Source organism: Streptomyces sp. NPDC001219 (assembly GCF_053597915.1).
On record NZ_JBSFJF010000002.1, the window covers coordinates 113,610 to 171,280 of the forward strand.

Annotated in this window: 47 protein-coding genes, 3 tRNA genes and 2 pseudogenes (1 of these 52 only partly in view); 27 read left to right on the plus strand and 25 right to left on the minus strand. The window is 71.8% G+C overall.

Annotated elements, in window-relative coordinates; translation table 11 throughout:
* Nucleotides 1-93: 93 nt before the first annotated feature.
* The 4 genes from ACWC9R_RS02000 to ACWC9R_RS02015 form a co-directional block, all read right to left on the minus strand.
* Complete coding sequence (locus tag ACWC9R_RS02000) at nt 94-663, minus strand: DinB family protein (protein WP_450728083.1); 570 nt, start codon at nt 661-663, stop codon at nt 94-96.
* A 1,116-nt stretch (nt 664-1,779) separates the two neighbouring features.
* Nucleotides 1,780-1,853, minus strand: a tRNA-Ile gene (locus ACWC9R_RS02005).
* A gap of 178 nt (nt 1,854-2,031) precedes the next feature.
* Nucleotides 2,032-2,104 (minus strand) — tRNA-Asn (locus tag ACWC9R_RS02010).
* Nucleotides 2,105-2,109: 5 nt separating this feature from the next.
* A tRNA-Asn gene (locus ACWC9R_RS02015) sits at nt 2,110-2,182 on the minus strand.
* A 217-nt stretch (nt 2,183-2,399) separates the two neighbouring features.
* Here ACWC9R_RS02015 and ACWC9R_RS02020 point away from each other — a divergent pair.
* Together ACWC9R_RS02020 and ACWC9R_RS02025 are read left to right on the plus strand one after the other, a co-directional pair.
* The gene (locus ACWC9R_RS02020; RefSeq protein WP_450728085.1) at nt 2,400-2,699 is read left to right on the plus strand and encodes a YtxH domain-containing protein; all 300 of its coding nucleotides are present in this window, start codon (nt 2,400-2,402) and stop codon (nt 2,697-2,699) included.
* Nucleotides 2,700-2,762: 63 nt separating this feature from the next.
* The gene (locus ACWC9R_RS02025; protein ID WP_450728087.1) at nt 2,763-4,244 is read left to right on the plus strand and encodes an FGGY family carbohydrate kinase; all 1,482 of its coding nucleotides are present in this window, start codon (nt 2,763-2,765) and stop codon (nt 4,242-4,244) included.
* A 34-nt stretch (nt 4,245-4,278) separates the two neighbouring features.
* On the opposite strand, the gene ACWC9R_RS02030 is transcribed toward ACWC9R_RS02025, so the two are convergent.
* The 8 genes from ACWC9R_RS02030 to ACWC9R_RS02065 form a co-directional block, all read right to left on the minus strand.
* Entirely contained in the window at nt 4,279-5,556 is a 1,278-nt protein-coding gene (locus ACWC9R_RS02030; protein ID WP_450728089.1) for an RNA polymerase sigma factor, read from the minus strand.
* A gap of 116 nt (nt 5,557-5,672) precedes the next feature.
* Complete coding sequence (gene dnaG, locus ACWC9R_RS02035) at nt 5,673-7,589, minus strand: DNA primase (protein WP_450728091.1); 1,917 nt, start codon at nt 7,587-7,589, stop codon at nt 5,673-5,675.
* A 403-nt stretch (nt 7,590-7,992) separates the two neighbouring features.
* Entirely contained in the window at nt 7,993-8,997 is a 1,005-nt protein-coding gene (locus ACWC9R_RS02040) for a pyridoxal-phosphate dependent enzyme (protein WP_450728093.1), read from the minus strand.
* A 9-nt stretch (nt 8,998-9,006) separates the two neighbouring features.
* Nucleotides 9,007-10,272, minus strand: a complete 1,266-nt coding sequence (locus tag ACWC9R_RS02045) for an NAD(P)/FAD-dependent oxidoreductase (protein ID WP_450728095.1) — start codon at nt 10,270-10,272, stop codon at nt 9,007-9,009.
* 244 nt (nt 10,273-10,516) lie between these two features.
* Entirely contained in the window at nt 10,517-11,830 is a 1,314-nt protein-coding gene (locus ACWC9R_RS02050) for a deoxyguanosinetriphosphate triphosphohydrolase (protein WP_450728097.1), read from the minus strand.
* Nucleotides 11,827-12,762 carry a sirohydrochlorin chelatase gene (locus ACWC9R_RS02055; RefSeq protein WP_450728099.1) on the minus strand — a complete coding sequence of 312 codons (936 nt, stop codon included), beginning with the start codon at nt 12,760-12,762 and terminating at the stop codon, nt 11,827-11,829. Before ACWC9R_RS02055 ends, ACWC9R_RS02050 begins: the two co-directional genes overlap by 4 nt.
* 375 nt (nt 12,763-13,137) lie before the next feature.
* Nucleotides 13,138-14,163: an adenosine deaminase gene (locus tag ACWC9R_RS02060; protein ID WP_450728101.1), complete on the minus strand. Its 1,026-nt coding sequence runs from the start codon at nt 14,161-14,163 to the stop codon at nt 13,138-13,140.
* Between the two features lie 153 nt (nt 14,164-14,316).
* Nucleotides 14,317-14,757 (minus strand): gamma-glutamylcyclotransferase family protein, encoded by a 441-nt coding sequence (locus tag ACWC9R_RS02065; protein ID WP_450728103.1) that lies wholly within the window; start codon nt 14,755-14,757, stop codon nt 14,317-14,319.
* Between the two features lie 135 nt (nt 14,758-14,892).
* On the opposite strand from ACWC9R_RS02065, the gene ACWC9R_RS02070 reads away from it, so the two are divergent.
* Nucleotides 14,893-15,609, plus strand: a complete 717-nt coding sequence (locus tag ACWC9R_RS02070) for a SanA/YdcF family protein (RefSeq protein ID WP_450728105.1) — start codon at nt 14,893-14,895, stop codon at nt 15,607-15,609.
* 16 nt (nt 15,610-15,625) lie between these two features.
* Here the strand turns inward: ACWC9R_RS02070 and ACWC9R_RS02075 are convergent, their stop codons facing one another.
* Nucleotides 15,626-16,666 (minus strand): trypsin-like serine peptidase, encoded by a 1,041-nt coding sequence (locus ACWC9R_RS02075; protein ID WP_450728107.1) that lies wholly within the window; start codon nt 16,664-16,666, stop codon nt 15,626-15,628.
* Nucleotide 16,667: 1 nt separating this feature from the next.
* The gene (gene cutA, locus ACWC9R_RS02080; RefSeq protein ID WP_450728109.1) at nt 16,668-17,033 is read right to left on the minus strand and encodes a divalent-cation tolerance protein CutA; all 366 of its coding nucleotides are present in this window, start codon (nt 17,031-17,033) and stop codon (nt 16,668-16,670) included.
* A 226-nt stretch (nt 17,034-17,259) separates the two neighbouring features.
* Between cutA and ACWC9R_RS02085 the strand changes: the two genes are divergently transcribed.
* Nucleotides 17,260-17,625, plus strand: a complete 366-nt coding sequence (locus ACWC9R_RS02085; RefSeq protein ID WP_450728111.1) for a cupin — start codon at nt 17,260-17,262, stop codon at nt 17,623-17,625.
* Between the two features lie 94 nt (nt 17,626-17,719).
* Complete coding sequence (locus ACWC9R_RS02090; protein ID WP_450728113.1) at nt 17,720-18,571, plus strand: class I SAM-dependent methyltransferase; 852 nt, start codon at nt 17,720-17,722, stop codon at nt 18,569-18,571.
* Nucleotides 18,572-18,637: 66 nt separating this feature from the next.
* Here ACWC9R_RS02090 and ACWC9R_RS02095 read toward each other — a convergent pair whose 3' ends face one another.
* From ACWC9R_RS02095 to ACWC9R_RS02115, 5 genes are all read right to left on the minus strand, one after another.
* Nucleotides 18,638-19,426 (minus strand): sulfite exporter TauE/SafE family protein, encoded by a 789-nt coding sequence (locus tag ACWC9R_RS02095; protein ID WP_450728115.1) that lies wholly within the window; start codon nt 19,424-19,426, stop codon nt 18,638-18,640.
* A 178-nt stretch (nt 19,427-19,604) separates the two neighbouring features.
* Entirely contained in the window at nt 19,605-19,988 is a 384-nt protein-coding gene (locus ACWC9R_RS02100; protein WP_450728117.1) for an XRE family transcriptional regulator, read from the minus strand.
* Between the two features lie 515 nt (nt 19,989-20,503).
* On the minus strand, nt 20,504-21,196 hold the full coding sequence (locus ACWC9R_RS02105) for an RES domain-containing protein (protein WP_450728119.1): 693 nt from the start codon (nt 21,194-21,196) through the stop codon (nt 20,504-20,506).
* Nucleotides 21,197-21,476: 280 nt separating this feature from the next.
* Nucleotides 21,477-23,795, minus strand: a complete 2,319-nt coding sequence (locus tag ACWC9R_RS02110) for a WD40 repeat domain-containing protein (RefSeq protein ID WP_450728121.1) — start codon at nt 23,793-23,795, stop codon at nt 21,477-21,479.
* Nucleotides 23,792-25,852 (minus strand): AAA family ATPase, encoded by a 2,061-nt coding sequence (locus ACWC9R_RS02115; RefSeq protein ID WP_450728123.1) that lies wholly within the window; start codon nt 25,850-25,852, stop codon nt 23,792-23,794. The genes ACWC9R_RS02110 and ACWC9R_RS02115 overlap by 4 nt, the downstream gene beginning before the upstream one ends.
* Nucleotides 25,853-25,948: 96 nt before the next feature.
* Between ACWC9R_RS02115 and ACWC9R_RS02120 the strand changes: the two genes are divergently transcribed.
* On the plus strand, nt 25,949-27,445 hold the full coding sequence (locus tag ACWC9R_RS02120; RefSeq protein WP_450728125.1) for a lipase/acyltransferase domain-containing protein: 1,497 nt from the start codon (nt 25,949-25,951) through the stop codon (nt 27,443-27,445).
* 85 nt (nt 27,446-27,530) lie between these two features.
* Nucleotides 27,531-28,391, plus strand: a complete 861-nt coding sequence (locus ACWC9R_RS02125; RefSeq protein ID WP_450728127.1) for an aldo/keto reductase — start codon at nt 27,531-27,533, stop codon at nt 28,389-28,391.
* A gap of 64 nt (nt 28,392-28,455) precedes the next feature.
* Here ACWC9R_RS02125 and ACWC9R_RS02130 read toward each other — a convergent pair whose 3' ends face one another.
* The 3 genes from ACWC9R_RS02130 to ACWC9R_RS02140 form a co-directional block, all read right to left on the minus strand.
* Entirely contained in the window at nt 28,456-28,800 is a 345-nt protein-coding gene (locus tag ACWC9R_RS02130; protein ID WP_450728129.1) for a hypothetical protein, read from the minus strand.
* 85 nt (nt 28,801-28,885) lie between these two features.
* The gene (locus ACWC9R_RS02135; RefSeq protein ID WP_450728279.1) at nt 28,886-30,175 is read right to left on the minus strand and encodes a ferredoxin reductase family protein; all 1,290 of its coding nucleotides are present in this window, start codon (nt 30,173-30,175) and stop codon (nt 28,886-28,888) included.
* 337 nt (nt 30,176-30,512) lie between these two features.
* Nucleotides 30,513-30,800 (minus strand): hypothetical protein, encoded by a 288-nt coding sequence (locus ACWC9R_RS02140; protein WP_450728131.1) that lies wholly within the window; start codon nt 30,798-30,800, stop codon nt 30,513-30,515.
* Between the two features lie 152 nt (nt 30,801-30,952).
* Between ACWC9R_RS02140 and ACWC9R_RS02145 the strand changes: the two genes are divergently transcribed.
* The 3 genes and pseudogenes from ACWC9R_RS02145 to ACWC9R_RS02155 form a co-directional block, all read left to right on the plus strand.
* Complete coding sequence (locus ACWC9R_RS02145) at nt 30,953-31,789, plus strand: helix-turn-helix domain-containing protein (protein ID WP_450728133.1); 837 nt, start codon at nt 30,953-30,955, stop codon at nt 31,787-31,789.
* Entirely contained in the window at nt 31,786-32,139 is a 354-nt protein-coding gene (locus ACWC9R_RS02150; protein WP_450728135.1) for a DUF397 domain-containing protein, read from the plus strand. The genes ACWC9R_RS02145 and ACWC9R_RS02150 overlap by 4 nt, the downstream gene beginning before the upstream one ends.
* A gap of 66 nt (nt 32,140-32,205) precedes the next feature.
* Nucleotides 32,206-32,631, plus strand: a pseudogene (locus ACWC9R_RS02155) (VOC family protein); the annotation flags it as partial.
* 40 nt (nt 32,632-32,671) lie between these two features.
* Here the strand turns inward: ACWC9R_RS02155 and ACWC9R_RS02160 are convergent.
* A complete protein-coding gene (locus ACWC9R_RS02160) occupies nt 32,672-33,433 on the minus strand; it encodes a hypothetical protein (protein WP_450728137.1) in 762 nt (253 codons plus the stop codon).
* A 475-nt stretch (nt 33,434-33,908) separates the two neighbouring features.
* Between ACWC9R_RS02160 and ACWC9R_RS02165 the strand changes: the two genes are divergently transcribed.
* The 7 genes from ACWC9R_RS02165 to ACWC9R_RS02195 all read left to right on the plus strand — a co-directional run bounded on the left by ACWC9R_RS02165 (nt 33,909) and on the right by ACWC9R_RS02195 (nt 42,435).
* Nucleotides 33,909-34,589: a DUF899 family protein gene (locus ACWC9R_RS02165; protein ID WP_450728139.1), complete on the plus strand. Its 681-nt coding sequence runs from the start codon at nt 33,909-33,911 to the stop codon at nt 34,587-34,589.
* Nucleotides 34,590-34,888: 299 nt separating this feature from the next.
* Complete coding sequence (locus ACWC9R_RS02170; RefSeq protein ID WP_450728141.1) at nt 34,889-36,919, plus strand: glycoside hydrolase; 2,031 nt, start codon at nt 34,889-34,891, stop codon at nt 36,917-36,919.
* A gap of 149 nt (nt 36,920-37,068) precedes the next feature.
* The gene (gene nirB / locus ACWC9R_RS02175) at nt 37,069-39,723 is read left to right on the plus strand and encodes a nitrite reductase large subunit NirB (RefSeq protein ID WP_450728143.1); all 2,655 of its coding nucleotides are present in this window, start codon (nt 37,069-37,071) and stop codon (nt 39,721-39,723) included.
* On the plus strand, nt 39,723-40,145 hold the full coding sequence (gene nirD, locus ACWC9R_RS02180; protein ID WP_450728145.1) for a nitrite reductase small subunit NirD: 423 nt from the start codon (nt 39,723-39,725) through the stop codon (nt 40,143-40,145). Before nirB ends, nirD begins: the two co-directional genes overlap by 1 nt.
* Before the next feature lie 161 nt (nt 40,146-40,306).
* Nucleotides 40,307-40,822 (plus strand): SRPBCC family protein, encoded by a 516-nt coding sequence (locus tag ACWC9R_RS02185; protein WP_450728147.1) that lies wholly within the window; start codon nt 40,307-40,309, stop codon nt 40,820-40,822.
* A 137-nt stretch (nt 40,823-40,959) separates the two neighbouring features.
* Nucleotides 40,960-41,265: an ArsR/SmtB family transcription factor gene (locus ACWC9R_RS02190; RefSeq protein WP_018088131.1), complete on the plus strand. Its 306-nt coding sequence runs from the start codon at nt 40,960-40,962 to the stop codon at nt 41,263-41,265.
* Between the two features lie 225 nt (nt 41,266-41,490).
* The gene (locus tag ACWC9R_RS02195; protein ID WP_450728149.1) at nt 41,491-42,435 is read left to right on the plus strand and encodes an oxidoreductase; all 945 of its coding nucleotides are present in this window, start codon (nt 41,491-41,493) and stop codon (nt 42,433-42,435) included.
* A gap of 3 nt (nt 42,436-42,438) precedes the next feature.
* Here the strand turns inward: ACWC9R_RS02195 and ACWC9R_RS02200 are convergent, their stop codons facing one another.
* On the minus strand, nt 42,439-42,801 hold the full coding sequence (locus tag ACWC9R_RS02200; RefSeq protein WP_450728151.1) for a hypothetical protein: 363 nt from the start codon (nt 42,799-42,801) through the stop codon (nt 42,439-42,441).
* 54 nt (nt 42,802-42,855) lie between these two features.
* On the opposite strand from ACWC9R_RS02200, the gene ACWC9R_RS02205 reads away from it, so the two are divergent.
* The 9 genes and pseudogenes from ACWC9R_RS02205 to ACWC9R_RS02245 all read left to right on the plus strand — a co-directional run bounded on the left by ACWC9R_RS02205 (nt 42,856) and on the right by ACWC9R_RS02245 (nt 56,624).
* Entirely contained in the window at nt 42,856-43,254 is a 399-nt protein-coding gene (locus tag ACWC9R_RS02205) for an RDD family protein (protein WP_450728153.1), read from the plus strand.
* Between the two features lie 273 nt (nt 43,255-43,527).
* Nucleotides 43,528-44,961, plus strand: a pseudogene (locus tag ACWC9R_RS02210) (amino acid permease); the annotation flags it as partial.
* Nucleotides 44,962-44,997: 36 nt separating this feature from the next.
* The gene (locus tag ACWC9R_RS02215) at nt 44,998-45,795 is read left to right on the plus strand and encodes a maleylpyruvate isomerase family mycothiol-dependent enzyme (RefSeq protein ID WP_450728155.1); all 798 of its coding nucleotides are present in this window, start codon (nt 44,998-45,000) and stop codon (nt 45,793-45,795) included.
* A 91-nt stretch (nt 45,796-45,886) separates the two neighbouring features.
* A complete protein-coding gene (locus ACWC9R_RS02220; protein WP_450728157.1) occupies nt 45,887-46,255 on the plus strand; it encodes a hypothetical protein in 369 nt (122 codons plus the stop codon).
* 259 nt (nt 46,256-46,514) lie between these two features.
* A complete protein-coding gene (locus tag ACWC9R_RS02225) occupies nt 46,515-46,979 on the plus strand; it encodes a hypothetical protein (protein ID WP_362606394.1) in 465 nt (154 codons plus the stop codon).
* Nucleotides 46,980-47,079: 100 nt separating this feature from the next.
* The gene (locus ACWC9R_RS02230) at nt 47,080-53,556 is read left to right on the plus strand and encodes a toxin glutamine deamidase domain-containing protein (protein ID WP_450728159.1); all 6,477 of its coding nucleotides are present in this window, start codon (nt 47,080-47,082) and stop codon (nt 53,554-53,556) included.
* Nucleotides 53,557-53,626: 70 nt separating this feature from the next.
* Complete coding sequence (locus ACWC9R_RS02235; RefSeq protein ID WP_450728161.1) at nt 53,627-55,807, plus strand: SUKH-4 family immunity protein; 2,181 nt, start codon at nt 53,627-53,629, stop codon at nt 55,805-55,807.
* Nucleotides 55,808-55,828: 21 nt separating this feature from the next.
* Complete coding sequence (locus tag ACWC9R_RS02240) at nt 55,829-56,173, plus strand: hypothetical protein (protein WP_450728163.1); 345 nt, start codon at nt 55,829-55,831, stop codon at nt 56,171-56,173.
* Between the two features lie 124 nt (nt 56,174-56,297).
* Nucleotides 56,298-56,624 carry a hypothetical protein gene (locus tag ACWC9R_RS02245; RefSeq protein ID WP_450728165.1) on the plus strand — a complete coding sequence of 109 codons (327 nt, stop codon included), beginning with the start codon at nt 56,298-56,300 and terminating at the stop codon, nt 56,622-56,624.
* A 44-nt stretch (nt 56,625-56,668) separates the two neighbouring features.
* Here the strand turns inward: ACWC9R_RS02245 and aac(6') are convergent, their stop codons facing one another.
* On the minus strand, nt 56,669-57,214 hold the full coding sequence (aac(6'), locus tag ACWC9R_RS02250; RefSeq protein ID WP_450728167.1) for an aminoglycoside 6'-N-acetyltransferase: 546 nt from the start codon (nt 57,212-57,214) through the stop codon (nt 56,669-56,671).
* A gap of 326 nt (nt 57,215-57,540) precedes the next feature.
* Here aac(6') and ACWC9R_RS02255 point away from each other — a divergent pair, with 326 nt between their 5' ends.
* Nucleotides 57,541-57,671, plus strand: partial view of an ABC transporter substrate-binding protein gene (locus tag ACWC9R_RS02255; protein WP_450728169.1) — the 5' end (the start) only. 1,129 nt of this gene lie beyond the right edge of the window; only the first 131 of its 1,260 coding nucleotides appear in the window; its start codon is at nt 57,541-57,543; the stop codon falls past the right edge of the window.

Genomic DNA, 57,671 nt, shown 5'->3' on the forward strand with positions numbered 1-57,671 from the left:
CCCCGGCCCACCCTTTTGGCCGCCCTCTTATGGGCGCCCCTTACGGCCCGACCCCCACGGGCCGCCCCCTGCTGGCCGGCCTGTGACGCCGGCCTACTGCCCCACCCGTCCGTCGACACACTCCCGCAACAGATCGGCATGCCCGCAGTGCCGGGCGTACTCCTCGATCCGGTGCACCATCAGCTCCCGGACGGCGATCCCTTCCTTCCCCACCCGCGCACCCAGGTCCGGATGCCCGGCCAGCGCCGCGTCGGTAGCGGCCTGCTCCCGCTCCAGATCGGCGTACGCGGCCTCGACCACGGCCTGCTCGGCGACCGCCCCGTCGAAGTCCGCGTCCTTCACGCCGTACAGCTTCGGCACCGGGTCACCGTCACAGATCCAGTTCCGCCAGTCCCGTTCCGCCTCGGCGAGGTGCCGCACCAGTCCGAGCAGCGACATCGTCGACGGCGGCACCGACCGACGGGCCAGCTGCTCCGCGTCCAGCCCCTCACACTTCATCCGCAGCGTCATGCGATAGCTCGCCAAGAACTCCAGGAGCGTCGCGACCTCACCCTCCGGCCCGGGCCCCTGACTGTCACGGGGATCATCGTCCGGATCGGTCCACATATCGGGGTAGACAGTCGCCTGCGTCCATCGCGCTGGTTGGTCACTCATACCCGGCATGCTCCTCGCCACCGGACCGTGACCGCCACTGGGTTTCCCGCCCACCACCATCCGACGCCGCGCCAGGACAAGCGCCATGCCGGCAAAGCGACTTGAGCGAAGGGGCTCCGAGTCAGTCGTCGCCACGGTCCGCTCGCCAGAGCCCGGCCACCGACTGGGCGTAGGCGATGCGGTGGTCGAGGTGTTTGCCGTAGACGCGGTATCGGTGGGTGTGCGGGACGCCTCCTCAGGCTGCGCAGCAAAGCGGAAGGGCCGAGGACGGCACATATGGCTCGGCATGAGCGAAGGCGAGCGACGTACTTCGGCAGCTCTCCCACCTGTCCCGCAAAGGCACGGACAGCCTCGCCCTCCCACACTCCGGCCCCCTGCCGAGGCGGTACAGGACGGAGCGAGCGGAGCGCCCAAGCTCTGCCGAAGGAGTCACGCAGGACGTCTTCGACCGAACCTCGCTCACAGTTCGTCAGAGTGTAGTTAGTGAGCCATAAGCGCAGGCCACAGGGCTCGGGACCCCGATCCGGAGGGTGTCGCGGGAGATGCCGCAGTAGGGGCGGACGGCCAGGCCGCCACGTGATCCCCCGTGATTCCCTTGAGGTGCGGATGAGCCCGCCGCGCGCAGCGCGGTGACGGAACCCCGGCAGGCTTCGTGGCGGCTCTCCGGCGCCTTGGGCAGAGTCCCCTGAGAAACCGCGTCGACGTCGAGCGGCAGATCCGAGGGCAGGCCGTAGATGTCGCAGCGGCCGTCCACCGGGAGGCCGCAGTTCCTCTCCGGCAATCAGGGCTGGGAGTCCTGCGGGGCAAGGGTTTGACGGTCAGCACCCCCGGCGGGAGTGCTCCGCTTCGGCCTTGCCCGGCCCGTCGGGCTGCGCCGGCAGGCGATCTTCACCGCCTCGTCAGCGGGCCCGGTAGCCCCCGAGCGAGTGACGGCGCGTTCCCAAGTCCCCCGAGTCTGCGGGGATACAGCCCCGGACCTCTGTGCGGTCCGACGGCCCCTGGGTGTCCACTGTGCGTCCACTGGATCTTGGTCCGAACGGCTGAACGGGGGCCACCGCGCTCTGGCGGTGACCCCCGTTCTGACGTTTCCCCAGGTAGAAAGGGGCTTCGCCCTGGGTGCTGCGGTGGGGCGGGTGGGACTCGAACCCACGGCCGACGGATTATGAGTCCGCTGCTCTAACCGGCTGAGCTACCGCCCCCCACGGCGCGTCGCGCACATTTGTGCGCGCCGTCTGCCGCAGCATAGCCGCTCATACGATCTGCTGCCCGTGAGGGCTGCCGTCGGGCGACCACGCACGCCCAAGAGGACTTCGATCACGGGCCGTTCGGTTCCATGGCACAAGAAAAAGGACCCCGTGCGGGGTCCTCTTCTCTCTGCTCCCCCGACTGGACTCGAACCAGTAACCCTCCGGTTAACAGCCGAATGCTCTGCCAATTGAGCTACAGGGGACCGAGCTCCCCCGACTGGACTCGAACCAGTAACCTGCCGGTTAACAGCCGGCTGCTCTGCCAATTGAGCTACAGGGGATTGCTCTGTGTGCCTCGAATGCGTCGCTGTCCGGTCTTCCGGACGGCGCGCGCTCGCTGCGACACATACATTAGCGCAAGCAGGGGGGTGCTCCGCCAATCGGTATCGCCTCAGGTCACCTCGGGTGATCTGCGGCCCCGGAGGGTAGGCGCGCGGCACAGCCCGCACTCCGGTGCTTCCGGCACCGGACGGGACCGACGAGAGGAAGGGTGGAGCAATGCGCTACCGGCTCACGTTCATCGCGGGACTGGCCACCGGGTACGTGCTCGGCGCACGGGCCGGCCGGGAACGGTACGAGCAGCTCCGCAAGGCCGCCCAGCGGATCTCGCAGAATCCCGCGGTCCGGAACACCGCCGAGTCGGCCGCGCTGACCGGGCGCGAGGCCGCGTCGAAGGCCTTCGGGACGGTGTCGGCCAAGGTCGGGGACCGGCTGCCGGCGTCCGTTGCCGACCGGGTCCGCTCGCTGCGGGAGCCGCGCGGCTTCGACGAGGACGACTGGGGCACGACTAACACCTGACCGGCCCTCCCGGGCAAACCCTGACTCACTCCCTATGCGTCGTATGGGGCATCATCTGAGGCCATGGGGATAGTCGCCGGATTGGACAGTTCGTCCGAGAGCACGCGCATCGTCGTCTGCGATGCGGACACGGGTGCCGTGATCAGGCGCGGGTATGCGCCGCACCCCGTCGAGAAGGGGCACGAGGTCGATCCACAGGCGTGGCTGATCTCACTCGGTGAGGCCGCGGGCAGTGGGCTGCTCGAAGGGGTGCAGGCGATCGGGGTCGCCGCGCAGCCGCACGGGCTGCTGCCGCTGGACGTCGAGGGCAATCTCGTGCGGCCCGCGCTGGTCGGCAACGACAGGCGGGCGCAGAGCGCGGCGGCGGACCTGATCGACTCGCTCGGCGGGCGTACCGCGTGGGCGCAGGCCGTCGGGGCGGTGCCGCAGGCGACCCATGCGGTGACGAAGCTGCGCTGGCTGGCGCGTACGGAGCCGGCGAACGCGGCCCGGATCGCGGAGGTCATGCAGCCGCACGACTGGCTGGCGTGGCAGCTGCTGGGGCGGCCGGCCCGGCGGACGACGGACCGGGGCGGGGCCTCGGCGACAGGTTTCTGGTCGGCGGCGACCGGGGCGTACCGGCCGGACCTGGTGGAGCTGGCGCTGGGCCATCAGGTGCGGCTGCCGGAGCTGCTGAGCCCGTCGGGGACGGCGGGGTTCACCCCGGAGGGGCTGCTGATCTCCGCCGGTACGGGCGAGACGATGGCCGCCGCCTTCGGGCTCGGCGTCGGGGAGGGCGACGCGGTGGTGTCGCTGGGCGCCTCGGGGTCGGTGTTCGGGATTCACCACGAGGCGCTGGTGGACCCGAGCGGCACGATCACCTCGTTCGCGGACGCCACCGGCAGGCATCTGCCGGTGGTGCACACCAGCAACGCGGTCCGGGTGCTGCGCGGCGCCGCGGAGATGCTGGGGACGGATCTGGAGGGCCTGTCCGAGCTGGCGATGAACTCGTCGCCCGGTGCGTACGGGATGGTGCTGCTGCCGTATCTGGAGGGCGAGAAGACGCCCCATCTGCCGCACACCGCCGGGTCGTTGCACGGGATGCGGCGGGACAGCATGAAGCCGGAGCATCTGGCGCGGGCGGCCGTGGAGGGCATGCTCTGCGGGCTGGCGGACGCGCTGGACGTGCTGCGGGGGCGGGGCATGGCGGTGCGCCGGGTGTTCCTGCTGGGCGCGGCGGCGGAGCTGTTCGCGGTGCAGGCGGTGGCGCCGGCGCTGTTCGGGGTGCCGGTCGTGGTGCCGCAGCCGGCGGAGTACGCGGCGCTGGGCGCGGCCCGGCAGGCGGCCTGGGCGTGGGGGGTGGCGCACGGCACCCTGACGCCGGCCGGCGGCGCGGAGTCCGGGCCGGGCGGCGGGCCCGCCTGGATCGATCCCCCGCAGTGGCCGGCCGCCACGAGCCAGGTCTTCGAACCGGGTGACGAGCTGGCGGTGGGCCAGGCCGTGCGCCAGCAGTACACGGCGGTGCGCGACGAGGCCTATCCGGGGGCGTTCCAGCGGGAGGCGTGACGTACCGGCGGCGCCGGTTCCGGGCCCGGCGGTCTCAGTCGAGATAGCCGCGGAGCTGGTCGGCGAAGGCGTGGTCGCGGAGCTTGTTGAGGGTCTTGGACTCGATCTGCCGTATCCGTTCGCGGGTGACGCCGAAGATCCGGCCGATCTCCTCCAGCGTGCGGGGGCGGCCGTCGGCGAGGCCGTAGCGGAGCTGGACGACCTTGCGTTCGCGTTCGCCGAGCGTGGACAGCACCGCGTCGAGGTGCTCGCGGAGCAGCAGGAACGCGGCGGACTCGACGGGTGAGGCGGCGTCGCCGTCCTCGATGAGGTCGCCGAGGGAGACGTCCTCCTCCTCGCCGACGGGGGCGTGCAGCGAGACCGGTTCCTGGGCCAGCCGCAGCACCTCGCTGACGCGTTCCCCGGTCAGGTCGAGATGGGCGGCGACCTCCTCGGGCGTCGGCTCGTAGCCGCGCTCCTGGAGCATGCGGCGCTGGACCCGCACCACGCGGTTGATCAGCTCCACGACGTGGACCGGGACGCGGATGGTCCTGGCCTGGTCGGCGAGGGCGCGGGACATCGCCTGGCGAATCCACCAGGTGGCGTAGGTGGAGAACTTGTAGCCGCGGGCGTAGTCGAACTTCTCGACGGCGCGGATCAGTCCGAGGTTCCCCTCCTGGACGAGGTCGAGCATGGTCAGCCCGCGGCCGACGTACCGCTTGGCGACGGAGACCACCAAACGCAGGTTGGCCTCGATCAGGCGGCGCTTGGCGATCCGGCCCAGGACCACCAACCTGTCGAGGTCGAAGGCGAGTTGGGAGGAGATGTCGGGGGCGTGGGTGAGCTTCTCCTCGGCGAAGAGACCGGCTTCGACGCGGCGCGCGAGCTCGACTTCCTCGGCGGCGGTGAGCAGCGGAATCCGGCCGATCTCGCGGAGGTACTGGCGGAAGAGGTCGGCGGACGGGCTGCCGGCCTCGGGGCGCGGCGCCGGTTCCGGGTCCGGGTCGGCCTCCGCTTCCGCTTCCGGCTCCACTTCCGGTTCCGCTTCCGGGGTGATCTCCTCGACGATCATCTCGGCGGCGGGGGGCTCGGCCTGCTGCGGGACGGCGAGCGGCTCCGCGGGCGGCTCGGTATCCGGTTCCGTGGCGGTCGGCGCGTCGGCGAGGGTCTGGGTCTGCACGGGGGCGACCTCCAGGGTGATCGCTGCTGAAGCGGCAGATACGCCGGGCACGGGCGCGGCCGAACCGCCGTCCGTCCCGTACGTCAGGAGTGGTTCCGCGGGGGATTCCGGTGCGGTTCGACCGGACCCGCCGCGCACCGGGGACTCAGGCACCGCTCCTCAGTGTGGAGTACGACACAGTCCCGCCACGAGGGGCGTGCGAGCACTTTTTGAGTCCGGTCCGTGACCGGACGGCTACCGCGGGGAGTGCCCGGGGGTGTTAGGGCGCCCTACAGGGCCGCGTATCCGCGTTCGCGGAGGGACTGGCCGTACTGCTGGAGGACCCAGAGTTCGTTCTGTACGGCGGCGAGGTGTTCGGGGTCGGCGCGGGGGCCGAGGCGCTGGAGGGTGCCGCGGATCTCGGTGACGCGGTGGTTGACGGCGGCGAGGCGGACGGCGACCAACTGGACGCCGGCGTAGGCCTCGTCGGGGTCGCGGCGGGTGTGCAGTGGCTCGACGGCGAGTTCGGTGACCATGGCGCGGACGGTGTCGTCGGGGGCGGCCTCCCGTACCCGGGGGACGTACGCGCTGTCGTTGGCGCCGGCCGAGGCACCGCCGGCGTCCTCGATGCACTGGCGGACGACGGCGTACGGCGGGGCGGTGAACTCGTCGGCGCCGTACGCGTCGAAGGCCGGGGAGACCAGGTCGGGGCGCTGCAGCGCCAGCTTGAGCAGTTCCCGCTCGACGCGGTGGGCGGGGCTGCGGAGGTTGAGCGCCGGGCCGCGCGGGCCGGGTGCGGGGCGGGTCTGCTCGGCGGCGGGCGGCTGGCCGCGGCGCTGCTGGCGGCCCTGGTCGGGGCCGCCGTCACGGCCGCGCTCCCGGGCCCAGCGGGCGAGCTGGGAGACGCGCTTGACCACGAACTGGGTGTCCAGGATGCCGAGCATGCCGGCGAGCTGGACGGCGGACTCGTGCTGGATGGAGCTGTTCTTGATGTTGGCGACGATGGGGGCGGCCTCGTCGAGGGCTGCGGCGCGGCCGACGGTGGTGTCGAGGTTGTGCCGGGAGACGACATGGCGCAGCGCGAACTCGAAGAGCGGGGTGCGGGCCTCGACGAGGTCGGCGACGGCCGCGTCGCCCTTGGCGAGCCGCAGGTCGCAGGGGTCCATCCCGCCGGGGGTGATGGCGATGGAGGTCTCGGCGGCGAACTTCTGGTCGTCCTCGAAGGCGCGCAGGGCGGCCTTCTGGCCCGCGGCGTCGCCGTCGAAGGTGAAGACGACCTCGGAGCCGGCGTTGTCCATCAGGAGGCGGCGGAGGATCTTGATGTGGCCCTCGCCGAAGGCCGTACCGCTGGTGGCGATGGCGGTGGTGACCCCGGCCAGGTGGCAGGCCATCACGTCCGTGTAGCCCTCGACCACGACCGCGCGGTTGGTCTTGGCGATCTCCTTCTTGGCGAGGTCGATGCCGTAGAGGACATGGGACTTGCGGTAGATGGGGGTCTCGGGGGTGTTGAGGTACTTGGGGCCGTTGTCGTCGTCGCGGAGCTTGCGGGCACCGAAGCCGACGACCTCGCCGGCGATATCGCGGATCGGCCACATCAGACGGCCGCGGAAGCGGTCGATGGGGCCGCGGCGGCCCTCCTGGGAGAGCCCGGCGAGGATCAGCTCCTGGTCGCTGAAGCGGCGGCCGCGCAGGAAGCGGGTGAGGTGGTCCCAGCCCGCCGGGCTGTAGCCGACGCCGAAATGCTGGGCGGCGGCCTGGTCGAAGCCGCGCTCGGCGAGGAACTTGCGGGCGATCTCGGCCTCGGGGCTGTCGAGCTGCTCGACGTAGTACTGGGCGGCGGCCTTGTGGGCCTCCACCAGGCGGGTGCGCTCGCCCTGCTGGCGGCCGGGGGTGTAGCCGCCCTCCTCGTAGCGCAGGGTGATCCCGGCCTGGGAGGCGAGGCGCTCGATGGTCTCGGCGAAGGAGAGGTGGTCGAGCTTCATGACGAAGTCGACGGTGTCGCCGCCCTCCTGGCAGCCGAAGCAGTGGTAGAGCCCCTTGGCCGGGCTGACGTGGAAGGACGGGGACTTCTCGTCGTGGAAGGGGCACAAGCCCTTGAGGTTGCCGCCGCCGGCGTTGCGGAGCTGGAGATACTCGGACACGACGGCGTCGATCGGGACCGCGTCCCGCACCGCCTTCACATCGTCATCGTTGATCCGTCCTGCCACGCGTGAATTCTACGGCCGGGGTCGGACAGTTCCGGCCGCAGGCGGCGGGTGGGGGGTGACGGGCGCTCGGGGGCCGGGGACCGGGAGCGCGAGGCGCCGGGGTGCGGTGATCCGGGGGGTGCGGTGATCGGGCGGGGCTGCGGTGATCGGGCGGGGCTGCGGGGTGTGGCGGTGGAGGAACGGGGGGGCCGGGGACCGGGAGGCCCGGGGCGCGGGGCGGTGGCGAAGCCGGCGGGCTCCCCCCCACCCCCGAACCCACCCCCGCCCCCTCCCCCCGAAGGGGGAGGAGGGGGAGGGGGCGGGGAGCGCACGGAGCGCCCGGAGGGGGCGGGGGTGGGGGGGAGCCCGCCGGAGTGCCCGGAGACCCCAGCCCCCCGTCCCGCCCGAACCCCCCGCCGCTCCCCTACCCCAGCAGCTCCACGAACCGCTCCAGTCCCACGTTGCCGCCCGAGATGATGACGCCGATGCGGGGTGGCAGGGGGGCGAGGCGGCCGGTGAGGAGGGCGGCCAGGGCGCTGGCGCCGCTGGGTTCGGTGACGATCTTGAGGCGTTCGAAGGCGAACCGCATGGCCGCGCGGATCTCGTCGTCGCTGACCAGGGCGACCGAGTCGAGGAGGCGCCGGTTGATCGCGAAGGTCAGCTCGCCGGGGGTGGCGATGGCCTGGCCGTCGGCGATGGTGTGCGGGACGGGGATGGTGACGGGGTGGCCGGCGGCCAGGGAGCGCAGGGTGTCGTCGCCGGCCTCCGGCTCCACGCCGATCATGCGGATACCGGGGACCAGGGCGGTGGCGGCGGTGGCCGAGCCGGCCATCAGCCCGCCGCCGCCGACCGGTGTCAGCAGCGCGTCGAGCGGGCCGGTCTCCTCGATCAGCTCCAGGGCGGCGGTGCCCTGCCCGGCGATGATGTGCGGATGCTCGTACGGCGGGATCAGCGCGAGGCCGCGCTCCTCGGCGAGCTGCCTGCCGAGGGCGACGCGGTCCTCGGTGTAGCGGTCGTAGCGGACGATCTCGGCGCCGTAGCCGGCGGTCGCGTCCGTCTTGGACTTCGGGGAGTCCTCGGGCATCACGATGACGGCGCGGCTGCCCAGCTCACGGGCGGCCAGGGCGACGGCCTGGGCGTGGTTGCCGGAGGAGTAGGCGGCGACTCCACGGGCGAGCTGTTCCGGGGACAGTCGGGAGACGGCGTTGTATGCGCCGCGGAACTTGAAGGCGCCGACCCGCTGGAAGTTCTCGCACTTGAGGTGGACCTCGGCGCCGACGAGGGCGTCCAGGGTGCGGGAGCGCAGCACCGGCGTGCGGTGCGCCACCCCGGCCAGCCGCCGGGCGGCGTCCCGGACGTCGTCGAGGGTGACGGCGTCCGGGGCGTCGGTGCTGCCGGGGCCGGTGGGACCGTCGGTGCTCTGCGTCATACCCGCACGCTACGGGAGCAGCGAGGTCAGCGGAACCTCCGGATCGGCCAGCACCTCGGGGGCCAACGGCGCCCCGGAGCGGATGAGTTGCTGGATGGGTTCGGCGACGTCCCACACGTTGACGTTCATGCCCGCGAGCAGCCGGCCGTCCGCGCCGAGCCAGAAGGCGACGAATTCGCGTTTGGCGACGTCACCGCGGCAGACGACCTGCGCGTACGAGCCGGGCGGGGCGTAGCCGGAGTACTCCATGCCGACGTCGTACTGGTCGGAGAAGAAGTACGGGATGCGGTCGTAGCTGACGTCCTGGCCGAGCATGGCGCGCGCCGCCGCCGGGCCGCCGTTGAGGGCGTTGGCCCAGTGCTCGACGCGCACCCGGCCGTCCAGGAGGGGGTGGTCGGCGGCGGCGACGTCGCCGGCGGCGTAGATGTACGGGTCGGAGGTGCGCAGCGCCGCGTCGACCGCGATGCCGCCGCCGGCCTCCCGGTCGACGAGGTCGAGTCCGGCCTGTTCGGCGAGTGCGGTGCGCGGGGCGGCGCCGATCGCGGCGAGCACGTCATGGGCGGGGTGTTCCTCGCCGTCGTCGGTGCGCACCGCGAGCACCATGCCGTCCTGGCCGACGATCTCGGTGAAGCGGGCGCCGAAGTGGAAGCGGACGCCGTGTTCGCGGTGCAGATCGGCGAAGAGGCCGCCGAGTTCGGGGCCGAGGATGCCGTGCAGCGGGGTGGGGGCGGCCTCGACGACGGTGACCTCGGCGCCGTAGGAGCGGGCGGCGGCGGCGACCTCCAGGCCGATCCAGCCGGCGCCGGCGATGACGAGGTGGCCGTTGTCCCGGCCGAGGGAGGCCAGGACGCCGCGGAGGCGTTCGGCGTGGGCGAGGCGGCGCAGGTGGTGCACGCCGGCCAGGCCGGTGCCGGGGATGTCCAGGCGGCGCGGTTCGGCGCCGGTGGCCAGCAGCAGCTTGTCGTAGGCGATGAGGGTGCCGTCGCCGAGGCGGACGGTCCTGGCCACGGGGTCGAGGCGGACGGCGGGCTGGCCCAGGTGCAGCTCGATGTGTGCCTGGGCGTACCAGGCGGGTTCGTGGACGAAGACGCTGTCGCGCTCTTCCTTGCCGAGCAGGTACCCCTTGGAGAGCGGGGGGCGCTCGTAGGGGTGGTCGCGCTCGTCACAGATGAGGATCACCCGGCCGGTGAATCCTTCCGCGCGGAGCGTCTCCGCGGCCTTCGCCCCGGCCAGGCCACCCCCGACGATGACGAACGTCTGGTGTGCGTCGACCACTTGCTTCCTCCTCGTTGCGGTGCCGTACGTCCGCGTCCGCGTCCGTGAACGCCCCGATGTACCCCCCGGTGTCTCCCCCGTTGATGCTCTCGGTGGCGTCGGGGTTCCCGATCGCCGCCGATCGGGGCCCGTGCGCTGTCGTCAGGCTCGCTGTTCGCTGTTGTCAGGGTGCTCCGTTCGAAACGGCCGGGTTCGAGCGTCCCGCACGGAGCGTGAAGGGGGAAGAGGGGGCTCTCCCCCAGGGTCACCCCTGCCCGGCCCCCCGGTGGCCGGGGCGCCGGGTGAGGCGGGCGTGCAGGGAGCGTGCCGAGGTGTCGGTCAGGGCGGCGATCTGGTCGATGACGGCACGCATCCGGGCGGTGTCGTCCGGTGCCGTGTCGAACAGTGAACGGAACTGTGGATCAAGGCCGTCGGGGGCGCGGGCGAGCAGCGCCTCGGCGAGTTCGGCGATGACGACGCGCTGTTCGGCGCGGAGCGCCTCCTGGTCGGGGCGCTGCATGACGTACCGGTCGGCGACGGCTTTCAAAACGGCGCATTCCAGCCGGGTTTCGGCCGGAACCACCAGCTCCGCCGCGTAACGGGTGAGCCGTCCGTTCCCCCACCGGGCCCGGGTCGCGCCCTCGGCGGCGAGACAGAAGCGGCCGATGAGCTGGCTGGTGGCGTCCTTGAGGCGGGCCTGGGCGAGCGCGGAGCCGTCGTAGCCGTGCGGCCACCACTCCTGCTCCAGGAGGCGGTCCAGTGCCGCGGCCAGCTCCTCGGGTCCGGCGCCGGGCGCATAGCGTTCCCCGGCGACCTCGAAGATCTCGGCGCGTTCGGCGTCGGCGAGCAGGAGGTTGGGGTCGAGGTGCCCGGCGTGCAGGCCGTCCTCGACGTCGTGCACCGAGTACGCCACGTCGTCGGACCAGTCCATGACCTGGGCCTCGAAGCTGCGGGCCGCGTCGGGGGCGCCCTGCCGGAACCACGCGTAGACCGGCGCGTCGTCCGCGTAGACGCCGAACTTGGGGGACGCGGGGTCGGTGGGGTGCCCGCCGCGCAGCCACGGGTACTTGGTGGCCGCGTCGAGGGCGGCGCGGCTGAGGTTGAGCCCGACGCTGACCGCCGAGCCGTCCTGGGCGGGCACGAACCGCTTGGGCTCCAGACGGGCCAACAGCCGCAGTGACTGGGCGTTGCCCTCGAAGCCGCCGCAGGGCGCGGCGACTTCGTTGAGCGTCTGCTCGCCGTTGTGGCCGAAGGGCGGGTGGCCGAGATCGTGTGCCAGGCAGGCGGTCTCGACCAGGTCCGGGTCGCAGCCGAGGGCGGCGCCGAGTTCCCGTCCGACCTGGGCGCACTCCAGGGAGTGGGTCAGCCGGGTGCGCGGGCTGGCGTCCCAGGCGGGGGTGTGCGCGCCGGGGGTGACGACCTGGGTCTTGCCGGCCAGCCGGCGCAGCGCGGCGGAGTGCAGCACCCGGGCGCGGTCGCGCTGGAAGGCGGTGCGGCCCGGCCGTTTGTCGGGCTCGGGGACCCAGCGTTCGAGGTCGGCCGCGGTGTAGCCGGGGAGGGTCGGTGGTGTGGCCGTCATACCGCGACGGTAGCCGCCCGGACGCCCTCGGGACCGTATCCGGTAGGCGCGAGGAGCGCCTGGTCGTAGCGGTGGAGCACGAGTCGGGCCAGTGCGGGGTGGTCGCCCAGGGGCGCGGCGGCGGTCCCGGGAGCGGCAGCCGCGCACTGGGCGGCGAAGCGGCCGGGGGCGGTGAAGCAGCCGGCCACGGCGATCCGGTCGTGGCCCCGGGCGGTCAGCGCGCGGACCGCGTCGGCGATGGTGGCGATCTCAGGGGGGCGACGCGCAGCGTCTCGTGCCGGGGCGGTGGCGGGCGACGGGCGGGCCGCGGAGGCGTAGGCGGGCAGCACGGGGATGCCGCCGAGCCGGTCGGAGAGCTGCTGTGCGGTGCGCTCGGTGTCCCGGGCGGACCGCGGGGCGCGGGAGCCGGCGGCGGCCAGGACCACGGCGGTGCGCGGGGACGGGGTACCGGGGAAGCCGGCCTCCAGCAGTCGGCCGTGCAGCGCCTCGGCGAGGAGCGGGTGCGGTCCGAGGGGCGCGGCGACCCGGCCGGTGAGCAGCGGTGCGGCCGCGAGCGCGGCGGGCAGGTCGTGGGTGACGTGATGGCCGCGGCCGAACAGCAGCGGCACAAGGACGGCGGTGCCGCGCAGCCCGGCGAGGGTGTCGGTGAGCAGCGGCTGGTTCAGCTCGATGTGCCCGAGCCGTACGGGCAGGCCGGGGCGCAGCGCGCGGACCCGGTCGAGCAGGGCGCGGACGGTGGGCAGGGCGCGGGGGTCGCGGCTGCCGTGGGCGACGGCGACGAGGGTGGGGGCCGGTGTCTCCGGGTGCCGGAAGCCGTGCAGCCGGACGCGGCTGAGCTGGGTGCTGAGCTGCGCGGTGATCTCGGCGGCGAGGTTTCCCGTGCCGAGGGGGGCGGGGGACGCGGAGGGCGGGTGCGGTATCGGCGCCGTCATGGACCGAGCCTGGCAGCCGGGCGTTGCCGCCTCGTTTCCCCGCGGCGAACTCCGTGTTCCGTCCGGCTGCCATCGGCCCGTGCCCCGGTGGCAGGACGGGCGGCCGGACCGGCGGCGGGGGTGTCTCAGCGGTCGTGGACGACGAGGAATCCCCGGCGGGGGCTCACCTTGAGCGGGAACTCACCCCGTTCTGATCGAACCAAGCCCCCTGGGCTCAAGGGAGTTGGGAAGGCAGGGGGTGGCACCGGGGGTTCTGCCGGGGCCGTGAGAGCGGTCGGTGAACGGCGAACCGGGCGCTCCCGTTGGGAGCGCCCGGCGTGGTCCCGGCCGGCTGTGGGTCAGCAGGTGTGCACGCTGTCCCGTGCCTCAGGCGGCCTACCCCTGGTGTGCCTCGACCTCCCGCAGGTAGCGCTCGCGGGTCGGCTCGTCGAGGAAGGAGGCGTGGAAGGAGTTCCGGGCGAGGGTGCGCAGGGTTTCCCGGTCGAGGGCGAGGGCGTCGCGGACGGCGGTGAAGTTGTCGTCGGCGTAGCCGCCGAAGTAGGCGGGGTCGTCGGAGTTGACGGTCACCAGCAGACCGGCGTCCAGCATCGCGGGCAGCGGGTGGTCGGCGAGGTCGTCGATGACCCGCAGCCGGACGTTGGACAGCGGGCAGACGGTGAGCGGCACCTGGTCGGCCACCAGGCGGGCCACCAGCCGCTCGTCCTCCAGGGACCGCACCCCGTGGTCGACGCGGTCCACGCCGAGGACGTCCAGGGCCTCCCACACGTACGCCGGGGGCCCCTCCTCCCCCGCGTGCGCCACGCACTTGAGGCCGGCCTCCCGCGCCAGCGCGAAGACCTCCTTGAACTTCGACGGCGGGTGCCCGACCTCGGCCGAGTCCAGGCCGACGGCGGTGATCCGGTCGAAGAAGGGGCGGGCCGCCTCGAAGGTCGCCAGGGCGGACTCGGCGCTCTCGTCGCGCAGGAAGCACATGATCAGGCGGGTGCTGATGCCGTAGGTCTCCGGGGCGCTGTCCAGGGCGCGGGCCAGGCCGTTGATGACGGTGCCGATCGGGACGCCGCGCGCGGTGTGCGCCTGCGGGTCGAAGAAGATCTCGGCGTGCCGTACGCCCTGCTCCTTGGCGCGGGCGAGATAGGCGTGGGCGAGGTCGGCGAAGTCGTCCTCGGTGCGCAGCACGGCCATCAGGGCGTAGTAGAGGTTCAGGAAGGACTGGAGGTCGGCGAAGGAGTAGGCGCGGCGCAGCTCGTCCTCGGTGGCGTAGGGCAGTTCGACGCCGTTGCGCGCGGCGAGCGCGAAGGCCAGCTCGGGCTCCAGCGTGCCCTCGATGTGCAGATGCAGCTCCGCCTTGGGCAGCGGTTCGTGGGCAGTTGCGGCGGAGGGGGAGGACGGGGAGGAAGCCACGCGGTCACACCTGTTCTGCGGTACGGGAAGGGGCCTCGGTACGGGAGGGAGCCCGGGGTCCGAGGAGTCGTCCAGGTTAGCCGGGGCGGGGGCCGGTGCCGTGGCGGCGCCCGGGGCGGACCGGGTGCCGTTCCCGGCAGGGGTCCGCGCCGGTCAGCCGGCCGCCGCGCGCGAGGCCGGCCAGTCGCCGCCCGCGAGGGGGGTGCCGGTGGCGCGCAGCCGGGCGGCGAGCGGTCCGGCCGCCAGGTAGACCCAGGCCCGTACGGTCCTGCCGTCCGGGCACACGGCCTCGGTGGCCACCCGCTCGTAGTGGTTCCGCGGATCGCCGGGCGTATAGCCCTCCAGCCGGTCGAGGAGCGTGCACACCTCGTCGTAGTCGGTGTCGCGGGGCCGGATCAGGGCGCCGTGCACCACCGCGTCGGCGGGCCCGGCCGTCGCGTAGGGGTATCCGGGGCCGTCGTAGAGCAGCGCGCCGCCGATGCGGGCCGGTTCCTCGGCCGCGGTCCGGCCGCCCAGCGTCGGGCCGTAGTTGACCTCGCCGGGCCGCAGCGTCCCGTAGACGAAGAACGGCAGCCGCTCGGTTCCGTGGGTCATGGTGGTGCGTTCCTCTCCGGACGGCGTGTGCTCCCCCTGCCACGATGCCAGGCCGCCGCTGCAACCATCACGGCGCGTCCGGCGTCGCAGCCTGCGAGGTCGACCGCGAGCGGCGCGGTCGGGAACGGGGGCGGGATGCGCGGGCCGGTACCGGGGGCGTGGCAGCGGATACGGAGCGGGGTGCGCCGGCTGCGGCTGCCGCGGACCCGGCGGGGGCAGCGGCGGGCCTTCCAGGCCGTGGTGGCGCTGACGGTGCTGGCGCTGGCGCCCGCGACCTGGATGAACGCGACCGCCGGGCCCCGGGTGCACGGTGTGGCGGACTCCCCGGCCGCCCCGGTGGCCCTCGTCTTCGGCGCGGGCCTGTGGAACGGCAAGCCGTCGCCGTACCTCGCCCACCGGCTGGACGCGGCCGCCGCGCTGTACGAGCGGGGCACGGTCCGGGCGGTCCTGGTGACCGGCGACAACAGCCGGAGCGACTACGACGAGCCGGACGCGATGCGCGCCTATCTGCTGCGGCACGGTGTCCCGGGGCGCCGGATCGTCAGCGACTACGCGGGCTTCGACACCTGGGACTCCTGCAGCCGTGCCCGCCGGATCTTCGGTGTGAACCGGGCCGTGCTGGTCAGTCAGGGCTTCCACATCCGGCGCGCGCTGGCACTGTGCACTGCGGCCGGGGTCGACTCCTCCGGCGTCGCGGTGGCCGCGAAGCGCGATGTGACCTGGGCGTACGGCGGTGTCCGGGAGATCCTCGCGGCCGGGAAGGCGGCGGCGGACGCGCTGCTGCGGCCCGATCCGCAGTTCCTCGGGCCGCAGGAGAAGGGGGTGACGGAGGCGCTGGCGGACGCCCGTTAGCGCCTCCGTCCCCGGGTCACTTCTCGGCCGCGCGGGCGTAGAGGCTGAGGATCTTCGACCCGAAGTACGGGCTGTAGGAGATCCGGTCGGCGTCCGGGCCCTTCGGGCCGCCGCCGTTGAGGCCGCCGATGACCCCGATGACCCGGCCGGTGCCGCTGTCCTCGTCGAAGTCGCTCAGCCAGGGGCTGCCGGAGGTGCCGCCGTAGAACCCGCCGCACTCCATGCGCAGTTCACGGGTGCCGCTCAGCCGGCCGGTGTGGGTGGCGCAGCGTACGGCCCGGTCCTCCGGGTCGTTGCGGACGTTCGGGTAGCCGATGACGGTGACGTCGTTGGTGTAACCGGGCGTCGGGGAGAGGGTGTTGCCGCCGGTGACCTCCTCCAGGGTGTCGCCGTCCTCGCCGGAGGCGACGGTGGCGAAGGCGAAGTCGAGGTCCGCTCCGGCGCCGCTGGTGCCGCGGCCGGGGTAGGCGAAGGTCCGCTCGATCGCCCACACGCCGTACGGCTGGGAGCTCGCGCCGGAACGATACTGCGGGACGAACGCGGCACGGGTTCCCGGATTGCAGTGCCCGGCGGTGAGGATCAGGTTGCCGTGCGGGCTGTGCACCACGCTCGCGGTGCAGTGGTGCGCCTCGGCGTCCCCGTCGACGGAGAACAGCACCCCGACGGACGGGATGCCGTCGAAGTGCCGGGCGGTGCGTCCGGCGCGGGCCGCTGCGGCGGTCCCCTTCGGTGCGGCGGACCGGGTCGAGGGGGTGGACGGGGTGGCGGCGGGCTCGGCCGGGGTGTCGCTGCCGGCCGGGGCGGCGCCCGCCATGCGGTCGGGCGTCCAGTAGGCGGCGGCGTCCCGGCTGGTCCAGGCGTCGTCGGCGGCCGGGGTGGGGTCACCGGCGCTCGGGGCCGCGCGCCGGGCCTCGTTGACGGCGTGGCCGACGGAGGCGGTGGCCAGGCACACCGTCACTCCGGCCACGGCCGTCGCGGCCTTGATCCAGCGCTTCCGGTGGGGCCGCGCCCGCCCCGCTCGCCGCGTGGCGCCGCGTTCCGTGGTGTCGCGCTTCATGTCAGCTCGTCTCCTCTGCGACCCAGGACAGATAGCCGGCGCCACCACGGGTGACGGGGGTGGCGATGATCTCGGGGGTGTCGTAGTCGTGCGCGTCGAGGAGGTAGGACTCCAGCGCCTCGTAGCGCGCCTGGGCCGTCTTGAACAGCACCTGCCACTCCTGACTGGCCTCGACCGCGTCGTCCCAGCGGAAGACCGAGGTGACCGGCGCGCTGATCTGCGCGCAGGCGGCGAGTCTGCCCTCGATCGCGCCGCGCGCCAGCTTCCGGGCCTTGGTCTCGCTGTCGATGGTCGTCATGACGGTCAGGAATCCGGTCGGCCGCCCGGTGGGGTCGGGCGGGCCGTTGAGGGCAGTGGGGTCGGCCACGGGTGCGCATCCTTCACGGTGGGGGGCGGAGGGGAACGTACGGGACGGTGGGACCGCGCCGGCCGAGCGGGCTCGGCCGACGGCACGGGACCGCATCGTACGGACCCTGATGATCATCCCGGAAGAGACGGGCCCGCTGCCGCGCTCCCCGGTTGCGTCCCCCCGTGCACCGGCAACGATGGAAAGGGCAGCCCAGCCGCCGGTCCGTACGCGAAAGGCCAGCATCATGGACGATCTCGATGCGCTCGCCCGCCAGCAGCTCGACGAGGCCAGGGCCTCCGCGCACGGGCGCAGCGCCCGCCTCTTCGTGCACGACGACCGGTTGCGGCAGACCGTGATCGCCCTGGTCGCGGGCGTCTCGCTGGACGAACACAACGCGCCCCCGGCGGCCAGCCTGCAGGTCCTGCGGGGCCGGGTCCGGCTGACCGGGGCGGGCGGCGGCCAGGAACTGACGATCGGTCAGGTCATCACGACGCCGCGCGAACGGCACGGCCTGCTGGCCCTGGAGGACTCCGCGGTGCTTCTGACAGCGGTCACGGAGATCGCGGCCGGGGCCCGGCCCGCGGCCCTGGCGGGGACGGACCGGCGGTAGATCCCGGCGGGCCGACGACAGGAGCCCCCAGGGCTGGACAGCCATGAAATTCTGAGTCTTCATATTTTTCTGAATCTTGAGTACTCTCCATGTCATGACCAGTCCGCGTACCGAACGGCATCCCGAACCTCCCGACCCGCGCCCCAAGGTGCGGCTGACCGAGGAGAAGGAGACCCTCCTCGCCACGCTCTACGGCCGCGCGGTCGACAGCCGCGCCCCGCGGCCGATCCTCGGCGACACCACGGCCGCCGAGACGGTGGAGCGGCTCGACTACGACTTCGGCAGGATGCGGCTGAGCCCCGGCAACGCCGCCGGAGTCGCGCTGCGCGCCCGGCAGTTGGACGTCTGGACCGCGCGTTTCCTCGCCCGGCACGAGGAGGCGACGGTGCTGCATCTGGGCTGCGGCCTCGACAGCCGCGTCCACCGCCTCGACCCCGGACCGGGGGTGCGGTGGTTCGACATCGACTACCCCGAAGTCATCGCCCTGCGGCGGCAGCTCTACCCGGAGCGCGCCGGCTACACGACCGTCCCGTCGTCCGTGACCGACCCGGCGTGGGTGGCGCAGATCCCCCCGGACCGGCCGACGATGATCGTGGCCGAGGGGCTGCTGATGTATCTGACCGAGGCGGACGGCACCGCGCTGCTGCGGCGGCTGATGGACCGCGTGCCGGGCGGTGAGCTGGCCTTCGACGCCTTCAGCAGGTTCGCGATCCGCGTCCAGTGGCTCAACCGCGTCGTGGTGAAGGCCGGTGCGCGGCTCCACTGGGGCACGGACACCGCGGGCATCGCGGCGCTGAGCCCGAAGCTGGAGATCGTCGAGAACCTCAGCGCCATGGAGATCCCTGGCATCGAGAAGCTGCCGGCGGGCAACCGGACGGCGGCCCGGGTGTCGGCGAAGCTGCCCGCCGTGCGGGACATGGCGCGGATGTACCTCTGCCGGTTCTGAGCGGCCCGGCGGCGTCGGCCGTCCCTCGCGACCGGCCCTCCGGCGGCTGCCCGACCCTCCGTCGCGTCAGGCCGCCAGCCACTGGTCGTAGCCCAGCTTGCACAGCAGCGCGACGACCACGACCACCAGCACCCCGCGCACGAATCCGGCACCGCGCTTGAGCGCCATCCGGGCGCCCACCATGCCGCCGGTGAAGTTGAACAGCGCGAGCAGGGCGCCGAGTTGCCACAGCACGGTGCCCTGGATCGCGAACATCGTCAGCGCACCGATGTTGGTGCAGACGTTGACGACCTTGGACGTGGCGGAGGCGGTGACCAGGTCCATGTGCAGCACCGCGGCGAGCGCGATGACCAGGAACGCACCGGTCCCGGGCCCGATCAGCCCGTCATAGAAGCCGATCCCCAGGCCCGCGATCAGGACGGCCGCCAGCACACGCCGGCGGGAGACCGGACCCGAGGGCGCGGGCGCGGTCCCGAAGGCCGGCCGGAGCAGGATGAACGCCAGCACGCCCAGCAGCACGGCCATGATCAGCGGGCGCAGCACCTCGCTGTTGATCCCGGCCGCGAAGAACGCCCCGGCCAGCGAACCGGCGACCGCGGCGAGGCCGATGCGCAGCGCGGTCCGTACGTCGATCGGAGCCCGGCGGACGTAGGTGACCGCGGCCGCGGTGGTGCCCACGATGGCGGTGGACTTGTTGGTCCCCAGCACGAAGGCGACCGGGGTGTGCGGCAGACCGACGAGCAGCGCGGGAAGCAGCAGCAGCCCGCCACCGCCCACCACGGCGTCGATCCAGCCCGCCGCGAGCGCGGCCAGGCAGAGCAGGGTCAGCGTGAACAGCGATATGTCAGCAGGCACCGGACGATCTTATGGACCGTTGGCCGCCCCTTCAGGGCCGTCCCGTAAAAGTCCTTTGGTTCCCTGTTCCGGTGTCGCGCAGGGCCGTGCGCGTCCTGCGAACCGGCCCGCAGGCTTGTGGAAACGCGCTGAGCCCGCACATCTCCTGGTTGATGTGCGGGCTCGATGGCCGGCTGCCTCAGAGGTCGCCTTGCAGGTAGGCGCGGGCTGCCGCCATGACGTCCTTGAAACGGTCGTCGGTAATGGCCTGCAGCGGAGCGTCGTCCTCCAGCTGCGGGTTCATGCCGATCATCCAGGCTCTGGCGGTGTGACAGTTCTCCGCATGCTGGATGAGCTGGAAGACCTGGTAGGCGGTGCGCAGGCGGACTTCGGATTCAAATCGTGGGGTGCTCTGCTCCTTGCACCACTTGCCGACCTGCTTGGCATCTTCGATGCCGGCGATGTGCGCGGTGACGCGCTGGCTGAAATTCTCCTGCAGGAAGCGTGCGATGTCGGCGATGGTCTGTCGCGCGGTGTCGCGGTGCGCTCGGGCTTCGGCTGCGGCCTCTCGCTGGATCTGCATGGTCTCCTCGTTTCCTCGCTGCTGCGCTGACGAGCGTGAGCTGAGGACGTGCGCCTGGGGCGCGATGTGAAGGCTGGCGTGTGCTCTGGCGTGCTGTGAAGGTCAGCCGGGATGGCCGGCTATGGACGTGACACAGCTCCAAGAGCGTCCGCTGGGCGTCGTCGCGGCAGCGGATGCCGTGGCCGCAGCCTGGAGGAGGGGGGAGAGGTTTCCCAGGGGAACCGGTGAGTCGTCACTGCCGCTGGGCGGCGATCCTGATAAGCGGATCACTGGCGTCTTCAACATAGCTACTCCCGTGTGGTGTTGAGAGGAGGGTACCCGTCGGCATGCCATCTACTCCACAGCTTTCCCGCCTAAAAACCCCCCTAAAGCCCACCTGCCGTCACCCCGGCTCACCTCTGAACAGCGGTTTCCAGACGGAGCTGTGTCAGGAGAGGTGACGGAACGTCCGGCATCGCGCCGGGCGTCCGCCCCCGAATGGGTGACCCGCGGGCGGCCAGACGCACCGCAGCGGGTCAGTGAACGGTCAGCCCGTACTCCCGGGCCACCTCTTGCAGCTCGTGGGACTCGGCCAGAACCGGCCGTCGTTCGACCTCCGCCAGGCCGGCGTCACTGAGGATCGCCCAGCACCTGCGCCCGCCGTAATGGGAGCGGTAGGCGATGCCCTGCGCGAGCCGGTGGCCGGCGGCATTGCGCTGGGCAACGCTCCAGGCCGCGATCTGCCGGGTGATCCGGCGGTCACTGCCGTGGACATGGTCGTCCGTCAGGGGCCCGCGGACGCCCAGCTCGCTCAGTTCGCTGTGCAGCGCCTCGGCGAGGACCTCGCGCGTCTCTTCGGCATCGATGTCGAGGAAGCGCACTTCCTGCGGCACGGCCAGGCGGACGAGGATGCGCTCCGTGCGCCAGCTGGAGGCGACGTGTCCGGCTGCCATGAAGTCGGTCTTCACGCTCCATTTGTCATCCAGGAGCCGGCGCCACTTGGGGTGGACACGGAAGTGCGCGAGGGCCTCCGCGAAGCATCCCGTCTGGTCACTGCAGCAGTAGAGGGTGCCATAGCTGAAGAGGCTGAACCGGCCCGCGGAGGAGCCTGCCATGGTCTCGGGTTCGAGCTGATTGCACCGAAGGGGGTCGGCGGCCCGCCCCAGTCGCCACACGCCCCGCGGGGGAGCCGGGACGAGAGCGACCGGCGGCACCGGGTGGGTGGTCACTGTGAAGACCCCCCGTCAGTGATCGCGGCCAGGCTCACCCGGCACGTCGTAGGCGCAGGGCAGGCCGCGGGCGACGGGGAAGGAGGTAAGGCAGAGTTCACAAGTCCTCGCTGGCGGTACGGGGTGGCTGCCGGCACGGGCCCGGCAGAGCTCCGCCCCGCGGCGGGTGCCGGCATGAGTCGATCATTTTCTCGCAGATGCGGCCGGCCTGTGACGGATTCACGCCGTCCCCCGAGGGCGCATCCCCGGAGCGCGGGGGCGCGCGGCCAGCGCACACGGGTCAGAGCAGCTCGTGGTCAAGACGAAAGACCATGGTGCCCGCCCCTCCGGTGGCCGTGATGACGGTGGTGGGGCCGAGAGCGCGCGGATCGGTGCGCGAGGCCAGCGAGGACAGCGAACGTCCGACGGCGATCTGCAGCAGAACCACATCCAAGGTGACGTCCCACAGATGAATCGCGCTTCGCCCGGCCGCGGCCACCACCGTGCGTTTGCCGGGGTGGGGAAAGCTCGTGACGGCGGTGAGGGGACCGTCGCCGAAATCACGGTGCGCCACGGCCTTGGTGGGATGCCCGGAACGGATGTCCCAGACCTTGACGGTGCCGTCCTGGCCGGCGGTGGCCAGCTGCGCCGCCGCGGCGCCGCCCGCGGCAGGGACGAAGGCGAGGGCATTGACGTTGTGCTGCGCACACCGGATGGCGTCACGGTGGGAGGTGCGGCGGAGCGGGTCCCACAGGCGTGCGGTGCCGTCGCTGCCCCCGGAGGCCAGGAGCGGTCCGTCGGACGTCTGGGCCGAGGCCAGGGCCCGCACGCTGAACTTGTGGTCGTCGAAGACCGCCAGGGCCTGTTCCGTCTCCAGGTCCCACAGGCGCACGCTGCCGTCGCCACTGGCGCTGGCCAGAATCGTCCGGTCGGGCAGCGGGACCGTTTCGAGAGCCAGCACCGGTGCGTAATGGCCCGTCAGGTGCCGTGTGCCGGCGGAGCCTTTCGGCCCGGCGGGATCGGTCAAGCGGATGGAGTTGTCGCTCATCGCCGCGGCCAGCAGCAGCTGCGCATCGTTCTGAATCCAGGTCAGCGCGGTGACACCACCGTCCTTCCACAGGGTCCGCCGGTCGCCGGTGCGGATGTTGAACAGGCGCGTGGTGGCCCCCGACGCGACCGCGAAGAACGGCGGGGGCTCCGGCGCGGGGGTATCGGCCAGAGCCGCGGCCGTCACGGGGCGCCATCGCGGTCGTGGCGGCCGGGCCGCTTCGGCCGCCAGGAGCCAGCTGCGCAGCGTGTGGTCGGCGCCTGCGGTGATCAGGCGGGTGCCGGACTGCCCGGGGAGCAGGGCCATCGCGTTGATCGCCGCGGTGTGGCCGCGCAGCGGGTCCCCGACCGGCAGGGCGGTGGTGGTGTTCCACCGTCGCACGGTGCCGTCCGTGCTGGCGGAGAGGAGGAGTGGCTGCCCGTCGACGGTGACCGCGGACAGTTTCGACAGGGCGTCGCCAGGAGGGACAGCCGCCCGGGCCGCTTCCCGGGACGGGCGGGCCGTGTCATACAGGGTGAGGTTGCCGGCTTCGTCGCCCACGGCATAGCGGCCCGGCTCCTGCAGGGCCGCGAGGGCGCGTACGCGGCTGCCCTGGCGCGCGTGGATGAAGGTGGCTCGGCCGTCGAAGACACTGATCGTCTCGCCTTGGGCACACAGCAACAGGGGCGCGGTATCGCGCTGGTGGACGGTGGCCAGGAGAACCGGGGCATTGTCCCGGCTGGGCAGGGGGAGGTCCACAGGGCGGTAGGTCTCGGCGTCGAGCACGGCGATGTAGCCGTCGCTGTGAGCGGCGAGAAGTACGTGGCGGTCGCGGGGCGGGCGGTAGAGGGCCAGCGAGGTGACCCAGGTGCGGGGGCGGCGGTGGACAGTCGCCAGGCGGCGGTTGTGGTGGATGTCGAGGACGGCGACGGTGCCGTCGGTGCCGGCGGTGGCCAGGCGGCCGGGGCCGAGTGGCAGGAGGTGGGTGACGGCTCCCTCGTGCATGTTCAGGGGCGTCGCGGCCGCGGTGCCGTCCTTGCGCCACATCCGTACGACGCCGTGGTCGTCGCCGCTGACCAGGGCGCCCTCGCCGGGGGTGGTGACCGCGGCCAGGGAGGTGACGGCGGTGTCGGTGATGGACCACACGTTGTCAGGCGGTGAGCAGTCGCTCCACAGGGCGGTGACCCGTGAGCCGGACAGCTCGGCCGCGCGGGCGGCGGGGGCGGAGGCCGGTGTGCGTCGGCAGGTGGCGGCGTGGTGGGCGAGGTGCAGGCTCGTCAGCCGCGAGGCGGGAGTGATGTCCCGGGCGAAGGGTTCGAGGGCCGCCCAGGTCTGCAGCCATTCCTGTCGCTGGTGCGGGACATCCTGACAGTGCAGCAGACGCCGCACGGAGGCGCTGGTGTCCCAGGCCAGCAGCGCGGGCGGCACATGGACGTCGTCGAGGACCTGGCCTCGGGCGGCGTGCTGAGCGAGGTGACGGCTGAGGTAGGGGTGGGGCGGAACACCTGGAGTGTCGGTGACGAGGCCGGCCAGCGCGGCGGCGATCCGGCGGTGGATGTCGGTGGGTTCGCCGCCGCCGAGCGGTGCGTTCACGGTGTCTCTCCGTACAGCAGTTGTTCCACGTCCGGGTCCCGGAGTGTCCGGGCGACCACTTCGTGCGCAGGCCGGTAGACGCGTCGGTTGTCCTCGACGCCCCACGCCAGGTAGCCGGCGAGCCTGCTCTCGAGAAGTTTCTTGATCATGGTGTCGGGGTTCTCCACGGGGCGCTGAAGAATCGCCGAGGCCATGGCGGGCCAGATGTCCGACCAGGGGACACCACCGCCTTGCGCCCAGGCACTGGCCCGCAGCAGCGCCAGTGCCACATCGGCAGGCAGCCTCTCGCCGTCCTCCCCCTCCTTCTCCGCCTCCAGCAGCATCAGGTCGCGCCGCAGCAGGCCGGTCGTGCCGGCTCGCACCGTCGTCCGCCACTGCTCGGTGGCCACCTCGGCCTCCGGGTCCTTGACGGCACGCAGTTGCTCCCCTGCGAGGCGGGCATCGGCGAACGACGGCCAGACCTCCGACGCGACCGCCTCCGACGCCTTCTCCGCTCCCGGATGGTCGCCGTCGTCGCAGATCAGGGCGTGGACGTAGGCGGCGATGTCGTTCTGACTGGAGCTGTCGTCGGTGCGTGCACTCCGGCAGCCCGGGAAGACCTGCAGGAGACTTTCCAGGAGGCCGTCGGCTTCGGCCTCGGCGCCGGAGACGCGCCGTGGAGGGTCGGGCAGGCCGCTGCGAACGCCGATGAGCAGGCGGAGGGCCGGTGGCCCCGGCTCAGGTGTGCGGGGGCCGGGGAGGCGCGGTGCGGGGGCCGGCTGAGCAGGCCGGCACAGCGGGCTCAGCGGGTCGAGGACGCTGTGGATGATGCGGTGCGGTTCGTGCGCCTCGTCCAGGCCGTCGAGGACGATCGTGACCGGTTCACGGCAGGTGCTCACATACGTGGTGAGCTGCTGCGTCCACAAGGGGACCGGGTCGTCGGACTCCTCGGGAGTCCGGGGCGTGCGCGGCGCCTGGCCCAGTCCGGTCAGCAGGTCGTGAACGACGTCGGCGGGGCCGCGGTGGCGTGCCAGTACGGCGGTGGTGACCGAGCAGGGCGGAGGCACGGTGCCGGCGGGAGCGGAGGCGACGGCCTGTGCGTAGGTGGCGTCGCGTAAGAAGCGGGGGTCGCTGAGTGTCACCGCCCGGGCGAGGATCGCCGACTTGCCGCTGCCGGTGGTGCCGGTGAGCAGCAGGACGCCGGCTCCGGTGGTGGCCAGGAAACCGGCGACCTGCCGGTTGAGGTCCTCGCGGCCGCTGAAGTACCAGCCGCTGTCATCGTCCTGCGTGCGGCCGGTCGCCCGGTCGAGCCAGTAGTCGTCGGCGTCCGTGGCCACCTGCTCCCGGCCGGCGCCCACAAGTTGGCGCACGGGCCGGTAGCCCGGGTTGGGCAGGCACGGGCTGGGCGCGGTCTGGCCGTTGCCGATCACCCGGCGAAGCTGGTGCAGCTCCCGCTGGTCAGCGGTTGCCAGCTCCCGTTCGACCTCCGCCATCAGCTCCGCGACCGTCAGATACGGGGCGGTGATCTGCGACGTGGTGCGCAGACGCTGGAAGACGCCCCTCATCAGGGATGGAAAGCGACGGACCTGAACCGGCTGGTCGTGGCCGCAGGTGACCAGGACGTCGAGCTGGCAAGCGCGCCGCCGCCCCCGCCCGATCTCGGTGTGGAGAAGGCCGAGTTCGGCCGCGAGCTGCCCGGCGTAACAGGTGTTCACGATCACCAGGACGTTCTCCACATGGCTGTCGAGCGCCGCCATGACGATGTCGGACGTCCGCACCGCCGTGGCCAGGACCCTGCCCTTCTGCGTCCCGGGAAGCTTCAGGAAGTGGATGCGCGAACCGCTGGAGATCCCGTGCCCGGTGACGAACAGCACCAGGGCCTTACCGGTCATCTCCCGGACCTGATGGTCCTCCAGGAAGTCCTCGATGTCGCGGCGCTGCTTGAGTTCGGGGGCCGGTATGTGAAGAAAGGGCGCCGGTGCTCCGTCGGCCGGCCACCATTGCCGCACCACGTCCAGCTGTTCGTCGATGCCGGCGGTGAACTCCGCGTCGTCGTCCTCGTAATCGCGGACCGCCACAGTGAGCAACGTGCGCCGCTCCGCAACCGGAGCACCAGTGATGCCATTTTGGCTCATCTCGGCCGCTGTGTTCTGCACTCCTTTAGTGTTCCAGCCATGACGCAGCCCTCGCAGTCAAACATCCCAGGCAAGAACCCGCAGCCCTACCGCCTGCCGCAGACGTTACGCAACATCACACTCGATGCCGTCGTCGTCGTTCCGGGCATCATGGGCAGCGAGCTCTACGACAACCGGACGGGCACCGTGCTGTGGGGCATCGCGGACCCCGGCTGGCTCTCGAAAGCCTGGCTGTCCGACTCCGGCCTGACCCCGCTGCACCTCACCGAGGACGAGCAGCTCGGCCGCACCGACCGCGTCACCGCCCGCCGACTGCTGCGGACTCCCGCCTGGAGCCCGTTCCTGCGCGGCATCGAGCCCTACCACGACCTGCTCGCGGCCATCAGCACGTGCGTCGCCCACCCCGACGCCGTCCTCCCCTTCCCCTACGACTGGCGGCTGTCCGTCGCCACCAACGCCCGGCGTCTCGCCAACGACGCCCGACAGCACCTCACTCGATGGCGCGATCACGACGCGCACCAGGCCGCCCGCCGCCACACCGACGACGAACGCCCCACGCGCCTGGTCTTCATCGCCCACTCCATGGGCGGCCTGATCACCCACGCCGCCCTCACCCTCGGCCACGACAACGACCTCATCGACGACACCCGCGGCGTCATGACGCTGGGCACCCCCTTCCACGGCTCCGTCCTCGCCGCCCAGATCCTCAATACCGGCCAGGGCTCGCCCATTCCCCTGCCCCACAGCCGACTGCGCGCCCTGGCCGCCGCCATGCCCGGCGTCCACGACCTGCTCCCCCGCTTCCCCTGCCTCGACGAAGGCCTCGACGTCCGCCGCCTGACCCCCACCGATGTCGCGGACCTCGGCGGCGACAAAGACCTCGCCACCGCGTCCCAGGCCTTCCACGACCGGCAAAGCGCTCATCCCCTGCCCCGTCACCGCGCCGTCGCCGGAATCCGCCAGCCCACCCTCCAGTCCCTGACCCTGGACAACGGACAGGTGACCGCCCTCCACCACCGCTTCGCACACCACGCCGACGGGGAACTCCGCCGCGACGTCCACGGCGTCCCCCTGCGCTTCGAGGGGGACGGCGATGGCACCGTCCACCGGCAGTCCGCGGTCCTGGCACCCGGCGCCATGCCCATCGCCCTGCAGCACGGAGCCCTTGCCCAGGGTGAAGCGGCCCTCCAGACAGTCACCGATTTCCTCGTCCACGACGAGACCTTCGGCCCCGACCAGGCGGACGGCGGCCTCGGGCTGGAACTGCCCGACTACGTCACCGCCCGCACCGAGTGGGACATCCATCTCACCGGCACCGACGACCCGGCCGGCATCGACTGCACCGTCACCGGCGTCGACACCGCGCACCAGCGCGACGCGAGACTCCACGCCACCGACGACGAGACCCTCACCGCCCGTGTCTCCGTACCCGAACCCGGCCTCTACCGGATCACCGTGCGGTCACCCACCACCCCCGCCCTCACCCAACTGGTGCTCGCCGGACCGGACACCCCACTGTTGCCGGAAGCTGAATAGCGTCGCCGGAGACAGTCCGAACGGGCGTACGCGCAGGGGCCGTTCCCCGCGGGCGGGGGAAGCACAGGTCTTAGACTCCGGACGCATGGATACGGAAACCCTCTGGGCCGATGTGGCGATCGGCGGCGAACTCCCGGTCCGGCGGCTCGGGTTCGGGACCGGCGGGCTCGTCGGGCCCGGCTACTGGGGTCCGCGGCACGACGATCCGCAGCGTTCCACGGCCCTGTTGCGCCGCGCCGTCGAGTGCGGGGTCACGCTGATCGACACCGCCGACAACTACGGCCCGGACGTGGCCGAGGAGTTGGTGGCGCGCGCCCTGTACCCCTATCCGGACGGGGTGGTGATCGCGACGAAGGGAGGCGTGGTCCGCACCGGGCCGGACGTCTGGCACCTCGCGGGGCGCCCGGAGCAGCTGCGTGCCATGTGTGAGGCGAGCCTGCGCCGTCTGCGTACCGACACCCTCGACCTGTACCAGCTGCACCGGCTCGACCCGGACGTGCCGATGGCCGACCAGCTGGGCGCGCTGCTGGACCTCCGGCAGGAGGGCAAGATCCGGCACATCGGTCTGGACTCCGTCGACACGGACGAGCTGGCCCGGGCCCGGGAGATCGCCCCCGTCGCGTCCGTGCAGAACCGCTACAACCTGCTGGACCGCGCGGCCGAGGACGTGCTGGCGCTGTGCGAGAGGGAGGGCATCGCGTTCCTGCCGTGGTTCCCGCTGGGGAACGGTGCCCTGGCCGGCGACGCGGGCGCCGCACTCACCGCGGTCGCCGCCCGGCACGGCGCGACCACCGGCCAGATCGCCCTCGCCTGGCTCCTGCACCACTCCCCCGTCCTGCTCCCCACCCCCGGTACGGGCTCACCCGCCCACCTCGACGAGAACCTCGCGGCGGGCCGGATCGCCCTCACGGAGGAGGACGTGACGCAGCTGGACGCGTTGGCGTAGGGCCCGTTGGGACGCGGGACGGTTGGGACGCGGGACCGTTGGGACGCGGCCCGGCCCGCGGTCCTCAGCGCGCCGTGCCGGGCGGAGTCGGCATCGTGGCGACCGGTATCGATGCCGTCCCGGCCGGTGCCGAGGTCGCGCCGCCCGGTGATGCTGCCGTTCCGGCCCGTGCCGGTGTCGTGCCGAGCGGTTTCGATGCCGTGCTGACCAGCGTTACGGAGCCGCTCGGCTGCTCGGGGACGTTGTATCCGGCCGGTGTCCGGTCAGGGGAGACCGGGGCGGTCGGGGTGATCGTGCGGGACACCAGGGTGGCGGTGAGCGCGCTCGCTCCCACCAGGCAGGCGGCGAGCTGACGGCGGGCCCACACGGTGACGGCCGGGACGGTGTGCGGTTTGCGGTGTCGGGCCATGGGGTGACTTCCTTGCGGGTCGGGCGGTGGGGGTGGTGGGGGGCGGTGATTGGGGACGGCCCGCCGGTGGGTCCGGCGAGGGGGCTCAGAAGGTGAACTGCTCGGAGTGGATGCGGTCGGCCGGCACCCCGGCCCGTTCCAGGGCGGCGACCGCGGCCGTGGACATGCCGGGCGGGCCGCACAGATAGACGTCGTGCTGCGCCAGGTCCGGAACGAGGTTGCGCAGGGCCTGCGGCGCCAGCGGATCGAAGGAGCCGTCGGACGGGCCGAGGAGGTAGTGCAGCGCCGCGCCACGGGCCGCGGCGATCCCCTCCAGCTCCTCCCGCAGCACCAACTGGGCGGCGTTGCCCGCCCGGTAGAGGAGCGTGAGATCCCCCGGCTCACCCGGCAGGGTCTCGAAGAGCGCACGCATCGGCGTGATCCCGACGCCGCCGGCGAGCAGCAGCACCTTGCGCCGGGTCCGCCGGTGTGCGGTCATGGCGCCGAACGGGCCGGTGGCCAGCACCCGTACGCCCGGCCGCAGCCGGCGAATCCGGCGGGTGTGGTCGCCGCACGCCTTCACGGTGATCCGGAGGGTGTCGTCGCGCACGGGCGCGGAGAGCGAGAAGGGCAGGGCGGTCCGCCACAGCCGCCGGGACAGGAACCGCCAGCGGAAGAACTGCCCCGGCTCGGCCCGCAGTGCGTCCAGCCCCAGGCCCTGCATGACGACCGAGACCACGTCCGGCCCCTCGACCCGCACCTCGGTCACCCGCAGGCTGTGCCGCAGCGCCTGGCGCGCGGGGACGACCAGGCGGTACCAGACCAGCAGGGTGCCGACGGTGGTGTGCAGCAGCGTCCACAGCCAGGCGGCGAACGGGCCGCCGGCCAGATCCGGTCCGGCGAGCTGGTGGGCGAAGGCGAGGGCGGCGCCCACATAGGTCAGCAGATGGACGGCGCGCCAGGTCTCATGGCGTACCCGGCGGCGGGCCGTACGGGCCGAGGTGACGCCGACGGCGGCGAGCAGCGCGGTGCCGACGGCGGCCGCGGCCAGGCCCGGGTAGCCCATCAGGTCGACGGTGGCGTCGAAGACGTCGGTACCGGTGTGGACGGCGTAGCCGCACAGCGCGAAGAGGGTGTGGGCGAAGCACAGGGTGAGGACATGGCGGCCGCCGAGGGCGTGCCAGCGGGCCAGCCGGTCGGCGCCGACGCCGTGTTCGATGGCCGGGACCCGGGCCATCAGCAGCAGCATCACCAGGATTCCGTAGCCCGCGAGCAGTCCGGTGAGGTGGGCCAGGGTGGCGAACAGCGCGTCGAGCCGCACCGAGGGCTCGGCCTGCGCCAGCCACAGGCCGACGATCACCACCGCACCGAGGCCCAGCACCCGCAGCAACGCCATCGGCGAGAGGCGCAGCGGAGGCGCGGGCACGGGCGCCCTACGGGGCGCGTAGTGCGGCCGGGGCGGCACGTACCGGGGGGTGAGCCGCGAGTACAGCGGATGGGTGGAGGGCGGTTCGGCGGGGTCCGGAGGCGGGGCGCCAGGACTGGGCGCGCCGCCCGGTGCGTACCCGTCGCTGAGGTCGGCCTGGATCGTCACGGCGTTGAAAATACGGCCGTCCGGACACCGCAAACAGCAGGTCAGGCCCTCTCCGCAGATCCTTAAGGCAGCCTTGAGGATCGGCTGACCGGGGGTTAAGAACCACGGGTGCGGCAGTGCCGCTCCGGTTCCGGCCTTCTCATCCCAACAGCTCGGCCAGACGGGCGCCCCGGCTCTCCGCGACGCGGTGCACGTCGGCCAGCGCGGCGGTCAAGTCCTCTGCCAGGAGGTGGATTTCCCCCGGCGTCCAGCACCGTCCCGCCAGTACCGCCCGCGCCTCCCCGATCAGCTCGGCGGCGGAACCGAGCTGCTTCGCCTCGACGATGTCGGCGGTGCGGGACACATAACCGGTCCCGTCGCCTGCGAGGTAACAGGGCTTCCCGTCGGGGCTCGACCAGGGCAGGAGCCTTGGGGTGGACTCGGTCATCGCGCTAACTCCCTTGCTGTCCTTGGTAACTGGATGTAGCCAATTGGTCACCTGGGTAACGCGTCGGGCAATAGGATCGGAGTGCTTGAAGCGGCCGTCCGCAAGTCTGCGAGCTGCCGCTGTACCGGCACGCATCCACATGCCGAGAGGTCATGGCGTTGGACGAAACGACCCCGCCCGAGCACTTGAATCCGCTGCAACGCTTCGGGCGCGACATCAAACAGGTACGACTGGCCCGCAAACTCACCCAGAAGCAGCTGGGCAAGGCCACCGGCTACTCCGAGGGCTACGTCAGCAAGGTCGAATCCGGCACACTCCTGCCCCGCCCCAGCGAGAAGTTCGCCAAGGGCTGCGATCTCACCTTCGGGACGGGGGAGTTGTTCGCGGGGTTGCTGCGGAGGATCGAGGAAGGCGACCACCCGAGCTGGTTCGTGCCGTATCTGAACCTGGAGCGGAAGGCGTCGCGGATACTGGACTACTCGACGGGCCTCGTGAAGGGCCTTCTCCAGACGGAGAGTTACGCACAGGCCATCTTCGAAGCGTACTTCTCCCGGGAAGAGTCGGAGGTGATCGAAAGCAAGGTCGCCGCGCGTCTGCGGCGACGCGAAGTCTTCGAGCTGAGCACTCCGCCTTTCCTGTGGGCCATCGTGCATGAGTCGTGCCTACGAACGGTCGTAGGGGGACCCGAGATTATGGCCGAGCAGCTTGAGTACCTGCTGACCGCCGCCGCAACACCGAACATCAAGCTCCAGGTCATGCCGTTCTCGGCAGGCGCTCCGGCCGCACACGCGAAGCCCTTTACAGTGCTCCGCTTCACAGACTCCCGCACGGTGCTCTATACGGAGACCCGGGTAGGAGGCAGGATGCACGACTCCGCACAAACGGTCGACGCCGCTCTGGATGACTACGATCTGCTCAGGGCACACGCGTTGGCCCCCGATCGATCAGTGGCCTTGATCGAAACTCTGCTGAAGGAGTACCGCGCATGAGCGCCGCCCTGAATCTCGCCGGAGCCGAGTGGCTCAAGTCGTCCTACAGCGACGCCAGCGGCGGGGACTGCATCGAGTTCACGCGCGACTTCGCCTGGCTCAAGTCCTCGTACAGCGACGCCAACGGCGGCGAGTGCGTCGAGTTCACGCGCGACCTCACCTGGGCCAAGTCGTCCCACAGCGACGCCAACGGCGGCCAGTGCCTCGAATTCTCCCGCGGTCTCACCGAACCCCACGGACTCGTCCCCGTGCGTGACAGCAAGGCCCCGGACGGACCCGCGCTCATATTCCCCGCGCGCGACTGGTCCTCGTTCGTCTCGGCGGTCAAGCGCGGGCAGTTCACCGCCTGACGGGCCACCCAGGAGCAGGCCACCGGGAAAACCGCTTGAGCGCGGCGGCATCGAGCTGCAGTTCGTCGGATCGGGCCGCTGAAGGACATGTCGTACGGGGTGCGGCAGTTCCTCCTGACCGATCCGGGCGGCAACTGCCTCCGTATCGGTCAGCCGACGGGCGCGGACCCGCACCACCGGCCCGCGCCCGAGGAGACCTTCGCGCGCGCCCTGCATCACGCGTCGCTCCTGGCGGACTCCAAGCAGGACCCGTTGGCGGCCGCCAAGGTCATCGACCGGGCTCTGCGCCTCGGCGAGCGGCCCACGCCCGTGCAGCTCCTCGGCCTCCTGGTGCTGCGCGCGGACGTCGCCGGGCGGCTCGGCGACAGCGGCGCCCGGGCGACCGCGCTCACCCGGGCCGACGCCGTCCATCTCACCGCCGGGGAAAGGGAGTCGGCCCGCGACAGCCTCGTGCGGCTGGAGGAGCTGCGGGAGGCCGGCTCCGCTTCCTGACGGCTGGTTGCCGCCCGGCAGCGGTGCCGGGCAGGCGGGGTTACGGCTCGATGGTGACCGGCTTCTCGGCACGCAGGTCGCTGACGAAGCCCCCCTTGATCACGCGCGTCCAGTAGGAGTGGGCGCGGGCATCGGACGGAATGTCGGCGTCGCGCTCCAGCTTGCGGTCCATCGAGGTGGCACCGGCCCGGACGTCCCACTGGAACGTGTAGGGGTGCCAGATGCCGATCTCGCTGGAGTAGAAGGGCTTGCGCTCCATCAGGACGACCTGGTCCGGGTTGCCCTGCGCGGGCTTCCACGTGACGCGGACAGTGGCCGCGTCGAGGCGGTCGACGGACGTCAGCTCCGGCGCCTTCGGGATCACCGAAGAGGCGGCGGGCTTGAGGTCGTTGCTGTGGATCGTGCGCGGTACGGACGGATCGTAGTTCTCCGGGCGCTCCAGCTTCCCTGTGACGCGGAGCGCGGTGGGGGCCTGACCGCGCCCGGCCGCGCACGCGTCGACCTGGACGACCTTGCGCCAGTCGCCGGAGAACCTCACGTAGTCCTCCTTCTGGGGCGTCAGCTCGCGCGCGCCGTCGCCGAAGACCCCGCTCACCGAGTAGACGTAGCGGGAGTCGTGGGAGCGGACCACCTGGTAGCCGCAGCGGTCCACGGCCGCGGCGCGCGCGTCGACCGCCGGCCGGAGCGAGGACGCGTCGCCGGCGGGGGCCGACGGGGCCGCGGCGGCGGCGCCCGCACCCGAGGCGAGGGCACCGAGACTCAGCGCGCAGGTGGCGATGGCGGCAGCCATACGAGAGGTCATGCATCCTCCGGTGACATCCAACGGCCCACGGGGAGCCGGGGAGCAGATGACGTGCTGGGCCGGCCCGGCCACCTCTACGGCCTGAGCACGGATTCGGCTGCGGCACGGGAAGCCTCGGACGCTGGGTCGGCCCTGACCGGGATCGCCCGATCTGGGCTGGACGCTATCGGCAATTGACGGTCAAGACCAAGTCAATGAATGGTAAAGCGACGGTTTTGCGTCAGCCTTTGGCCGAGGCCGTTCGGGGCGGCGACGCGGGGGCGACGCGGGGGCGCGCTCCGCCCGGCCGGGGCGGGCAAACGGACACGTTCGGCGCCGGATCACACTCGGCAGCGGAACACCTTCGGCACGGCACCGGGAGTCCCCCGTCCGGGCGCCCCACCTGGCGAGGTGCGGTCCGCGCGCAGACCATGGCGACACAGCGGATGGCGGCCGGTGAGAGCGGCCGCGCGCCGGGAGTCCTCCAGGAGATGCGATGCGTCAGACCCGTCTTGCCGGGGAGCCTGCCGAGTACGCCGAGGCCCGCGAGGAGCTGCGGCAGGCCGAGATCGAGCTGATGCGCCGGCGCGAACAGGTCGCCGAGCTGCGGCGGCGGCTGCCGCTGGGGCCTGTAGTCGACGACTACGTCTTCGATGAGGGGCCCGCGGATCTGGAGGCCGGGGACGAACCGGCGAGGGCCGTGCGGCTCAGCGAGCTGTTCAGCGAGCCGGGACGCGACCTGATCGTCTACCACTTCATGTTCGGCAAGCAGCAGAAGCAGGCCTGCCCCATGTGCACGATGTGGATCGACGGCTTCAACGGGGTCGTCGACCACCTCACGCAGAACGTCGACTTCGCCGTCGTCGCCGCGGCCGGGCTGCCGGTGCTGCGCGCCTACGCACGCGACCGGAAGTGGACGAACCTGCGGCTGCTCAGCGCCGGGGCGAGCACCTTCAAGTACGACCTGGGCAGCGAGGACGCCGACGGCAGCCAGGACTCGACGGTGTCGGTGTTCACCCGCGACGACACCGGGGCGGTGCGCCACGTCTACTCGGTGCACCCCCGGATGGCCGAGGACATCGACCAGCGCGGCATCGACCTGCTCACCCCGGTATGGCACCTGCTCGACCTCACGCCCGGGGGCCGCGGCGACTGGTTCCCCTCGCTCCGTTACTAGGGGGGAGTTGGAGGTCCGTGCGCGGAACCTCCGTATCGCCGATGCGGCGTGTACCGGTGGGTGCTCTCGTATCCCGGTGACCAGGAGCCAACGGTGCCGAGTGCACGCATGACCGGCGCGCATGACCCAGCAGCCCTGACGGCCGTCCTCTACCAGCAGGCTCCCGGAACCAAGTCCCGGGAGCCTGCCGCGTATACGGCGTCTGCGGCCCGGCGCGGGGCTCCTCGTCTCCTGCCGCTGGCCCGCCGTATGAGACGGCTTCTTAGAAGCCTCTTAAGACTCGGGACTATCCAGTCCTCATGACATCCGACGTTTCCAGGTCCCCTCGGGACACCGGCCGTGGCCGGGCCACCGCCACCCGCGTTCTCGCCGCCTCCCTGGCCCTCACCGCGACCACCTTCGGGGTGGCCGGATGTGACAGTGCCTCGGCCGGCACGCTGGAGGGCAGCCGGCTCGAACTGCCGGTGGCCGGTGGTACGGCCGTGGTCGACACCGCCTCGCTGGCGGTGAGCGCGCGTACCGCGGGCGCGCGGGAGCTGGTGCTGTCCGGTCCGGCGGGTGGCGGCGGGCTCGGGAAGCCGGGGCCGGTGACGCGGACGGGCGACGGGGCCAGCTGGACGTACCCCGCCAAGGGGCTGAAGGTGACGGCCGGTTCGGAGCGCGGGCGGCTGCGGATCAAGCTGCGGGCGGACCGTGACGGGTCGGTCAGCTGGCCGGTGACCGGTACCGACCGGGGCGCGTCCGCCCTGCAACTGCCGCGCGGGGAGGGCCTGGACGTGCCGGTGCGGGACGCGTTCTGGAACCGCGGGGCGGAGAAGGGCGGACTGGACGGCAGCTCCGTCGACGTGGGCGAGGGGCTCTCGCTTCCGCTGTGGGGCTACTCCATGGGCGGCGGCAAGGGCGGTTCCGGCGGCGGGGCCGGTGTCAGCTATCTGACGCCCACCGACATCGGGACCTCGCTCCGCTTCGCCTCCACGGGCGGGCGGCTGCGCACCACCGCCGCGCACGCCTTCGACGCCGGTGAGGGGACCCGCGACTACGAGGTCTCCTTCGCCCTGACCGACGGCAACCCGGTCGCCCCCGCCACCGACTACCGCTCCTACCTGGCCCAGCACGGACAGCTCGGCAGCCTGCGGCAGAAGATCCGGCAGAACCCGGCCAACGGCAAGCTGCTCGGCGCCTTCCACGCCTATGTATGGGGCGATGCCCGGACCGCCTCCGGGGTCGGCAGGATGAAGCAGCTGGGCGTGGACCGGATGTGGCTCGGGTACGACGCCGGTCCGGACCCGATGAACGCCGCGGCGGTGCGGGCCGCCAAGAAGGCGGGCTACCTCGTCGGCCCGTACGACACCTTCGCCAACGGGCAGGACCCGAAGACCGCCGACAGCCCCACCTCGGTCTGGCCCGGCCGGGTCTACCCCGACTTCTGTATACGGAAGGCGGACGGCACCCCGGAGGGCGGGTTCGGGGACCGCGGCTGCTACCTCAGCTCCCGCGCCTTCGAGAAGGCGGAGCCGGGCAGGCACTACCTCGCCGACCGCACCCGCACGATGGTCGCCAACGGCGCGGACAGCTACTTCCTCGACGTGGACGCGACGGGTGAGGTGTTCCGCGACCACGGCAAGGGCCATGAGATGACCAAGGCCGGTGACCGTGAGATGCGGCTCGCGCGGATGCGGCGGCTGTCGAAGAACCTCGTCCTCGGCTCGGAGTCCGCGCAGGCCTGGGCCAACAAGGTGGTGGCCTACGACCACGGCTCGGGCACCCCGGCCGCCGACGGCCTGTGGAAGCTGGAGAAGGACCGCGAGAACTGGGGCGGCTACTACCCGGAGAAGGCCCCGAGCATCTTCTTCAAGCCGGTGAAGCTGCCCGCCGAGCTGGCCACGGCCATGTACGACCCCACGTACCGGGTGCCCCTGTACGAGACCGCGCTGCACGGCTCGCTGGTCAACGCCGAGCGGTGGGAGCTGTCCTACGAGAAGCTGCCGGACCAGAAGACCAGCCGGGCGCTGCTGGCGATGCTCTACAACACCCCGCTCAACTACGTCCTCGACGGCCCGACGCTGGAGAAGAACGGGCGCGAGCTGGCCAGGCTGCAGAAGTACTTCTCGCCGCTGCACCGGGCGGCCGGAACCGAGCAGCTGACCTCGTTCCGGTGGCTGACCGGTGACCGCGGCGTACAGCGCACGGTCTTCGGGGACGGTGCGCTGACCGTCACCGCCAACTTCGGCAGCCGCGCCCACGACGGCCTGCCGGGCGGCTGTGTCGACGCCCGGCTGCGCACCGACAAGCAGCCGCGGCGGCTGTGCCCGGCGCAGCCTCAGGGCTGACCCTGAGGGGCAGGGGCGGGCCGGAGTGGTCCGCCCCCCTACGGGTTCCCCGCCCTCACACGGCCGTCCGCGCGCCACTGAGGGCAGCGTTCCGCCCGGGAAACAGAGCAGATGCGGGCGGGTAACAGCAGGGCCGCAGGCTGCTGAACATGACCTCGATGCCGCCGCACCCGGAAGCCACGCCAGCCGCCGCGCCTGGCACCGCCCCCACCCTCGTTCTCGTCGGCCACGGCATGGTCGGCCAGCGCTTCCTGGAGGAGCTGGCCGACCGCGGTGTCACCGGGCGGGCGCGGGTGGTCGTGCTGTGCGAGGAGCCCCGCCCGGCCTACGACCGCGTCCAGCTGACGTCGTACTTCGCCGGCCGCACCCCGGACGACCTGAGTCTCGTCGACCCGGACTTCATGGCCCGGCACGGCATCGAACTGCACCTCGGCGACCCCGCCACCGCCGTCGACCGCGAGGCCCGCACGGTCACCGCCCGTAGTGGCCTGACCGTCCGCTACGACGCCCTGGTGCTGGCCACCGGCTCCTACCCGTTCGTCCCGCCGGTGCCCGGCAAGGACAGCGCGGGCTGTTTCGTCTACCGCACCCTCGACGACCTGTTCGCCATCGAGGAGTACGCGAAGCACGCCCGCACCGGCGTGGTCGTCGGCGGCGGGCTGCTCGGCCTGGAGGCGGCCGGGGCGCTGAAGGGGCTGGGGCTGCGCACCCACATCGTGGAGTTCGCGCCGCGGCTGATGGCCCTCCAGGTCGACGAGGGCGGCGGCCGCGCGCTGCGCCGTACCGTCGAGGAGATGGGCCTGGAGGTGCACACCGGCGTCGGCGGCAAGGAGATCGTCGCGGACGGGGCCGGTGCGGTGACCGCCATGGGCCTGTCGGACGACTCCCGTATCGAGACCGATCTGGTGGTCTTCTCGGCCGGTGTCCGGCCCCGCGACCAGCTCGCCCGGGACTGCGGGCTGCCGGTCGGCGACCGCGGCGGCGTCGTCGTCGACGAGCGGTGCCGCACCGCCGACCCGGCCGTGTACGCGATCGGCGAGTGCGCGCTGGCCGCCGACGGCCGGGTCTACGGACTGGTCGCGCCGGGCTACGACATGGCCCGCGCGGCCGCCGCCACCCTCGCCGACACCCTCGGCGCCGGCACCGGGGCGTCCGAGGGCTTCACCGGCGCCGACCTGTCCACCAAGCTCAAGCTGCTCGGGGTGGACGTCGCCTCCTTCGGCGACGCGCAGGGCACCACCGACGGCTGCCTCGACGTGGTCTACGCGGACGCCCGCAGCGGCGTCTACAAGAAGCTGGTGATCGGCGCCGCGGGCGAGCTGCTGGGCGGGGTGCTGGTCGGTGACGCCGAGGCGTACGGCATGCTGCGGCCGCTGACCGGCAGCGTGCCGCCGGTGCCGCCCGAGCAGCTGGTGCTGCCCGCCGGGGCCGAGGGCGGGGGCGCCGCGCTCGGCCCGTCCGCGCTGCCGGACGGCGCGGTGCTGTGCAACTGCCACAACGTGACCAAGGGGACGGTCCGGGCGGCGGTCACCGAGCACTCCTGCGGGACGCTGCCCGAGATCAAGAAGTGCACCAAGGCCGGTACCGGCTGCGGCAGTTGCGTGAAGTCGCTGACCGCCGTGATGAACGACGAGCTGACCGCGTCCGGCGCCACCCTCGACACCGGGCTGTGCGGCTGTTTCCCGCACACCCGCGCCGAGCTCTACGAGATCGTCCGCACCCTGCGGCTGACGTCCTTCGCCGCGCTGCTGGACTCGCACGGCCGCCCGGAGGCCAGGAACGGTGACGGCTGCGAGATCTGCAAGCCCACCGTCGGTTCGATCATCGCCTCCCTCGCGCCCAGTGTCGGCGCCGACGGCTACGTCCTCGACGGCGAACAGGCCGCCCTCCAGGACACCAACGACCACTTCCTCGCCAACCTCCAGCGCAACGGCTCGTACTCGATCGTGCCCCGCATCCCCGGCGGGGAGATCACCCCGGACAAGCTGATCGTGATCGGTGAGGTGGCCCGCGACTTCGGCCTCTACACCAAGATCACAGGCGGTCAGCGGATCGACCTCTTCGGCGCCCGGGTCGACCAACTCCCGCAGGTGTGGGCCCGGTTGGTGGACGCGGGCTTCGAGTCGGGGCACGCGTACGGCAAGGCGCTGCGCACCGTGAAGTCGTGTGTGGGGCAGACCTGGTGCCGCTACGGCGTACAGGACTCGGTCCGTATGGCCATCGACCTGGAGCTGCGCTACCGGGGGCTGCGCTCCCCGCACAAACTGAAGTCCGCGGTGTCCGGGTGCGCGCGGGAGTGCGCGGAGGCCCGCGGCAAGGACTTCGGCGTCATCGCCACCTCCAACGGCTGGAACCTGTACGTGGGCGGAAACGGCGGCGCCGATCCGCGCCACGCCGACCTGCTCGCCCAGGACCTGACCGACGCCGAGCTGATCCGCCTGATCGACCGCTTCCTGATGTTCTACATCCGCACCGCCGACCGGCTGGAGCGCACCTCCGCCTGGCTGGAGCGGATCGAGGGCGGCCTCGACCACGTCCGGGACGTCGTCGTGCATGACTCCCTGGGGCTGTGCGACGAGCTGGAAGCCCTGATGGCGGCCCATGTCACCCACTACCGCGACGAGTGGGCCGAGACCCTCGCCGACCCGGAGCGGCTGGCCCGCTTCGTCTCCTTCGTCAACGCGCCCGACGCGCCCGACCCGTCCGTCCGCTTCGTGCCGGAACGCGACCAGGTCAAGCCGGACCTGACGCTGCTGGCCGGGCCGACCCTGCCCGTTCGCACCCTGGAAGGGATCTCCGTCTGATGACCACCGCCACCGCTTCGCTCACCTGCACCGAGAAAGACATCGAGGCCGCCACCACGGCCGCCACGGTCGAGATCCGTTGCCCCGAGGGCTGGGTCGCGGTCTGCGCGCCGGCCGACCTCATCCCGGGGCGCGGTGTCGCCGCGCTCCTCCCGGACGGCACCCAGGCCGCGCTCTTCGCCGACCGCGCCGGGCAGACCTACGCGATCGCCAACCGCGACCCGTTCACCGGCGCCCAGGTCCTCTCCCGCGGCCTGACCGGCTCCGCCGACGGCCGCCCGTTCGTGGCATCGCCCCTGCTCAAGCAGCGTTTCGACCTGGCGTCGGGGAGCTGCCTGGACGATCCGTCGGTGTCGGTACCGACGTATCGCGTACGGAGCGTGCCGGGCCGGCGGGGCGCGCGAGGCGGGCAGGGCGTGTAGGGCAGGCGGGGCGTGCGGGGCGGGGTGGCCGGGTGGTCGTCGCTCGCGGCCGCCGGGACTAACGCGCAACCTTTCGGTTGCACCTCCTTCGCCTACGTGCAACCCTTGGGTAGCACGTAAGGCTTCAGCGGCCGACCCGAGAACGGCAGGAGGCGCACGTCATGAGCACCGACGGCAACCAGAACACCGGCACCGGCACCGACGGGGGCACGGGCAGCGGCGGCGGCCAGGACCGTATCGAGCGGGAGATCAGCATCGCCGCGCCCGTCGAGCGGGTCTGGGCCGTGCTCACCGAGCCGGAGCATGTCGGCTCGTGGTTCGGGCAGGGCGAGCCCACACCGGTCGACCTGCGGCCGGGCGGCATCATGCGGCTCGACCACGGCGAGTACGGCCAGTTCCCGACCACCGTCGTGACCGTGGACCCGCCGCACCGCTTCTCGTACCGCTGGGCCAGCGCCTTCCCGGGCGAGGTGGCGACCGAGGGCAACTCCACCCTCGTCGAGTTCACGCTCACCCCGGAGGGCGACGGCACCCGGCTGCGCGTCGTGGAGACCGGATTCGCCGCGCTCACCATCCCCGAGGAGCGGCGGAAGACGGCCGGTTACGAGAGCCACTCGGCGGGCTGGTCCGGCCAGGTGGAGAACATCCGGCGGTACACGGAGCAGCTCGCGGCATGACGAAGAAGGCAGCGCCGGGGCCGGAGGCCGGGGCGGAAGCAGGACCGGACGCCGGGGCCGGAGCAGGACCGGACGCCGGGGCCGGAGCAGGGCCGGAGCGTCACGCGGGCGCGGGCCCCGGCGCGGGCGGGGACGCCGTGGCGGAGGTGTTCGCCGCCCTGGCGGACCCGACCCGGCGCCGGATACTCGACGCCCTCGCCGCCCACGGCGAGGCGACCGCCACGGTCCTGGCGGCGGAACTCCCCGTCAGCCGCCAGGCCATCGTCAAACACCTGGGCGTCCTGGACCGGGCCGGTCTGGTCGCCGGCCACCGGGAGGGCAGGGAAGCCCGCTACCGGGTCATCCCGGAGCGGCTGGGGGTCACCGCCCGGTGGATGGACCGGGTGGCCGCCGCCTGGGACACCCGCCTCTCGGCCATCAAGCGCCTCGCCGAAGGGGAGTGAGCCTGGGCGGGGCGGTCACGACGGGCGTTCTGTGGTGGGGGCGTCTCTCGGGGCCCTCGGTGGGGGCGTCCCCCGGTGGGTGGGGCCGTCGCGGACGTGGGGGTGGTGGCGGCCGGGGGTCCGGGCGCGCCGCGGCCGTCGCCTCCGCCCCTCCTCCGCCCCTCCGGCCCCATCCGTCCCAGCACGCGGCGTAACCTGGTTGCCCCCCTACGGAGGAGCGCAGGCGTGACCAGGTGGAACACCAGCCATATCCCCGACCAGACGGGCCGCTCGGCAGTCGTCACGGGCGCGAACAGCGGCATCGGCTATGTCACCGCACGCGAACTGGCCCGCCAGGGCGCCCGTGTCCTGCTGGCCTGCCGTAGCGAGACGCGCGGGATCGCCGCCCTGGACCGGCTGCGCGCCGAAGTGCCCACCGCCGAGGCCGAGTTCCGGCCGCTCGACCTGGCCGACCTGTCCTCCGTACGCGACTTCGCCGCCGCCCTCGACGACTTCGACGGCGACCGCCTCGACCTGCTCATCAACAACGCGGGGGTGATGGCCCTGCCGCACCGCACCACCGCCGACGGCTTCGAGATGCAGTTCGGCACCAACCACCTCGGTCACTTCGCACTGACCGGGCTGCTGCTGCCCAAGCTCCTCGCCACGCCCGGCGCCCGGGTCGTCACCGTCTCCAGCATGCTGCACGCCCTCGCCGACCTCGACCACAGCGACCTCAACAGCGAGCACTCCTATCGCCGCTGGATCGCCTACGCCCGCTCCAAGAGCGCCAACCTCCTGTTCGTCCACGAGCTGGCCCGGCGGCTGGCCGCGGCCGGTTCACAGGTCGTGCCGGCCGCCTCGCACCCCGGCTACGCCTCCACCAACCTCCAGACCGCGGGCGCCCGGATGGAGGGCCGCAGCTCCGCCGAGCGGGCCATCGAACTCGCCAACCGCCTCGTCGCGCAATCCCCGGACGGCGGCGCCCTGGGCACCCTCTGCGCGGCCACCGCCCCGCACATGCGGCCGGACTCCTTCATCGGCCCGCGCAGCGGACTGCGCGGCGCGCCCGCCCAGTCCTTCCGCGCACCGTGGACCAAGAAGGACGCCAACAGCGAGCGCCTGTGGGCCGCCTCGGAGCAACTCACCGGTGTCCGCTACGACTTCTCCCGGCCCGCCGCGGCGTTCTGACCCCTACGGGGCATGGAAAGATCCGTACCCGTGTACGAGCGACCTTTCCCTCCACAGCAGCCCTCCCAGCCGGGGCCGCCGCCTCCCTATCCGCACCAGCCTCACCCGTATGCCCAGCAGCAGCCGCAGGCACCACAACAGCCGCAGGCGCCGCAGCACCCCTACCAGGGTCAGCAGCCTCCCTACCAGGGTCCGCAGCAGGGTCAGCAACCCCCGTATCAGGGGTACCAGCAGCCGTATCAGGGACAGCAGCACCCGTACCAGGAGCCGCAGCACCCCTATCAGGGCGCCCCGTATCCCTCTCAGGGTGCGCCGCATCCCTCTCAGGGGCCGCAGCACCCGTATGCCCAGCAGCCCGCTCCCCACGACCCGTACGCTCCGCGCGCCGCGGCCGTGCGCGTCCCCGAAGAGGCGGACACCATGCGCCGGTTCGGGGCGATCCTCCTCGACGGGCTGCTGGCCCTGACCGCCGCGTACGTCGCGCTCAGCTCCGCCGCCGACCTGCCCGGCCTGCAGACCTTCTACGCGGTCGCGGGCGCGGGCTTCGGCCTCTCGTTCCTCAACCATGTGGTGCTGACCCGGATCGCGGGCGCGAGCCTGGGCAAGTTCGCGACCCGTACCCGTGTCGTCCTCGAGACGGACGCCAGCCGGCCGCGGGCCCCCCGCCTCTTCCGCCGCTGGCTGGGCGGCTACCTCTTCCTGGTGGTCTGGATCATCGCCGCCTGCTTCAACCTGGAGGACGACCCCGATGACTTCTGCGGGGTCCGGCTGGTCCGCTTCCGTGACCTGAGGGCGGCACTCGGGGCACCCCTCAGCTGAGCTGGGCCGGCGGCGGGCCGCGGCCGTACGCCGGGCACGCCGGGCAGGCACCACCCTGCCGGGAGACCCTCACGGCGCCCCGCCCTCCCCCCCCAACTCACCGCCCTCCCCCGCGTCAAGAACCCGTGAAGAACGGGCCGCCGTCCGCCAAGGGGCCGCCAAGGCCCGCGGCGGCGGCCCGCGCGCCCCGCACGCCGGCCTGGTCCCGCACGGCACGCACGGAGGTACGACGCACGATGCCGCAGGTGTCCCAGCCCGACGGCCGGCCGGAGGTACGACGGCCGGACGGCGCTCTGCCTGGCCGTCCTCGTCCTTCTCACCGCCCTCAACCTGCGCGGCATCGTCGACACGGCGAAGGCCTTCCTCGTGCCCACCGCCGTCTTCGTCGGCGCCATCCTGACGGTGATCGCCGCCGGGCTCCTCCGCTCCGCCCCGGCCGCCACCACCAGCGCCGACGGACACGCCTCCGCCCTCGCCGACAACGCCATCGCGGTGGGCGCCCTGCTGCTGCTCAAGGCGTTCGCGGCCGGCTGCTCGGCGCTGACGGGCGTCGAGGCGGTGGCCAACGCGGTGCCGTCCTTCCGCGCACCGGCGGCCCGGCGCGCCCAGCGCACCGAGGTCGCACTCGGGGTGCTGCTCGGGGTGATGCTGATCGGGCTGTCCGTCCTCATCGGCCGCTTCCACCTCCAGCCGGTCGAAGGCGTCACCGTCCTCGCCCAGCTCGCGGACGCCTCCCTCGGCCACCACGCCGCGTTCTACGTCGTCCAGTTCGCCACCATGGTGCTGCCGGCCCTCGCCGCGAACACCTCCTTCGGCGGCCTGCCCGTCCTGATGGGCCTGCTGGCCCGGGACAACCACCTCCCGCACGTCTTCGGCCTGAAGGCGGACCGCCAGGTGCGCCGGCACGGCGTGCTGGCACTCGCCGCCGTCGCCGCCGCGCTGCTCGTCCTCTCCGGCTGCGACACGAACACCCTCGTCCCGCTGTTCGCCATCGGAGTCTTCGTCGGCTTCACCCTCTGCCAGACCGGGATGGTCCGCCACTGGCGGCGCGAACGCTCCCCCCGCTGGCACGCCAAGGCGCTGCTGAACGGTGCCGGCGCCCTGCTCACCGGCGTCTCGGCGGTCGTCGTCACCGCCACCAAGTTCACCGAGGGCGCCTGGCTGATCGTCGTCGCCCTGCCCCTCCTGGTCCTGGCCTTCGAGGCGGTGCACCGCGCCTACGCCCGGATCGGCGCCCGCCTGGGCCTGGGCCGCCTCCCCGAACCCCCGCGCCGCGCCCGCTCGCTGGTCGTCATCCCCGTGTCGCACCTCTCCCGGCTCACCTGCGAGGCCCTGAACGCGGCGGTGTCCCTCGGCGACGAGGTGGTCGCGGTCACCGTCACCCACGACACCCCCGAGGACCGCCCCGCCACCGAGGCCCTCCGCCGCGACTGGGAACTCTGGGACCCCGGCGTGGACCTCCTCGAACTGCCCTCGCCCACCCGCTCCCTCGGCCGCCCCGTCGCCGCGTACGTCAACGGCCTCGCGACCCGCCGGCCCGGCACCCGCATCACCGTGCTGATACCGGAGGCCGAGCCCGCGCACCTCTGGCAGCGCCTGCTCCAGAACCAGCGCGGCGCGGTCGTCGCACACGCGGTACGCCGGGACACCGACGCCGTGATCTGCCGCCTGCGCTTCCGCCTGACGGCGCCCGTTTCCCCGCCGTAACGGCGCTTTGTCCGTCATGGCATCTACCGTGACGCCATGCACGCCCCCATGGACTACGAGGCCCACTGCGCCGAAATCGTCGACCAGGCCGACCTGCTGACCGCCGTCCTCGACGAGGGCACCTCTCTGGCGGCCGCCGTGCCGTCCTGCCCCGAATGGAACCTCGCCCAGCTGCTCCGGCATCTGGGCGAGGCCCACCGCTGGGTCGCTGAGGTCGTCCGGACCCGGGCGACCGAGCCCCCGCCCGACACCGCACTCCGGGACCTCCCCCGCGAGACCACCCAGACCCCGGCCGCACTCGCCGCCTGGCTCACCGAGGGCGCCCGCCTCCTCGCGGACACGCTCCGCGCCGCGGGCCCCGACGCCCGGATCTGGACCCCGCTCCCCTCCGGCTCCCCGCGCTTCTTCGCCCGCCGCATGGCCCACGAGACGGTCATGCACCGGGCCGACGTCACCCTGACCCTCGGCACGGACTTCACCCTCGACCAGCGGGTCGCCCTCGACTGCCTCGACGAGTGGATGGAACTGGGCTCCCTGCCCGAGATGTTCGACCTCCACCCCGACCGGCGCGCCCTCCTCGGCCCCGGCCGCACCCTCCACTTCCACGCCACGGACACCCCGCCGGAAGCCGCCGCCGACTGGCTCGTCGACCTCACCGGCAACACCCTCACCTGGCACCGCACCCAGAAACCCGCCACCGTCTCCGTCCACGCCCCCCTGACCGACCTGCTGCTCCTCATCTACGGCCGCGCCCCCGCCGACAACGACACCTACGAGATCACCGGCGACGCCGAACTGCTGGAATTCTGGCTGTCCTATGTGCTCTTCGGGTGAGTCGCCCGGCACCGAAGGCGAACCGATCGGGCCATGGCAGCGTGAGTTAGGTTGACCCTCATCCGCGCGTCCAGTACCAGGGAGTCAGAACATGACCGATTCAGACCCGTCGGCCGGCACCCCGGGCCTGCCCCCCACGCCGCCCCCGCTCCCCCCGCAGACCGGCCCGCAGCCCGTCCCGGCGACCGCGGACGAGGCACTGGAGATCGGCCGCCGGCACTTCCCCGAGGTAGGCTCACCGGGCGGCCCCGCCGAACTGTTCGTCCACGAATTCGACATCGGCTACCTGATCCACGCCGGCTGGCCCCTCCCCGAGGACCCCACCGCCCCACCCGCGGAGCCCGGCGGCAGCAACGTCGTCATCGCCAAGTCCGACGGCGAGGTGTCCTTCCTGCCCAACTTCCCCCCGGAGCCGGCCGTGGAGCTCTACCACCGCTTGCGCGACCGGAAAACCTCCTGATCCTCGGCAGTGGGGTACTGGTCGCTGATCCCCGCTGGCCGCCGCGGATGTGAGTTGGCCCTTCCCTGCTTGAGGCCCGCGGTGGCGGTCTGTCACGAGGCAGGCAGCTTGAACCGGCGCTGCTCTCGGCGCGGTTGGCGGTTACAGGGGACCTGGCGAAGGGGCAACCGCGCCCGTTAAGCTTTGGCCAGAATCTTACGGAGTAACCATTGCGAACGCGGGGGACGTTATGGCAGGCGCCGGCGGTTTCCAGACAGACGTGGAAAGCCTCAAGGCCGAGGGGACGAATTTCGTCAAGCTCAGCGACGACTTCGCCTCCTCCGTCGCGCGGATGATGGACCGCCTGCATGAGCTGAACGCCGGGCCCCCCAGCGACGGCAACGAGAAGCCACCGCCGGAGAAGTCGCAGGGCGAGCAGTTCCTGAGTGGTCTGCTGACGTTCAACAGCAAGGACGGCGCTCCGCCGTGGGGCGATGACGAACTCGGCGAGAACTTCGGCGTCGTCTATGAGGGCGTGCGGGACGGCATGAACGAGTCGATGGGCCATCTCGTCGCGAAGCTCAAGGAAATCGGCCGGGCGCTGACGTCGATGTCCAAGAACCACGCGGAGAACGAGGACTTCACCGACTCCCTGATGAAGCACCAGGTCAAGAACGACCGGGCGTGGCAGGACCCGACGGTCGACGGCACGGTCCGCACCTCGATCACGCAAGTCAAGCACTAGGCAACCGGCATCGGCCGGTACCGGGTTTCTGACGTAGCGGCGTGCGTGGGGCACATCCGCTACGCACTTGAATGCACTTTTTTCACGGGGGAGTTCCACCTTGTCGCTGAATCCGCCGGATGCCCTTGAATGGGTTCTGGACATGCTCGGCTTCAACTGGCCGCATGCCGACGAAGACAAGATGATGGAGTGCGCGCAGGCCTGGCGGGACTTCGCGGCGGAGGTCGCGGAACACCAGTCGCGCGGCAACACCTACGCGAGCAATGTGCTCGGTGAGAACTCCGGTGATGCCGTCGAGGGCTTCAACAAGGCCTGGGAGAAGTTCTCGGGCAATTCGGGGTATCTGAACGACGCCGCGCAGGCCGCCGAGGTCATCGCCTCCACCTTTGAGGCAGCGGCCGTGCTGGTCATCGGTATGAAGGTCGCGGTGATCGTCCAGCTGGCGATCCTGGCCGCTGAGATCATCGCAGCGCAGGTGGCGGCGCCGTTCACGCTCGGTCTGTCCGAAATCGGCGGCGCAGCGGCGACGTTGGCGACCCGTGAGGTGGTTCGCAGAATCCTCAAGGAGGTCGCCCAGCAGCTGCTTCAGGCGATCATGGAGGCAGCCAAGGAGCCGGTGATATCCGCGCTCCAAGCCATGGCCTCCGACCTGATCGCCCAGACCGTCAACCAGAACTTCGGCGCCCAGAAGGGCTACGACCTCGGCCGCACCGCCAAGGAAGGCGAAAAGGCCGCCACCGACGCCCTCAAGAACACCGGCGAGACCCTGGGCGAGAGCCTCCGCGACGGCGCCGGCAGCCGTGCCGGCCGTCGCGCCCGCGGCGGCCTGGACAGCGCGGCGGGCCACGGCAGCGAGGACGGCGGCGACTCCTCCGACAGCGGCAGCGACGGCGGCTCCGGCAGCTCTGGCAGCCGGTCGGGGAGCGGCAGCTCGGACAGCGAATCGGGGAGCAGTGGGTCCGATGGCGGCGGGGCAGGCAGGAGCTCCGGGAGTGGAGGGTCGGAGAGCGGGTCCGGCGGCGGCTCCGGCAGCAACTCGGCGTCCAGTTCGAGTGGTGCGTCCGACGGTGGCGGTTCCGGCAGCACGGCCGGTGGCTCCTCCGGCAGCGGCAACCGCGCAGGCTCGGACACCGGCAGCTCCACCAGCCACTCCCCCCGCACCTCCGACAGTGTGAGCGCGGGTACGGGCACGGACGGAGGCAACGGCTCCGGTACGCACTCCGGCTCCGGCGCGGATGCGGGCGCGGGTAACAACCCGGGCCCTGGCGCCCCCTCCGACGGCTCCTCCGCCCGCCCGGACGCGCAGCCTCTCCCTCCGCAGGACCAGCGCTCCCCCTTCGACGAAGGCTACGCAGGCGGCAACGACAACCCGTACGGGACTTCCCCCACTCCCGACTCCGGCCCCACCCCGGACGGCGCCCCCACCCCCGACTCGGACACCTCCCGCCCCGCCCCCGACTCGATCAGCACCCAGCCGGCCCCCGACAACACCCCCGACGGGGCCCGCCCGGACGCGGACAACATCAGCACCCAGCCCGAACAGGACACAACCCCGGACGCCGTACGCCCCGCCCCCGCCCCCGCCCCGGACCACGTCACCACTCAGCCCGCCCCGGACAACTCCCCCGACGGTGCACGCCCCGCCCCGGCCGCGGACACCACCCCGGACTCCGCCCGCCCGGACACACCCCAGGCAAGCGGTCCTTCCCCCGACGCCGCCCAGCCGGCTCCAGCCCCGTCCCCGGCTCCGACCCCGGACCCCGTGGTCGGCAACCCGCCCTCCTCCGGCGACAGCTCCACCGGCTCCCCCGACGGCTACAGCAACAACAACAGCAGCACGGACAACGGAGACAACTCAACCACCGGCAGTGGCGGCCGCCCCTCGATGCCGCACGCCGGCTCCCCTCCCCAAGGCGCCCCCGTACAGCACTCTCCCTCGTCCGGCCAGCCCATCCAGCAGCGTGATCCCGCCCCCGGCGACCCCATGCCCATGGTGGACGACGCCGACGACACCACCGTCACCACCCAGTCCGCGGGCACCGCCACGATGCCCCCACCCACCGCCGACACCGGCACGCCCACTACCCCCACCCCGCCCCAACAGGCCACACAGCCCCACACCCCCCAGGCCAACGGCCCGATGATGACGGGCGCCATCCCACCCCAGCCCGGCCCCACAGCCACAGCGCCTCGCAGCACCACCCCGTCCAGCAGCGCAAACAGCAACGGGAACGGCAACACTTCCGCCCGCCCCAACCGCCGCCCCGACGGTTCCCAGGCCATCCAGGACCACACCCAGCAGCCCACCTCGGACCGCCCCGCCTACAACCCGCGCCTCGACGGCCCCCGCCGCGAAGAAACGTCACGGCCCGACAATCCACGCCTGGGCGGCCCCCGCCGCGACAACCCCACCACACCCCCCGGCGACAACCGCCGCCCCGACGTCTCCCAGACCGTCCACGACCACACCCAGCAGCCCACCCCCACCCATTCGGATCGGGCTCGGGCCGACGCATCCCAACAGCCCCACGCTCCCAGCACGCCGCACCAGAACCAACAGCAGCAGACGACGCAGCAGCAACAACCACACCATCAAGCTCAGCCCACGCTCCAAAGCAACACGCCCACCCAGCAGCAGCAATCCCCTCAGCAGCACCAGCTGCAAACCCACCAACAGCACCCTGCACCGCACCAACAGCAGACTTCTGTCCAGCAGCCCGAGTCGCAGCACCAGAACCTGAGCCAGCACCAGCCCACCCCGGAACAACAGGCCTCGGTGGCACAGCCCCCGAACCTGCGGAGCCACACCGACGTACGGATCGGTCTCAACGTCCAGCCGAACGGCTTGTATTCGCCGTTTCCACACGATCAGCAGGCGTTGGAGGCGAGCTTCCCGCGGAACCCGGACGGCACTCCACGGGCGTTCAACGACCCGTTCCAGCCCTGGGCCCAGCTGCAGAATGACGGTGGTCCCGCCGTCCTCGGCCGCTCCAACAACTGCGCCGACTGCACCCGCTCCTTCATGGAGTCCTGGTACGGCAACCCGCAGGTGTCCGCGGTGCGCACCTATGACCCGGACGGCAAGGGCGGCGTCGACCGCGCATCCGGGGAGCGCGACGGCACCCGGAACATCGAGGAGTACACGGGCGCCACATTCCGTAATTCCGGGCCGAACTCCCAAGACGGCTACAACCGAATAGCCGATGACCTCCGCGCGGCGGGGCCCGGCGCAGCCGCAGCGGTTCTGGTCACCTGGCCCGACCATCCCGACGGCAGCTCCGGCGGTGCGCACGTCTTCAACGCGGTGAACCACAACGGCACTGTCGTCTGGGTCGACAGCCAGACCGGCAAGGTCAGCGATCAGCCCATCAACACCCAGGCCAAGGGGGTCTGGCACCTCGTCCTGGACGCCAACCGCCAGCCGTTCGACCCTGACACGGCCCCGTCCCAGGCCCAGCAGCACCAGCAGCAGGCGCAAGCCCAGGCACAACAACAAGCACAGGCGCAAGCCCAGCAGCCGGGCCCACACGCCCAACAGCAGCAGCCCGGCCCGTACACCCAGCAGCCGAACCCGTACAGCCAGCAACCCCAAATTCCCAACCCGTATCAGCAGCAACCTCAGCCGCAGTCCCCGTACACCTCACAACACCCTCCCCACCCGGCAGCGGCGCCCAGCACGGCGGCCGGCGCCTCACCCGGCCCGTCTTCCGCACCTCCCACGCGCACCGAGCCGGACGCGCACGGCACCACGCCGCACAACGACACGGACCGGCGTGAACCTGCCCCGAGGGCAGCGGCCTCCCGGCCACTCGGCAGTCCGGGTGCTCCTCGTCACCCGGGTGCCGCTGACGGGAACCCGAACCCTTACGACAGCGACACACCACACGATCAGGCCACCAGCGACTCGTTCGCGGATCATCCCGAGGGGCAGAGCGACACAGCCCTCTCCGAGGAGTCTCCCGAGGGCTACTACGACGGCTACTACGCCCCGAGCTTTGACGAGCTCCGCAACGATCTCCTGGAAGGGCCCGGAGGACTCGTCCCACCCGATCCGCACGACCAGCAGGCGCTCGAGGACGCGATGCCGCGAGACGAGGACGGTTACTTCGAGCGGTTCCCCGACCCGTACGGCGCCTGGGCGGATCTCCAGAACGACGGCGGCCTCACCGAACCGGGCCGTGACGACAACTGTGCCGATTGCGGCCGGTCGTTCCTGGAAACCTGGTACGGAAATCCGCAGGTATCCGCGCCGCGGATGGAGGACGGCGACTACGGCGAGAGGGACGGCGAGGGCAATATCGAGCGATGGCTCGGTGCAGAATTCCAGGACGCGGGTGAGGGCCCGGATGCCTACCAGAACGTCGCCGAGGGACTTCGCCAAGCCGGCCACGGCGCCGCGGCCGTCATTTGGGTCGGCTACCTCAAAGACGACGGTAGTCCCGACACGTCGCACATCTTCAACGCGGTCAACTACCACGGGACCGTCGTGTGGGTCGACACCCAGTCACGAGAGGTGATGAGCCGCCCGATCAACACCTCGTACCTGGGCCCGGTCCTGCACATCACTCTGGATGCCGACGCTCAGCCGGTCCACGCCCCGAGCATGCCCGAAGCCGAGGGGTATCCGCCGGACGACGGCGCGTCCTACTCCGCCCCCGGGGGCCAACGAGACCAGGGCAACACTTCGGAGGATTCCGGCGAGAGTGCTGCGTTGGCTGAGCACCCATCCGCGGAATCGGACCCGGACCCCGAACCGGCGCACTCCGCCACCGGCACGCGTCCCCGGACGGACCCCGGCGGAATCCTCGACCCCGACCCGGCGCAACAGCACGATCTTGAGAACAGCGTTCCCCGGACCCCGGACGGCCTCCCCCAGCCCCACCCGGACCCGAACGAGGGGAACTGGACCAGCTTCATCAACCAGCCCGGCGCGGACACTCCGGGCCGCAGCAACAACTGCGTCGACGTGGCCCTGTCCACAGCGGACACCTACGCCGGCACCCCCACTGCTGCGGGCGCTCGCACGCCTGATGCCATTTCCGGCGGCGTGACGTCCGACCGTGGTGAAGCGGCCGGCCGGGATCGCATGGAGAACGCACTCGGCTCTCACTTCACCGACTTCGGTAACGGCCCGCGGGCTTTCGACGGTATCGAGCGCACCCTCCGCGATGCCGATCACGGCTCTCAGGCCGTGATCGTGACCCAAGGGGCCGACGGCCGTGCGCATGCCTGGAACGTCGTCAACCACAACGACAGAATGACCTACATCGACGCCCAAACGGGGCGCCGCGGTGACACGCCACTCCACAGTGGCGATCACGGCGTCTTCGCCGTGCCGCTCGACGCCAGCCGGCGCCCCCTCGACCCCACCCTCCCGGCGTCGTCGGGGGCCGGCCCGACCACCGCCCCCAACCACCGGCAGCAGAACGCCAGTACCCGCCATGCGGTACCCACCACACCATCCGCCGGCAGCCGCCGTCCGGCCGCCAGTCCGGGCGGGACCCCGGCCGGCGGCCCGGCCGGGACCCCAGCCGGACTCACCCCGCACCCTGACGACTCGCATCCCCGACTGGAACGCGAAGGCCCCCAACACCTCCGCAGCGGCCTGCCCGCAGATGCGGCACAACAACGGGTGCGCGTCACCAACCCGGTATTCCGCCTGGTCCCCGGAGCCGTCGACCAGCAGTTGAGCGACTGGGCCAAGGGCGGTCAACTCGCCCATGTCCTCCGCGTGGCCACGGGGCAGGACTCGGACTCGCACGCCGCGTCACACAAGCCGACGACGTTCACCACCGACGGCCTCAACAAGGCTCTCCCGGGATTCGCGGATCTGAACCGCGGCGAGAAGATGATGGTCATCTCGACACTGGCTCGCCTGAGCCACACGGCTCATGAGCAGTACGGCGTGAACGGGAACCCCATCAACACCGGGAAAGACTCCGAAGGCGCCCTCAAACACAAGGAAATCGGCGTCAAGGCCAAAAAGCTCATGGAGAAGCTGGGATTCCAGCATCTCGCCGGTGTCGGGCACATCCCCGATCTGAGCAATCGTAACTACGCGGTCATCGAACTGGACGGCCCGAACGGCACCGAGTACGTGGTGGACTCCTCATACCCCAATAAAAAGGGAGTTGGCGGAAAACATTCCGAACGCCACCTCTATGACTGGATCGTTGAGGTCAACCAGGCGAGTGGCCCTCACTACAAGATATCCGCCCTGTACACCGAGCGGGAGCCGTGTGGCGAGAAGAAGGGCGGCCTGAGCAGCTCCAACTGCTCGGATCTGTTGGGCAAGGAACTGGCTGGCACCCCCATCTACTACAGCACGACATACCGGGCCGATCAGATTCAGGAGACCAACAGAAGCAACCGCAGAGAGGCCCTGTATGCCGCCCGGCGCGCAAAGCTCGGCCTGGAACCGAGCCAGGCTCTCCCCGAAGAGGTGAAGAAGAAAATTAACTCCCAGGTAAGGCGCGAGTTCCCGAAGACCGACGCCGAAAAAGAGCGCGACAGGGAAATGAATGATCACGTCAAGAAGGTAGAATCTCTGTGGTCCGCCATAGCACATCAACTGTAGAGTTCACGGGAACGATAGACCCGTCCCACGAAAGTCCATGATGACGCCCGATATCCCGCACCCTGATCCCGTGCCGCCCGACCAGGCCGTGACCGCTCTTCTCGACTGGTGGAGGCACGGCACTCAGCGCGTGGCGGAGGTGACCGGCCCGCCGGCCTGCGGCCGCACGCAGGTGCTGACGGAGGTCGCTGCCGCGGTGCCCGGGGCGGTATCCGTGGATGCCACCGATCTGACCGCCGAGGAGATCATCGACCGCATCCTGGCTTCAGCCGGTGTTGAACTGCCCTTGGAGCGGCGTGCCGGATGGGCCGACGCCTTGGCGGAATCCGCGGTGCGCGAGGGCCTCGTCATCCTCACCAACGTCCAGCGCGCGGGCCGCACCCGCCGGTCTCCACAGCCCGGCCGGATCGTCCGGCACCTGGCCTCCGATGTGGCCGTGGGGGCGCGCACGAAGGTCCTCGTCGAAAGGGCCCAGCCCGACGACAGGTTGGCGCACGACCGCCTGGTCGTCACGCTCACCGCACCGCCGTCCGGGTCCACCGCGCCCGCCCCTCTGCCGGACAGCCGGGGCGCGGACGTCGGTGTGGGCGTCGGTGTGGACGTGATGGAGAGCACGGCACTACGCGCCCTCGCCCTGGCGGAAGTCCGGCGCACGCCCCTCGCCGTATGGGAGGAGCTGACGCGAGCTCTCGGCACGTACGAGGGGCAGGAAGCCGACACGGCAGGCATGTGGGAGGGATGGGCGCACCTCCTCACCCTCGCCGATGACGGCACGGTCTCTTTCCGCGACGAGCGGGTCGCCGAGGCACTCCGCAGCGCCGTCCCGGCCGACGCACGCACAGCGGTGAACCGCCGGATCGTCGAGTGGTTGAGGAACTGGGCAGCCGGACGGCTCGCCCCACAGGGCTGGGCATCGACGAACCCCATCGGCCAGTACGCGGCCCATGGACTGGCGATGCACGCCGTCCAAGCCGGCGAGTTCGACGAGGTGCAGCGGGACGGGCGGCTGGTGGCCCACCTCGATCAGGTGGCCCTCATCGACGCCGCGCACAGCCACGATCCGGATGGGATCGACGCGAACTCTCCCGCCGCCGATGCCACCAACCTCTGGCTGAGCGGCGTCGATTCCCTCCCGCCGGACGAATGGGCCTCGTGGCTGCACCTCATGAGTACCGTCCGCGGCGATGCGGAGACCGTTGCCGCGATCGAGCACTCAGGCGTAGCACTGCCCTGGCGGGTGCGCTGGGCACACTGGCGGCCGCCGGGCGGGGTGGGCGCCTCGTACGTGCAGCCTGGGCCGCTCACACAGCTGGCGATTGTCCCGGATGGTGCATGGCCGGACCGGACTGCCGTAACGGCCAGGGGGCTGTGGGATGAACGGTTCCGGGTCTGGGATGCGGAATCGGGCGAGTTGCTCGCCGGCCCCTGGAGCAACGAGGTACCCACAGCCGGGCAGAAGGAGCCGCTCTGGCATCCGAACAAGGACAGCGCGGTCACGCCCGATTGGGCCGATCTACTCGAATATGTGGAGGAGCCGGCCTTCCTCACCGGACAGCTCCCCCTCGGTAACGTTTCCGTGGTGGCCGGATCGGGCGGAGTCTTCGCCGTTGAGCCGGTGGCGCCCGACGCCTTCCCAGGCCTCCACCCGGTACACGGCGAGCCCATGTTCGAGGACTCGGGATATCTCTGCACCGTCAGCAGACAGGCCCCGAGGAACAGCGGGCCCTTCTGGGGCGAACTCTTCGAGCCGCAGGCCGTACGCCGCCGCACCGCTGCATCGCTCCCCGATGGCCTGACGGACACAGAGGCTCGCGATGTCCTCCAGAAGGCGGGGCTTCCCGCATTCGAAGGCGCGGCAATGGGCCTGCTCTTGCTCGACGAGGAGCCCGCACTCACCCCCCTGGGCACGAGCGACGATGACGTTTCGGCCTGGGAGCCTCCGGGGCCCTACTTCCGGATCGGCCTGTGGAGGGGACAGGACATTGCCGTCCACGGCTCCAGCGGCCAGGTCCACCTACTGCCGGACGACCTTACCGAGGAGGACGAAGGGACCGTTCTGATCGCCGGCGGCCTCCGCACCTTCATCGAATTGCTCCGGACCTATCTCACGGGCCGGTGCATGCTCGCGATGGCTGCTGGCCGGGTCGAGCTCGAGGCGATCAGAGAAGACCTGGAGATCACGTTGTCGAGCATCGATGAGCCCGGCACGGATTCGGGTGTCTGGAGCGTTGACCTTGAAGAGGACTACTGATCAGGACGATGAGGTAACCACATGACGCCATCCCGCCCCCCAGGCCCCGGACACCCCGACCGGCCGGTGCCGACCAGCGCCGAGGAAGCCGTTGAGATTGCCCGCACGCAGTACGCGCCCGTTTGGCCGGACGGCACTCCCGCCCCGCTCAAGGTGAGCGAGTTCGACATCGGTTACGTCGTCTACGCCGAACTCCCTCCCCATCCGAGGACCACCCCGACAGGAGAACGCAACCGTCCCAGGAGTCCCGGAGGTTCCTGCGTCGTGGTCACCAAAGACACCGGCGAGATCTGCCGCGTCCCGCACCGGCCGCTCCCCGACTCGATCGCCCTTTTCCGCAAGTTCTACCGGCCGGAGACGCTCTAGATGCATCTGTCAGTAGGCTCTTTCCGGCAGTGCTTCGACGCGACCCGGCACGCGATCTCAGCGGAGACAGCCGTCGCCCTCCACCGGCAACAGCGTCAGTCCCCCGCATAGGAAGCACGGCATCATGGCACCGAGCGATCCCAGCAATGGCAGCAATGGCAGCGATTCACCGGCGCCACGGAATGCCGTTCCGAAGACCGCCGACGAGGCGCTGACAGCGGCCCGAGCCCACTTTCGCCCCCGCTGTCACGACGGCACCCCCGCACCCGTACACGTCCGGGAATTCGATAGCGGGTACCTCATCTACGCCACATACCCGCCCACCGAGCCCCGTTCGTTCGGCGGCAGCCACCTCGTCATCTCCAAAACCGACGGCGCACTGACCTTCGTGCCCAACTTCCCCCCGGATTCGGCGATCGCCCACTACCGCGAGCGCCGCCACAGCCCTTGAGGCATCGTCCTCCGGGTGGCCGGCGTCAGCGTCGAATGCCCCTTTCAGGTCAGCTCGTCCGCCAGCAGGTCCATCAGCAGCCCGTCCGCCCAGCCCCCCGTCCGGTAGTCGCGCCCGTAGGCCCGCATGATTCCGACGGGTTTGAAGCCGACCTTGCGGTAGCTGTGGATGGCCGCGGTGTTGGCGGCGGCCGGGTCGATGGTCAGGCGGTGGTGGCCGCGTTCGTGGATCAGCCAGTGGGCGAGTGTGCGGACGGCGTCGGTGCCGAGGCCCTTTCCGTGCCGGCCGGCCGTGAGGAAGATGTCGATGGTGGCGTGCCGGAATTCGGGGTCGGTCTCCTCGGAGAACTGGATCGCCCCGATGACCTCGTCGCCGACGAGAATGGCGAGCATGTCGCGGTAGTCGTCGGGCACCGACCACCAGGCCGCGACCTCCGGTTCCCGGACGATGCGGTCGAGTGTGGGCTGGTCCGTTTCCGTCGTCGGCCGTAGTACGACCGCCGCTCCGCGCAGTTCCCTTGGAGCGCCACGCGACTCTCCTGTTGTGCCGCCCAGTTGCTGTCGTCGGTCGTCGCCACTGTCCGAGTTCATCTCCGTATTGTGCTGCGCGGGCAGGCTCAGGCCGTCGGCCGTGGCATGCATTCGGTCACGCTGGCCACTTCCGAAGAATCCCTGGAAGTTACCGGGCGCAGCGCCCGCCCGTGTGGCCCGATGGGGCAGCAGTCCCGCTGCGGGTGCGCGAGTTCGATGCCGGTTGTCTCGTGTGCGCGGAGCCGGCGCCGCTTCCGCAGCCCGCCCCCCCGGCACCGGCTTTGTCCACAGGCAATGCGCCCGTCACGGTCATGCGGCAGCATGGACGTTCGTACCGTCGGTGATCGACCATCACCGGGACGTGACGAGGCAGGGGGCGACGGGCCATGACGGAGTTCGGCAGGCGGAGGCTGTTGGCGGCCGGTGGTGGGGTCGTGCTGGCCGCGGGGCTGGCGACGGCGTGTGGTTCCAACACCGGGCGGGGCGGCGGGGGTTCGGGGCCGGAGATCAGACAGTG

Excerpts from the sequence above, each read along its gene's own strand:
- ACWC9R_RS02000 (WP_450728083.1), bottom strand. The coding sequence starts at position 663 with ATGCCGGGTATGAGTGACCAACCAGCGCGATGGACGCAGGCGACTGTC.
- ACWC9R_RS02020 (WP_450728085.1), top strand. The coding sequence starts at position 2,400 with ATGCGCTACCGGCTCACGTTCATCGCGGGACTGGCCACCGGGTACGTG.
- ACWC9R_RS02025 (WP_450728087.1), top strand. The coding sequence starts at position 2,763 with ATGGGGATAGTCGCCGGATTGGACAGTTCGTCCGAGAGCACGCGCATC.
- ACWC9R_RS02040 (WP_450728093.1), bottom strand. The coding sequence starts at position 8,997 with ATGACGCAGAGCACCGACGGTCCCACCGGCCCCGGCAGCACCGACGCC.
- ACWC9R_RS02050 (WP_450728097.1), bottom strand. The coding sequence starts at position 11,830 with ATGACGGCCACACCACCGACCCTCCCCGGCTACACCGCGGCCGACCTC.
- ACWC9R_RS02055 (WP_450728099.1), bottom strand. The coding sequence starts at position 12,762 with ATGACGGCGCCGATACCGCACCCGCCCTCCGCGTCCCCCGCCCCCCTC.
- ACWC9R_RS02065 (WP_450728103.1), bottom strand. The coding sequence starts at position 14,757 with ATGACCCACGGAACCGAGCGGCTGCCGTTCTTCGTCTACGGGACGCTG.
- ACWC9R_RS02070 (WP_450728105.1), top strand. The coding sequence starts at position 14,893 with ATGCGCGGGCCGGTACCGGGGGCGTGGCAGCGGATACGGAGCGGGGTG.
- ACWC9R_RS02075 (WP_450728107.1), bottom strand. The coding sequence starts at position 16,666 with ATGAAGCGCGACACCACGGAACGCGGCGCCACGCGGCGAGCGGGGCGG.
- ACWC9R_RS02085 (WP_450728111.1), top strand. The coding sequence starts at position 17,260 with ATGGACGATCTCGATGCGCTCGCCCGCCAGCAGCTCGACGAGGCCAGG.
- ACWC9R_RS02090 (WP_450728113.1), top strand. The coding sequence starts at position 17,720 with ATGACCAGTCCGCGTACCGAACGGCATCCCGAACCTCCCGACCCGCGC.
- ACWC9R_RS02100 (WP_450728117.1), bottom strand. The coding sequence starts at position 19,988 with ATGCAGATCCAGCGAGAGGCCGCAGCCGAAGCCCGAGCGCACCGCGAC.
- ACWC9R_RS02120 (WP_450728125.1), top strand. The coding sequence starts at position 25,949 with ATGACGCAGCCCTCGCAGTCAAACATCCCAGGCAAGAACCCGCAGCCC.
- ACWC9R_RS02125 (WP_450728127.1), top strand. The coding sequence starts at position 27,531 with ATGGATACGGAAACCCTCTGGGCCGATGTGGCGATCGGCGGCGAACTC.
- ACWC9R_RS02130 (WP_450728129.1), bottom strand. The coding sequence starts at position 28,800 with ATGGCCCGACACCGCAAACCGCACACCGTCCCGGCCGTCACCGTGTGG.
- ACWC9R_RS02135 (WP_450728279.1), bottom strand. The coding sequence starts at position 30,175 with ATGGCGTTGCTGCGGGTGCTGGGCCTCGGTGCGGTGGTGATCGTCGGC.
- ACWC9R_RS02140 (WP_450728131.1), bottom strand. The coding sequence starts at position 30,800 with ATGACCGAGTCCACCCCAAGGCTCCTGCCCTGGTCGAGCCCCGACGGG.
- ACWC9R_RS02145 (WP_450728133.1), top strand. The coding sequence starts at position 30,953 with ATGGCGTTGGACGAAACGACCCCGCCCGAGCACTTGAATCCGCTGCAA.
- ACWC9R_RS02150 (WP_450728135.1), top strand. The coding sequence starts at position 31,786 with ATGAGCGCCGCCCTGAATCTCGCCGGAGCCGAGTGGCTCAAGTCGTCC.
- ACWC9R_RS02160 (WP_450728137.1), bottom strand. The coding sequence starts at position 33,433 with ATGACCTCTCGTATGGCTGCCGCCATCGCCACCTGCGCGCTGAGTCTC.
- ACWC9R_RS02165 (WP_450728139.1), top strand. The coding sequence starts at position 33,909 with ATGCGTCAGACCCGTCTTGCCGGGGAGCCTGCCGAGTACGCCGAGGCC.
- ACWC9R_RS02170 (WP_450728141.1), top strand. The coding sequence starts at position 34,889 with ATGACATCCGACGTTTCCAGGTCCCCTCGGGACACCGGCCGTGGCCGG.
- nirB (WP_450728143.1), top strand. The coding sequence starts at position 37,069 with ATGACCTCGATGCCGCCGCACCCGGAAGCCACGCCAGCCGCCGCGCCT.
- nirD (WP_450728145.1), top strand. The coding sequence starts at position 39,723 with ATGACCACCGCCACCGCTTCGCTCACCTGCACCGAGAAAGACATCGAG.
- ACWC9R_RS02185 (WP_450728147.1), top strand. The coding sequence starts at position 40,307 with ATGAGCACCGACGGCAACCAGAACACCGGCACCGGCACCGACGGGGGC.
- ACWC9R_RS02205 (WP_450728153.1), top strand. The coding sequence starts at position 42,856 with ATGCGCCGGTTCGGGGCGATCCTCCTCGACGGGCTGCTGGCCCTGACC.
- ACWC9R_RS02215 (WP_450728155.1), top strand. The coding sequence starts at position 44,998 with ATGCACGCCCCCATGGACTACGAGGCCCACTGCGCCGAAATCGTCGAC.
- ACWC9R_RS02220 (WP_450728157.1), top strand. The coding sequence starts at position 45,887 with ATGACCGATTCAGACCCGTCGGCCGGCACCCCGGGCCTGCCCCCCACG.
- ACWC9R_RS02240 (WP_450728163.1), top strand. The coding sequence starts at position 55,829 with ATGACGCCATCCCGCCCCCCAGGCCCCGGACACCCCGACCGGCCGGTG.
- ACWC9R_RS02245 (WP_450728165.1), top strand. The coding sequence starts at position 56,298 with ATGGCACCGAGCGATCCCAGCAATGGCAGCAATGGCAGCGATTCACCG.